The sequence below is a fragment of the Micromonospora terminaliae genome (assembly GCF_009671205.1).
GTDB classification, from domain to species: Bacteria; Actinomycetota; Actinomycetes; order Mycobacteriales; family Micromonosporaceae; genus Micromonospora; species Micromonospora terminaliae.
Map to the genome: position 1 here is coordinate 5,263,434 of NZ_CP045309.1, position 57,671 is coordinate 5,321,104.

General features: G+C 72.1%; 47 protein-coding genes, 2 tRNA genes, 1 other RNA gene and 1 pseudogene (1 of these 51 only partly in view). 25 read left to right on the forward strand and 26 right to left on the reverse strand.

The annotated features are described in order from the left end of the window. The 5 genes from GCE86_RS24180 to GCE86_RS24200 form a co-directional block, all read right to left on the reverse strand. A protein-coding gene (locus GCE86_RS24180; RefSeq protein WP_154229045.1) for an adenylate/guanylate cyclase domain-containing protein crosses the window boundary here: on the reverse strand, positions 1-2,425 show its 5' portion. The gene continues 1,157 nt to the left of window position 1, outside the view; only the first 2,425 of its 3,582 coding nucleotides appear in the window; the start codon lies at positions 2,423-2,425; its stop codon lies beyond the left edge, outside the window. Continuing rightward, a complete protein-coding gene (locus GCE86_RS24185) occupies positions 2,422-3,249 on the reverse strand; it encodes an MBL fold metallo-hydrolase (RefSeq protein WP_154229046.1) in 828 nt (275 codons plus the stop codon). The genes GCE86_RS24180 and GCE86_RS24185 overlap by 4 nt, the downstream gene beginning before the upstream one ends. Before the next feature lie 118 nt (positions 3,250-3,367). After that, a complete protein-coding gene (locus tag GCE86_RS24190; protein WP_154229047.1) occupies positions 3,368-3,829 on the reverse strand; it encodes a RidA family protein in 462 nt (153 codons plus the stop codon). Positions 3,830-3,894: 65 nt separating this feature from the next. After that, on the reverse strand, positions 3,895-4,050 hold the full coding sequence (gene sp36, locus GCE86_RS24195; RefSeq protein ID WP_013289021.1) for a Sp36 family protein: 156 nt from the start codon (positions 4,048-4,050) through the stop codon (positions 3,895-3,897). 62 nt (positions 4,051-4,112) lie between these two features. Further along, positions 4,113-4,562, reverse strand: coding sequence for a hypothetical protein (locus tag GCE86_RS24200; protein ID WP_154229048.1), 450 nt, complete (start codon positions 4,560-4,562; stop codon positions 4,113-4,115). 343 nt (positions 4,563-4,905) lie between these two features. On the opposite strand from GCE86_RS24200, the gene GCE86_RS24205 reads away from it, so the two are divergent. From GCE86_RS24205 to bagB, 3 genes are read left to right on the forward strand one after another with little or no spacing between them, the layout of a single operon-like run. Then, on the forward strand, positions 4,906-5,487 hold the full coding sequence (locus GCE86_RS24205) for an Rv0361 family membrane protein (RefSeq protein ID WP_154229049.1): 582 nt from the start codon (positions 4,906-4,908) through the stop codon (positions 5,485-5,487). A 26-nt stretch (positions 5,488-5,513) separates the two neighbouring features. Then, on the forward strand, positions 5,514-6,488 hold the full coding sequence (gene bagA / locus GCE86_RS24210; RefSeq protein ID WP_154229050.1) for an ATPase BagA: 975 nt from the start codon (positions 5,514-5,516) through the stop codon (positions 6,486-6,488). Positions 6,489-6,542: 54 nt separating this feature from the next. Further along, a complete protein-coding gene (gene bagB, locus GCE86_RS24215) occupies positions 6,543-7,694 on the forward strand; it encodes an ArsA family ATPase (protein ID WP_204343306.1) in 1,152 nt (383 codons plus the stop codon). A gap of 25 nt (positions 7,695-7,719) precedes the next feature. Here bagB and GCE86_RS24220 read toward each other — a convergent pair whose 3' ends face one another. Further along, the gene (locus GCE86_RS24220; protein ID WP_154229052.1) at positions 7,720-8,040 is read right to left on the reverse strand and encodes a WhiB family transcriptional regulator; all 321 of its coding nucleotides are present in this window, start codon (positions 8,038-8,040) and stop codon (positions 7,720-7,722) included. Between the two features lie 403 nt (positions 8,041-8,443). On the opposite strand from GCE86_RS24220, the gene GCE86_RS24225 reads away from it, so the two are divergent. Continuing rightward, a complete protein-coding gene (locus tag GCE86_RS24225; protein ID WP_154229053.1) occupies positions 8,444-10,894 on the forward strand; it encodes a penicillin-binding protein in 2,451 nt (816 codons plus the stop codon). A gap of 187 nt (positions 10,895-11,081) precedes the next feature. Then, positions 11,082-12,944, forward strand: coding sequence for an AfsR/SARP family transcriptional regulator (locus tag GCE86_RS24230; RefSeq protein ID WP_244317051.1), 1,863 nt, complete (start codon positions 11,082-11,084; stop codon positions 12,942-12,944). Between the two features lie 162 nt (positions 12,945-13,106). Here the strand turns inward: GCE86_RS24230 and GCE86_RS24235 are convergent, their stop codons facing one another. Further along, positions 13,107-13,565, reverse strand: coding sequence for a peptidoglycan-binding domain-containing protein (locus tag GCE86_RS24235; protein ID WP_154229054.1), 459 nt, complete (start codon positions 13,563-13,565; stop codon positions 13,107-13,109). A 20-nt stretch (positions 13,566-13,585) separates the two neighbouring features. Further along, positions 13,586-13,957, reverse strand: coding sequence for a hypothetical protein (locus tag GCE86_RS24240; protein ID WP_154229055.1), 372 nt, complete (start codon positions 13,955-13,957; stop codon positions 13,586-13,588). A 258-nt stretch (positions 13,958-14,215) separates the two neighbouring features. On the opposite strand from GCE86_RS24240, the gene GCE86_RS24245 reads away from it, so the two are divergent. Beyond that, positions 14,216-18,454 (forward strand): golvesin C-terminal-like domain-containing protein, encoded by a 4,239-nt coding sequence (locus GCE86_RS24245; RefSeq protein ID WP_204343307.1) that lies wholly within the window; start codon positions 14,216-14,218, stop codon positions 18,452-18,454. A gap of 47 nt (positions 18,455-18,501) precedes the next feature. After that, positions 18,502-18,759, forward strand: coding sequence for a hypothetical protein (locus GCE86_RS24250; RefSeq protein WP_154229057.1), 258 nt, complete (start codon positions 18,502-18,504; stop codon positions 18,757-18,759). A gap of 23 nt (positions 18,760-18,782) precedes the next feature. Here GCE86_RS24250 and GCE86_RS24255 read toward each other — a convergent pair whose 3' ends face one another. Continuing rightward, the gene (locus tag GCE86_RS24255) at positions 18,783-19,238 is read right to left on the reverse strand and encodes a GatB/YqeY domain-containing protein (RefSeq protein ID WP_154229058.1); all 456 of its coding nucleotides are present in this window, start codon (positions 19,236-19,238) and stop codon (positions 18,783-18,785) included. Between the two features lie 25 nt (positions 19,239-19,263). On the opposite strand from GCE86_RS24255, the gene GCE86_RS24260 reads away from it, so the two are divergent. The 5 genes and pseudogenes from GCE86_RS24260 (at position 19,264) to GCE86_RS24280 (ending at position 23,304) form a co-directional block, all read left to right on the forward strand. Then, positions 19,264-20,157: a metallophosphoesterase gene (locus GCE86_RS24260; protein WP_154229059.1), complete on the forward strand. Its 894-nt coding sequence runs from the start codon at positions 19,264-19,266 to the stop codon at positions 20,155-20,157. A gap of 119 nt (positions 20,158-20,276) precedes the next feature. Then, positions 20,277-20,353, forward strand: a tRNA-Pro gene (locus GCE86_RS24265). A gap of 239 nt (positions 20,354-20,592) precedes the next feature. Further along, positions 20,593-21,066: pseudogene (locus GCE86_RS32195) on the forward strand (SigE family RNA polymerase sigma factor); the annotation flags it as partial. 118 nt (positions 21,067-21,184) lie between these two features. Continuing rightward, positions 21,185-22,075, forward strand: coding sequence for a hypothetical protein (locus tag GCE86_RS24275; RefSeq protein ID WP_154229061.1), 891 nt, complete (start codon positions 21,185-21,187; stop codon positions 22,073-22,075). A gap of 125 nt (positions 22,076-22,200) precedes the next feature. Continuing rightward, a complete protein-coding gene (locus GCE86_RS24280) occupies positions 22,201-23,304 on the forward strand; it encodes a calcium:cation antiporter (RefSeq protein WP_154230651.1) in 1,104 nt (367 codons plus the stop codon). 72 nt (positions 23,305-23,376) lie between these two features. On the opposite strand, the gene GCE86_RS24285 is transcribed toward GCE86_RS24280, so the two are convergent. Next, the gene (locus GCE86_RS24285) at positions 23,377-23,850 is read right to left on the reverse strand and encodes a hypothetical protein (protein WP_154229062.1); all 474 of its coding nucleotides are present in this window, start codon (positions 23,848-23,850) and stop codon (positions 23,377-23,379) included. 193 nt (positions 23,851-24,043) lie between these two features. Between GCE86_RS24285 and GCE86_RS24290 the strand changes: the two genes are divergently transcribed. The 3 genes from GCE86_RS24290 (at position 24,044) to GCE86_RS24300 (ending at position 28,600) form a co-directional block, all read left to right on the forward strand. Continuing rightward, entirely contained in the window at positions 24,044-24,733 is a 690-nt protein-coding gene (locus GCE86_RS24290; RefSeq protein ID WP_204343308.1) for a hypothetical protein, read from the forward strand. Positions 24,734-24,735: 2 nt separating this feature from the next. Next, complete coding sequence (locus GCE86_RS24295) at positions 24,736-27,234, forward strand: hypothetical protein (protein ID WP_204343309.1); 2,499 nt, start codon at positions 24,736-24,738, stop codon at positions 27,232-27,234. Between the two features lie 88 nt (positions 27,235-27,322). Beyond that, positions 27,323-28,600: an MFS transporter gene (locus GCE86_RS24300; RefSeq protein ID WP_154229063.1), complete on the forward strand. Its 1,278-nt coding sequence runs from the start codon at positions 27,323-27,325 to the stop codon at positions 28,598-28,600. Between the two features lie 69 nt (positions 28,601-28,669). Here the strand turns inward: GCE86_RS24300 and GCE86_RS24305 are convergent, their stop codons facing one another. Continuing rightward, positions 28,670-30,412: a bifunctional metallophosphatase/5'-nucleotidase gene (locus GCE86_RS24305; RefSeq protein ID WP_154229064.1), complete on the reverse strand. Its 1,743-nt coding sequence runs from the start codon at positions 30,410-30,412 to the stop codon at positions 28,670-28,672. Positions 30,413-30,696: 284 nt separating this feature from the next. Between GCE86_RS24305 and GCE86_RS24310 the strand changes: the two genes are divergently transcribed. Both GCE86_RS24310 and GCE86_RS24315 read left to right on the forward strand, forming a co-directional pair. Further along, the gene (locus GCE86_RS24310) at positions 30,697-31,500 is read left to right on the forward strand and encodes an alpha/beta fold hydrolase (RefSeq protein ID WP_154229065.1); all 804 of its coding nucleotides are present in this window, start codon (positions 30,697-30,699) and stop codon (positions 31,498-31,500) included. A 574-nt stretch (positions 31,501-32,074) separates the two neighbouring features. After that, complete coding sequence (locus GCE86_RS24315) at positions 32,075-32,650, forward strand: hypothetical protein (protein ID WP_154229066.1); 576 nt, start codon at positions 32,075-32,077, stop codon at positions 32,648-32,650. Here the strand turns inward: GCE86_RS24315 and GCE86_RS24320 are convergent. Both GCE86_RS24320 and GCE86_RS24325 read right to left on the reverse strand, forming a co-directional pair. Next, positions 32,625-33,353: a histone deacetylase gene (locus GCE86_RS24320; RefSeq protein ID WP_244317053.1), complete on the reverse strand. Its 729-nt coding sequence runs from the start codon at positions 33,351-33,353 to the stop codon at positions 32,625-32,627. The two genes, GCE86_RS24315 and GCE86_RS24320, sit on opposite strands and share 26 nt — an antisense overlap. Before the next feature lie 4 nt (positions 33,354-33,357). Then, entirely contained in the window at positions 33,358-34,137 is a 780-nt protein-coding gene (locus tag GCE86_RS24325) for a phosphodiesterase (RefSeq protein WP_154229067.1), read from the reverse strand. A 176-nt stretch (positions 34,138-34,313) separates the two neighbouring features. On the opposite strand from GCE86_RS24325, the gene GCE86_RS24330 reads away from it, so the two are divergent. Further along, the gene (locus GCE86_RS24330) at positions 34,314-35,777 is read left to right on the forward strand and encodes a diguanylate cyclase (RefSeq protein WP_154229068.1); all 1,464 of its coding nucleotides are present in this window, start codon (positions 34,314-34,316) and stop codon (positions 35,775-35,777) included. Positions 35,778-35,898: 121 nt separating this feature from the next. Here the strand turns inward: GCE86_RS24330 and GCE86_RS24335 are convergent, their stop codons facing one another. Together GCE86_RS24335 and GCE86_RS24340 are read right to left on the reverse strand one after the other, a co-directional pair. Continuing rightward, on the reverse strand, positions 35,899-36,960 hold the full coding sequence (locus tag GCE86_RS24335; protein WP_154229069.1) for an aspartate-semialdehyde dehydrogenase: 1,062 nt from the start codon (positions 36,958-36,960) through the stop codon (positions 35,899-35,901). Positions 36,961-36,965: 5 nt separating this feature from the next. Next, positions 36,966-38,231, reverse strand: coding sequence for an aspartate kinase (locus GCE86_RS24340; protein ID WP_091266848.1), 1,266 nt, complete (start codon positions 38,229-38,231; stop codon positions 36,966-36,968). Positions 38,232-38,471: 240 nt separating this feature from the next. Between GCE86_RS24340 and GCE86_RS24345 the strand changes: the two genes are divergently transcribed. Beyond that, complete coding sequence (locus GCE86_RS24345; protein WP_244317055.1) at positions 38,472-39,257, forward strand: hypothetical protein; 786 nt, start codon at positions 38,472-38,474, stop codon at positions 39,255-39,257. Between the two features lie 86 nt (positions 39,258-39,343). Continuing rightward, positions 39,344-39,874, forward strand: coding sequence for a nitroreductase family protein (locus tag GCE86_RS24350; RefSeq protein WP_154229070.1), 531 nt, complete (start codon positions 39,344-39,346; stop codon positions 39,872-39,874). A gap of 19 nt (positions 39,875-39,893) precedes the next feature. Here GCE86_RS24350 and GCE86_RS24355 read toward each other — a convergent pair whose 3' ends face one another. Continuing rightward, on the reverse strand, positions 39,894-40,880 hold the full coding sequence (locus GCE86_RS24355; protein ID WP_154229071.1) for an ArsR/SmtB family transcription factor: 987 nt from the start codon (positions 40,878-40,880) through the stop codon (positions 39,894-39,896). Between the two features lie 78 nt (positions 40,881-40,958). Here GCE86_RS24355 and GCE86_RS24360 point away from each other — a divergent pair, with 78 nt between their 5' ends. Together GCE86_RS24360 and leuA are read left to right on the forward strand one after the other, a co-directional pair. Then, positions 40,959-42,230, forward strand: a complete 1,272-nt coding sequence (locus tag GCE86_RS24360) for an MFS transporter (RefSeq protein WP_154229072.1) — start codon at positions 40,959-40,961, stop codon at positions 42,228-42,230. Between the two features lie 237 nt (positions 42,231-42,467). Further along, positions 42,468-44,219 carry a 2-isopropylmalate synthase gene (leuA, locus tag GCE86_RS24365; protein WP_154229073.1) on the forward strand — a complete coding sequence of 584 codons (1,752 nt, stop codon included), beginning with the start codon at positions 42,468-42,470 and terminating at the stop codon, positions 44,217-44,219. Here the strand turns inward: leuA and GCE86_RS24370 are convergent. After that, complete coding sequence (locus tag GCE86_RS24370; RefSeq protein WP_154229074.1) at positions 44,200-45,675, reverse strand: MFS transporter; 1,476 nt, start codon at positions 45,673-45,675, stop codon at positions 44,200-44,202. The two genes, leuA and GCE86_RS24370, sit on opposite strands and share 20 nt — an antisense overlap. Before the next feature lie 138 nt (positions 45,676-45,813). On the opposite strand from GCE86_RS24370, the gene GCE86_RS24375 reads away from it, so the two are divergent. Then, positions 45,814-46,440, forward strand: coding sequence for an HNH endonuclease family protein (locus tag GCE86_RS24375; protein ID WP_204343316.1), 627 nt, complete (start codon positions 45,814-45,816; stop codon positions 46,438-46,440). Then, positions 46,422-46,904 (forward strand): hypothetical protein, encoded by a 483-nt coding sequence (locus tag GCE86_RS24380; protein ID WP_154229076.1) that lies wholly within the window; start codon positions 46,422-46,424, stop codon positions 46,902-46,904. Before GCE86_RS24375 ends, GCE86_RS24380 begins: the two co-directional genes overlap by 19 nt. A gap of 59 nt (positions 46,905-46,963) precedes the next feature. On the opposite strand, the gene GCE86_RS24385 is transcribed toward GCE86_RS24380, so the two are convergent. The 9 genes from GCE86_RS24385 to ffs form a co-directional block, all read right to left on the reverse strand. Then, complete coding sequence (locus GCE86_RS24385) at positions 46,964-48,070, reverse strand: ABC transporter ATP-binding protein (RefSeq protein WP_154229077.1); 1,107 nt, start codon at positions 48,068-48,070, stop codon at positions 46,964-46,966. Further along, positions 48,067-49,053, reverse strand: coding sequence for an ABC transporter ATP-binding protein (locus tag GCE86_RS24390; protein ID WP_091266818.1), 987 nt, complete (start codon positions 49,051-49,053; stop codon positions 48,067-48,069). The genes GCE86_RS24385 and GCE86_RS24390 overlap by 4 nt, the downstream gene beginning before the upstream one ends. A gap of 43 nt (positions 49,054-49,096) precedes the next feature. Beyond that, the gene (locus GCE86_RS24395; RefSeq protein WP_154229078.1) at positions 49,097-50,137 is read right to left on the reverse strand and encodes an ABC transporter permease; all 1,041 of its coding nucleotides are present in this window, start codon (positions 50,135-50,137) and stop codon (positions 49,097-49,099) included. Next, positions 50,134-51,141: an ABC transporter permease gene (locus tag GCE86_RS24400; protein ID WP_154229079.1), complete on the reverse strand. Its 1,008-nt coding sequence runs from the start codon at positions 51,139-51,141 to the stop codon at positions 50,134-50,136. The genes GCE86_RS24395 and GCE86_RS24400 overlap by 4 nt, the downstream gene beginning before the upstream one ends. A 102-nt stretch (positions 51,142-51,243) precedes the next feature. Then, the gene (locus tag GCE86_RS24405; RefSeq protein ID WP_154229080.1) at positions 51,244-52,914 is read right to left on the reverse strand and encodes an ABC transporter substrate-binding protein; all 1,671 of its coding nucleotides are present in this window, start codon (positions 52,912-52,914) and stop codon (positions 51,244-51,246) included. A gap of 334 nt (positions 52,915-53,248) precedes the next feature. Beyond that, complete coding sequence (gene recR, locus GCE86_RS24410) at positions 53,249-53,842, reverse strand: recombination mediator RecR (protein ID WP_154229081.1); 594 nt, start codon at positions 53,840-53,842, stop codon at positions 53,249-53,251. Between the two features lie 8 nt (positions 53,843-53,850). Beyond that, positions 53,851-54,159, reverse strand: coding sequence for a YbaB/EbfC family nucleoid-associated protein (locus tag GCE86_RS24415; RefSeq protein ID WP_030502117.1), 309 nt, complete (start codon positions 54,157-54,159; stop codon positions 53,851-53,853). Positions 54,160-54,266: 107 nt separating this feature from the next. Next, positions 54,267-57,197, reverse strand: coding sequence for a DNA polymerase III subunit gamma and tau (locus GCE86_RS24420; RefSeq protein ID WP_154229082.1), 2,931 nt, complete (start codon positions 57,195-57,197; stop codon positions 54,267-54,269). A gap of 107 nt (positions 57,198-57,304) precedes the next feature. Next, positions 57,305-57,395: signal recognition particle sRNA small type (ffs, locus tag GCE86_RS24425), an RNA gene on the reverse strand. 82 nt (positions 57,396-57,477) lie between these two features. Here ffs and GCE86_RS24430 point away from each other — a divergent pair. Further along, positions 57,478-57,562, forward strand: a tRNA-Ser gene (locus GCE86_RS24430). Positions 57,563-57,671 lie beyond the last annotated feature (109 nt).

The following is a 57,671-nucleotide window of genomic DNA, read 5'->3' on the forward strand; positions in this document are numbered from 1 at the left end:
GCAACGCCTCCTGCCAGCTGCGCTCGGCCCGGTCGGCCTCGCCCAGGGTCTGGTGGGCCTGCCCGGCCAGCAGCAGGGCGCTCGTGCGGGTGGCCGCCGCGTCACCGGCGTTGGCGGCGATCTTCTCGGAGAAGGCGAGCGCGTCGGCCGGGCGGCCGATCTGGAGCAGCGCCCGCGCGTGGACCACCCGGTCGGCCAGCGGCAACCCGTCGCGGGCCAGCTCGGCGGCACGTTCGGCGTACTCGACGGCCATCGCCGGCTCCCCCGACCGCAGCGCGCGGCGGGCGGCCCGGCCCAGCGCGGCCACGCCGAGCGGGGCCACCGCCCGGGCCGGCGCGTCCGGGCGGAGCTTGACCGCGTCGGCGAGCGCGGCGGCGCGCTCGACGTGCTCGGCGACGAAGTCGTCCCGGGCGGACTCGGTGAACCCGCCGGGCGGGGTGGCGGCCCCGTCGACGCTCTCCGGCGCGGCCCAACGGGCCAGCGCGGCGTGCCGCTCGGCCAGCTCGGCCTTGCTCACCCCGGCGTACGCGGCCTCCCGCATCAGCGGGGTGGCGAAGGCGAAACCGGTGCGCGTGCGGTGCAGCATGCGGCGTTGGAGCAGCTCCTCCACGGCCCGGTCCAGCTCGACCGCGGCCACCGCGGCGGGCCGGCCGTCCCGCCCGACGCGCTGCTCACGCAGAGCCTGCAGGGCGCCCTCGGGCACGGTGTCGCCGACCACGGCGGCGTCCCGCAGCACCGAGCGGGCGTCCGGCGGCAGCGCGTCGATACGCGCCGCGAGCACGGCGGCCAGGTCGCGGGAGAGGAGCCGGCTGCCCAGCGAGCCCGGCGCGAGCCGCCAGCCGACGTTGGCGTCCCGCCCCGGACCGGCGGTCAGCGCACCGCGCTCCATCAGCAGGGTGACCAGCTCGGCCAGGTAGAACGGGTTGCCCTGGGCGGTGGCGAGCAGCCGGTCCACGTCGGCCGGCGACAGCTTGCCGCCGCCCAGATAGCTGGTGAGCAGCCGGGACGCGTCGGCGCCGCGCAGCGGCGGCAGCGCGTGCACCTCGGCGTCCGCCACCCGGGTCAGCGCGCCGGCGGTCCGTACCAGCTCGGGACGGCCGAGCAGCAGCACCAGCACCGGGCCCGCGAGCCGGTTGAGGGTCAGCGCGAGCGCCTTGATCGTCTCGGCGGTGGCGTCGTGCAGGTCGTCGACCACGATCACCAGCGGCGCCTCCCGGGCCAGCGCGCTGAGCAGTCCGGCGACCGCGTTGGGCACCGCCTCGGCGTCCGGCGGCGGGGAGGCCGCGTTCCACTCGCCGTTCTCGGTGGCGGCGGGGAGTTCGGCGTACCCGAGCAGGGCCAGGAGCTGGTCGACGGCGAGCGGGGGCAGCTCGCCGGGGAGCCGGCCGAGGCGCTGCCCGAGCCGGCGCAGCCGCTCCTCGACGGCCGGCCGGGTGAGCGCCGTGGCGGCGTCGTTGGGCAGGCCGACCGCCGCCCGGACCAGGTCGGCCAGGGGCGCGAGCCGGCGCCGCTCGCCGAACGCCGCGCAGCGGACGGAGAGGACGCGGGCGCCGGTGTGCGCGGCGTACCGGCCGGCGCCGACGTCGTAGCCGGCGGCGAGGCGCTCCACCTCGGCGGCGAACCGGGACTTGCCGATGCCCGCCTCGGCGGTCATCAGCAGCACCCGGGGCTCGCCCCGGTCGATCACCTCGGCGAGCCGGCCGGCGACGCGGCCGATCTCGGTCTCCCGGCCCACGAAGGGCGCCTCGTCGCCGAGGCCGGACCGGGTGCCCGGCGCGTCCAGCAGGCCCAGCAGCTCGTACGCCTCGACCGGCTCGCGCTTGCCCTTGAGGCGCAGCGGCCGCAGCGCTCGCCAGGAGGCGACGTGCCGGGTGGCGGCCGAGGTGCGGGCGCCCGCGTAGACGGCGCCCACGGCGGCGGCGTCGGCGAGCCGGGCGGCCGTGTTCACGGTGTCGCCGATGACCGTGTACTCGATCGCGGCCTGGATGCCGGCGATCACGTCGCCGGTGTTCAGCCCGACCCGCAGGCCGAGCGGCGCGCCGCCGCCCCGCTCGTCGTCGAGCACCCGGCGGACCGCCCGCTGCATCGAGAGCGCGGCGCGGACGGCACGCTCGGCGTCGTCCTCGTGTGCCACCGGCGCGCCGAAGACCGCCATGATCCCGTCGCCGGTGAGCTTGTCGACGTGCCCGCCGAAGGTCTTGACCGCGCCCGCCAGGGCGGCCAGCACCCGGTCGGTGACGGCACCGACCCGTTCCGGGTCGAGGTCCTCCGACCAGGAGGTGAAGTCGGAGAGGTCGCCGAAGAGCACGGTGACCACGCGCCGCTCGGCGGCGGGCAGCGTGGCGGCCGCCGGCAGGGCGGCACCGCAGTTGTGGCAGAACCGCGCGCCGGGCACGGCGACGGTTCCACACACCGGGCAGGTCACGGCTGCTCCAACTCCGCTCCCCCGGCGCCGGATTCCCGGGGGGTCACCCCGAGGTACTCCAACTGGGCCCGCACCGACCACTCGGCGGCCCACCACAGCGACCGGTCGACGTCCGCGTAGACCCGCTCGACCACCTCGAGCGCGGTGGTCGCGCCGGCCGCGACCGCCGCGCGGACCTGGTCGAGGCGGGCCCGCCGGTGGGCCAGGTAGAACTCGGCCGCCACGCCGCAGTCGGCCAGCGCCGGGCCGTGCCCCGGCAGCGCCGGGACCCCCCGGTACGTGGCGAGCAGCTCCAGGCTCGACAGGTAGTCGCCGAGGTGGCCGTCCGGGTGGGCGACCACGGTGGTGCCCCGCCCCAGGATGGTGTCGCCGGTGAGCACGACCTTCTCGTCGCCGTGCCCGACCAGGAAGCAGACCGAGTCGGCGGTGTGCCCGGGGGTGGGCAGCAGGCGGATGTCCAGGCCGGCGTCGAGCGGGGTGTCCGGGGTGAGCGGCGTGCCGCCCACGGTGTGCGCCGGGTCGACGGCGAGGACCGGCGCGCCGCCGAGCAGCTCACTGAGCCGCGGGGCGCCCTCGGTGTGGTCGGCGTGCCCGTGGGTGATCAGCACGAGGCCGACCGGGCCGTGCGCGGCGAGCGCGGCCAGGTGCTCCTCGTCGGCCGGACCCGGGTCCACCACCACGGCCCGCTCGGCGCCCGGGGCGCGCAGCACCCAGGTGTTCGTGCCGTCGAGCGTCATCGGCCCGGGGTTCGGGGCACGCACCAGCGTCACCCACCCCGGCAGCTCGTCCGCGAGCGCCCCTGCGGCTCCGGTCACAGGCCCCATGGCAGCGATCGTACGACCCCGCGCGCCAGTCCCCGCGATCTTGCGGTGCCGCCAGGGGTTATGTCCCTTTGCGGGCGCGTCTGCCCACCGGCATCCGCAAGATCGCGGGTACGCAGCGTCAGGCGACCTCGACGATGACCTCGACCTCGACGGGGGCGTCGAGTGGCAGTTCGGCGACACCCACCGCGCTGCGGGCGTGCCGGCCGGCCTCGCCGAAGACGGCGCCGAACAGCTCGGAGGCGCCGTTGACCACGCCGGGCTGGCCGGTGAAGCCGGGTGCGCTGGCCACGAAGCCGGTCAGCTTGACGATCTTGACGACGTTCTCCAGCCCGACCAGCGAGTCGATCGCGGCGAGCGCGTTCAGCGCGCACCGCTGCGCCAGGTCCTTCGCCTGGTCGGCGGAGACGCCGTTGCCGACCTTGCCGGTGGCGAGCAGCTTGCCCTCGTCGATCGGGAGCTGGCCCGAGACGTAGACGTGCTGGCCGGACTGGACGGCCGGCACGTAGCTGGCCAGCGGCGACGCCACCTCGGGCAGGGTCAGGCCGAGTTCCGCGAGCTTCGCGTGCGGTCCGTTGCTCATGCTGTGCCGTCCTTCGTTCGCGACTGCGGGGCTCGCAGGCCCGGCTCACTCCTCGCGCTCACGGGTCAGCCCTTCGGACGCTTGAGGTAGGCGACGAGCTGCTCCGGGTTCGGGCCGGGAACCACGGAGACCAGCTCCCAGCCGTCCTCGCCCCAGTTGTCGAGGATCTGCTTGGTCGCGTGGACCAGCAGCGGGACCGTGGCGTATTCCCACTTCTGCATCGAGTCAAGGCTCCCTTGCCTGGCTTGGACTTCGGTCAGGCACAGCCTACGGTCCGGTGCCGCTACGGGGACGCGGGACGCTGCTCCGGCGCAGCGGACGGCTCGCCGCACGGGCCCGCGTGCTCGTACCGCTGGGGGCACCGGGTGCGGTCGGGCAGCAGCAGGTCGCAGAAGACCCGGTGGCGGTTGTTCTGGTCGTCGGCCGTGGAGACGGTGGTCTCGCCGGCGTCCAGCTCGCCGAGGAAGCCCAGCGAGGTGGCCACGGTGCCGGCGAGCGCGGTGGCCGCCGCCAGGTCGGGGACCCGGACGGGCAGGTGGATGACGTACCCGGGCTCCTCCTCGTCGCGACCCCGCCCGGCCGGCCGGACCAGGGTGCGGTGCACCTCGGTCGGCGGCCGGTAGGACCGCTCGTTGACCGGCGCACCGGTGCCGGGACCCTCCGCGTCGCCGGGCCGCCCCGCCCGTTCGCCGGGGGGAAACTGGGCTCGGGGAATGTTCTCCGCGTCGCGCATCCGCTGCCTCCGGGCCTCGTACCGTTCACCGTCACCACCAACCGGCTCGGAACTCCTCGCCGGTCCGGCCCCCGCGTCGCGACGAACGTAGGACCTGCCGGGAGTCCCGGCAACGGGACGCGCACACCCGATCACCTCCAGTCACATATGCGACACATTCCCGGTCCGGAAAGCGGCGGCGGGTTCACGTCCGGCCCGGCGCGGCGGGGCGTACGCGGGGCAGGCAAGCCGCCCGCCGACCGCTACCCTTCCGGTCTGGGCGAGCGCCCCTGCTCGCCCGCCACGCTCGATCACGTGTCCGTCGCCTGGGGCGGCGTCGGCGCGCCGCACCCCGGGGGAAGACATGACCCAACCGCCCATCGGTGGCGCCGCCGGTTCGCCGGAAGGTCCCACCCACCCGGAGCCGCCTGCCGGCGCCGCGCCGGCGCCCGGCACCCCGCCGGCGCCCGGCTACCCGCCGTATCCCCAGCCGGTGGCACCGAAGAAGCGGCGCGGCCTGCTGATCGCCTCGATCGTGCTGGGCGCGGCGATCCTGCTCTGCGGCGGTGGCGGCACGGCCGCCTTCCTCACCCTGAGCCAGGCCGAGGACGGCCAGGGCGCCAAGGAGCCGACGGTCGCGGTGGACGGCTTCCTCACCGCCGTCTACAAGGACCAGGACCCCCGCGCGGCGGCCACCTTCGTCTGCTCGGCGTCCCGCGACGACAAGAAGATCGCCGCCAAGGTCGCCGAGGTGCGGAAGTACGCCGGGCAGTACCAGAACGCGCGGTTCCGCTGGACCACCCCGAAGGTGGACAACCAGACCGGCGACCGGGCCTCGGTCAGCACGAGGGTCACCATGACCACGGCGGACGAGAAGGTGGCCGACCAGGAACTGCGCTTCACCGTGGTGCGGAAGACGGGTTGGTGGGTCTGCGAGGTCGCCTGAGCGCGGTGGCTGGATAGGCTCGACGGGTGGCAGCGATTGAGCAGCCGGCCGAGTCCGCCGGCAGATGGCCGGCCCGCCTGCACGTGGTGACCGGCAAGGGCGGCACAGGCAAGACCAGCGTGGCCGCGGCGCTGGCCCTCGGGCTGGCCGCCGGCGGCCGGCGCACCCTGCTGGTCGAGGTGGAGGGGCGGCAGGGCATCGCCCAGCTCTTCGGCACCGACCCGCTGCCGTACGAGGAGCGGCACCTGACCGACGCCCCGGGCGGCGGCGAGGTGCGTGCCCTGGCGGTGGACGCCGAGGAGGCGCTCCTCGAGTACCTGGACATGTTCTACAAGCTCGGCGCGGCCGGCCGGGCGCTGCGCAAGCTGGGCGCCATCGACTTCGCCACCACCATCGCCCCGGGCCTGCGGGACGTGCTGCTCACCGGCAAGGTCAAGGAGGCGACCACCCGGACCAGCGGGCAGCGCCGCGCGTACGACGCGGTCGTGCTGGACGCGCCGCCGACCGGGCGGATCGGCCGCTTCCTCAACGTCACCGCGGAGACCGCCCGGCTCGCCAAGGTCGGCCCGATCAAGACCCAGAGCGACGGGGTCTCGGCGCTGCTCCGCTCGCCGATGACCGCGGTGCACGTGGTCACGCTGCTGGAGGAGATGCCGGTCCAGGAGACGGTCGACGCGATCGCCGAGCTGACCAAGCTCGGCTTCCCGGTCGGCCGGGTGATCGTCAACGGGGCCCGGCCCCCGGTACCGGCCGGCCGCCCCGTCACGGCCGCCGAGCTGAAGCGCGGGCTCGCCGCCGCCGGCCTGCCGACCGACGCCCGGACCGTCGCCGGCCTCGCCGCCGAGGCCCGTGACCAGCAGGTACGCCGGGAGCTGGAGGACTCGCTCCGCGCCGACCTGGTGGAGCTGGGCCTGCCCCTGGCCGAGCTGCCGCTGCTGCCCGGCGGGGTCGACCGGGCGGGGCTGGAGACGCTCGCCGGGACGCTCGTCCGGGCGGATTGACTCACACCTGCGGCCGGCACGGAGCAGAGAGACCCTCGAGACCGATACGCTCGATTGGTGCCTTCCGAAGACGCGGCGCCCCCGCTGGACGTCGACCAGATCCTCGCCGATCCCGGCGTACGGATCGTGGTCTGCTGCGGGGCGGGCGGAGTGGGCAAGACGACCACCGCGGCGGCGCTGGCCCTGCGGGCGGCCGAGCGGCACGGCCGGCGCACCGTGGTGCTCACCATCGATCCGGCCCGCCGGCTGGCCCAGTCCCTCGGCCTGACCGAGCTGGACAACACCCCGCGCCAGGTCAAGGGCATCGACGTCGAGTCCAGCGGCGGCCAGTTGCACGCCATGATGCTCGACATGAAGCGCACCTTCGACGACGTGGTGCTCCAGCACACCGATCCGGCGAAGGCGGCGGAGATCTTCGCCAACCCCTTCTACCAGGCCATGAGCTCCACCTTCGCCGGCACGCAGGAATACATGGCGATGGAGAAGCTGGGTCAGCTGCACGCGCGGGGCGAGTGGGACCTCATCGTGGTGGACACCCCGCCGTCCCGCTCGGCGCTCGACTTCCTGGACGCCCCGGCCCGGCTCTCCCGCTTCCTCGACGGGCGCATGCTGCGGCTGCTGCTCGCCCCGGCCCGCAGCGGCGGGCGGAGCATGTTCAGCTTCGTGACGGCCAGCTTCGGCATGTTCTCGAAGGTCGTGCAGAAGGTGATCGGTGCACAGCTGCTCACCGACCTGTCCGGCTTCGTGGCCGCGCTGGATTCGATGTTCGGCGGCTTCCGGCAGCGGGCCGAGCAGACGTACCGGATCCTCCAGGCCCGGGAGACGGCGTTCCTGCTGGTCGCGGCGCCGGAGCCGGACGCGGTCCGGGAGGCCGCCTACTTCGCGGGCCGGCTGCGGGCGGAGCGGATGCCGCTGGCCGGCCTGGTGCTCAACCGGGTGCATCGGCCGGCGGTGCCGGACCTGTCCGCGGCGGACAGCCTGGCCGCCGCGGAGCGGCTGGCCGGCGCGGGCGGGCACGAGACCACCGCCGAGGTGCTGCGGGCGCACGCCGCGCTGGCCGAGCAGGCGGCACGCGAGGAGCAGGTGGCGGCCCGGTTCACCGGGGAGTTCCCGGCGGTGCCGGCGGTGTCGGTGACGGCGCAGCCCGCCGACGTGCACGACGTCGACGGGCTGCGGACGATCGGCGAGGCGATCAGCCGGCGCTGAGCGGCGCGGCCGACCGGCGCGTCGGTCAGTTGGCCGTGGTCACGAGGACCTTGTCCCGGCCGGTCTTCTCCTTGGCGTTCTTCTTCATGGCCGCCTCGAACATCTTGCGCCAGCTGGTGACCTGCGGGTGACGCCGCAGCAACGCCCGGCGCTCGCGTTCGGTCATGCCACCCCACACACCGAACTCGATCCGGTTGTCGAGCGCGTCGGCCAGGCACTCGTACCGAACTGGGCAGCTCCGGCAGATCCTCTTCGCCACGTTCTGTTCGGCGCCCTGTACGAACAACGCGTCCGGGTCCCCGTTCTGACACGCCGCCAGTGACGGCCAGTCAGTGATCATGCCCATCTGTACACGTCCCCCCTTGCAGTACCTACCGACTACGCGCGACCAGCCGTCGAATTCCCCCCTTGTCGTCCGGGCCGGCCTCCCCAGGGCGGCGCGGACGACGTGTGGCTGCTGTCGCCGCCACCATCATGCTGTGTAGTCGCCCGATTACGCAACGTTGTCGGCGAAATCCATCATTCCGGACACTCCCGGCTTCCCGGGCTTTCGCCCGCCGTCTACCCCGCCGGAGTAGGTGAAAACGCCGCGCCACTCCTCCGTTCGGAGGAGACTTCTGCCAGGTTTCACGCAACCACGCACCGGGGTTCGTGCGTTTAGCACAACGAGGCCGGCGCGCGCAGGAAATGGGGAAAGTTCCCCGCGCGCCCCTCGTTCCCTACTCGCGTACCCTGTCGAGGTGACCTGGATGCGGAAACGTGACCACAACGTGCTGACCAACGCCGCATCGCTACTCATCTGTGGCCTGTTGGCCGGCGTGGTGGTCGCAGCGGCGGCCTTCCCCGCGGTGGCGATGTCCGGACTGGCCGCGAAGGCCGGCGCCGAAACCTTCGGCGCGCTCCCCACGGAACTGACGGTGGCGCGGTCTCCGCAGATCACCTACCTGATGGCCTCCGACGGCAAGACCCCGCTGGCCACCATGTACGACGAGAACCGGCGCGACGTGAAGCTCAAGGACATCGCGCCGATCATGCAGAAGGCCATCATCGCGGCCGAGGACCACGACTTCTACAAGCACAACGGCGTGGACCTCAACGGCGTGGCCCGGGCGTTCGTCAACAACCAGTCCGGGACGAACTCGCGGCAGGGCGCCTCCACGCTCACCATGCAGTACGTCCGCCTGGCCATCTCCTACTCGGCCACCCACCCGGCCGACGTGGTCGCCGCGACCGAGGACACCAGCGCCCGCAAGCTGCGCGAGATGCGCTACGCGCTCCAGATCGACAAGGAGCTCTCCAAGGACGAGATCCTGGAGCGCTACCTGAACATCGCCGCCTTCGGCAACGGCGCGTACGGCATCTACGCCGCCAGCCAGGTCTACTTCAACAAGCCGCCGAGCCAGCTCGACATCCAGGAGTCGGCGATGCTCGCCGGCATGGTGAAGGCGCCGACCGCGTTCGATCCCACCACCAAGGTCGGTTACCCCCAGGCAGTCGACCGGCGCGACTACGTCATCGACAACATGGTGCAGATCGGCGCCATCACGAAGGAGCAGGCCGACCAGGCCAAGAAGATCCCGCTGAAGGTCAAGAACAAGCGCACCCCGAACGGCTGCGTCGCCACCAACACCCGCTCCTGGGGCTTCTTCTGCGACTACTTCTACCGCTGGTGGCTCCAGCAGGAGACCTTCGGCGCCACCTCGTACGACCGGGAGCGGCGGCTGAAGAGCGGTGGTTACACCATCACCACCTCCCTCGACGTGCAGGCACAGAAGGGCGCCGACAAGGCGGTCCGCAACCAGCTGAGCGAGGACGCCACGGCCGCCCGGATGGTGGCCGTCATCGAGCCGGGCACCGGGCGGGTCCGCGCCGTCGCGGTCAACCGGAACTTCAAGCTCGACGACCCGGACCACCCGCAGAACAAGATCTCCAGTGACCCGAGGAAGGCCAAGAAGAAGATCCGGGGCAGCCGGCCGAACACGGTCAACCCCCTGATCAGCGGCGGTGGCGGCATCACGGGCTACCAGGCCGGCTCGACCTTCAAGATGTTCACGCTGGTGGCGGCCCTGGAGAAGGGCTACCCGCTCAGCTACACCATCAACGCGCAGCCGCAGTTCAAGTCGGAATACATCATCGACTCGGGCAACCCGGCCGCCTGCAAGGGCACGCACTTCTACTGCCCGCAGAACGCCAACCCCTCGATGGCGGGCGTGCACAACATGTGGAGCGCCTTCGGCGCCTCGGTCAACACGTTCTTCGTCGAGCTCCAGCAGCGGGTCGGCGCGGAGAACGTGGTGAAGGCCGCGCAGAAGCTCGGCATCACCTTCCGGGCGTCCAACGACGCCACGTTCGCCGCCAACAAGGACGCCGCGCACCAGTGGGGCGCGTTCACCCTGGGCGTCTCGCAGACCACCCCGCTGGAGCTGGCCAACGCGTACGCCACGCTGGCGGCCGACGGGAAATACTGCGAGCCGATCCCGGTCCAGGAGATCCGCGGCCCGGACGGCGAGAAGCTGGACATCGCCAACCCGCGCTGCGAGCAGCGGATCAGCACGCAGGTGGCCCGGGCCGCCGTGGACGCGGCGCGCTGCCCGGTGGGTGACCACTCGTCGACCTCGAAGTGCAAGAACGGCACCGCGGGCAACGTCCGCGGCATCGTCAACGCTCCGGTCGCCGGCAAGTCCGGCACCACCGACGGGGACAAGACCTCCGCCCTGGTCGCCATGACCAAGCAGTACGCGGTGGCCGGCATCGAGGCCGACCCGGACTGGCCGCAGACCAACCAGCGGATGAGGCACAACGAGGTGGCGTGGGGCATCAACCCGGCGGTCTACCAGACGCTGCGGGACGCCATGAAGGGCAAGGAGCGGATCAACTTCACCCCGCCGAGCGGCAAGATCATCGAGGGTGACCAGCGCTCCATCCCAAGCGTGAAGTGCGAATCCATCGACACCGCCAAGTCACGGCTGCGCGGTGCCGGCTTCGAGCCGGTGGTCGCCACCCAGAAGACCCCGTCGGAGTGCCCGGAGGGCACCGCGGCCGGCACCAGCCCGGACGGGCGCACCATCAAGGGCGGCGTGGTGACCATCGAGGTCAGCGCCGGCGGCGGCCAGCCGAAGCCCGGCACCGGCACCGGCCCCGGCGGGCCGGTGGTCCCACCGCCGCCCAACCAGGGCCGCCCGGGCCGACCGCGCGGCTGATCCTGACCCGGAACGTGCCGACGGCGGCCAACCTCCCATGGGGGTGGCCGCCGTCGGTCTGTGCCGGCTTGTGCGTCCCTCCCTCACCGCATCCCACAACTCCGTAATAGAGATTGCCGTGGATGGCCCATCCCTTGTCGGGAACACCAGGAGGCGGTAGAAAGATCGAACACGGCGTGGCCGTCGGGTGATCGACAGTGACGGCCCACAAGCGTTTCTCTACGGGGGTAGGAACGTGACGCATGGAGGTTTCGCGCTGCTCGGTTCGCTGGAGGCATGGGATCGCGCCGGCGGCCTGGCCATTGGTGGCACGCGCACAAGGTGCATCCTCGCCGCGCTGCTGTTGGAGAGCGATCGAGTGGTTTCGGTCTCCCGGCTGGTCGAAGCAACCTGGGATGATCCACCCGGTAGCGCTCGGGTCCAGGCACAAAATCGGGTCGGCAGCCTACGCCGGTTGTTTCGCACCGTGACGGCAGGCCCGCAGATCCAGACCGCCGGCACAGGCTATCTGTTGAGCCTGGGAGAGTGGGAACTCGACCTGCACCGCTACCACCAGGAGATCGCCCACGCCGATGCCCTGGAGCGTGAGGGCCGCATGGCTGAGGCGAGCGACGCTCTACGTACCGCCCTGAATCTGTGGCGTGGGGCCGCCCTGGACGGTCTGCCGACGTCCGCACTCCAAGCCACCGCCATGCAACTGGAGGAACACCGGCTCGGCACGCTTGAGCGGCACCTCCATCTCGACCTCGGGCTGGGCCGCCATCGGGAGCTCATACCCGACCTGACCACCCTGGTCGGCGCCCACCCCTACCGGGAGGGCCTCCATGCCCTGCTGATGCTGACGCTCTACCGCTCCGGCCGGCAGACGGAGGCACTGCAGGCCTACCACCGGGTGCGCAAACTGCTGAACGAGCAGATCGGCATCGAGCCCGGCGAGCGCCTGCGAACGCTGCACGAGTCCCTGGTACGCGGTGAGGACGCGTCTGTTCCCCCGCCAGGAGCGCGAGACCTCGAGCAGGTGACCGTCCAGGCCGCAGTCGTGCCCTGCGAGCTACCACCCGACATCACCGGGTTCACCGGCCGGGCGCACGCCCTGTCGCAGTTGGATCGCCTGCTCGAGGCGACCGGGAGCCAGCCGGCCGCGATCATCACCGGTACGGCCGGGGTCGGCAAGACCGCGCTGGCCGTGCACTGGGCGCGCCGCGCCGCGTCGCATTTCCCCGACGGGCAGATCCACGTCGATCTGCGCGGGCACGCAGCAGGTCCGTCGCTCTCCGCCAGCGAGGCGTTGGGCATGCTGCTGCGTTCACTCGGTGTGCCACCGGATCGGATGCCGGCAGACCTTCATGCGGCCGCGCCCCTGTATCGGTCGACGCTCGCCGGGAAACGCATCCTCGTCGTCATCGACAACGTGCGTTCTTCCGAGCAGGTGCGCCCGCTGCTGCCGGGCAGCCCGGGATGCCTCCTCCTGGTCACCAGTCGCAACCGGCTCACCGGTCTGGCGGCCCGCGACGGCGCCAGCAATATCTGCCTGGACGTCCTCGCCCCGACGGAGGCGGTCACGCTGATCGAAACCCTGCTCGGGGAGGATCGGGTGCGTGCCGAATTCGACGCCACAGTCGAGTTGGCGGCTCTCTGCGCTCACCTGCCGCTGGCACTGCGCATCGTGACGGCGCAACTCAACCAGCGGCCCGGTCGCCGCATCGCGGATCTGGTGACGGAGTTGCGAGCCGAGAATCGACTCGCGTTCCTGGCCGCCGACGACGACGACGAAACCGCGGTCCCGATCGCGCTGGACCGCTCGTACAACGCCGTGGCGCCGGCCGCCCAGCGTCTGTTCCGTTTGCTTGGGGCGTTGGCCAGCGACGACTTCTCGGCCAACTCGATCGCATCGCTGACCAATGACGATCCGGCGAATGTGCTACTCCTGCTGGACCGGCTCGCCAGCGCACACCTGATCGAGGAACGCTCACCCGGCCGATTCAGCTTCCACGGGCTGCTGCGCCTGTACGCCCGGGACCGCGCGGCAGCCTGGCACGGTGGGGCGTAGGCGGGGTAACACCGGTTGCCAAGCCAGAACGGCTGCCGCTGCCGTCCGAGCTGGATGTCGTCCGCGAACGCTGAGACGCTTCCAGCTCAATATCGGAGCCCCAATGCGTCGACCCGCCCGGCCGGGCAGACCCCGGACGGACGGGTCGACGTGGGCCGCCGGTCAGACCGGCGACAGCTCGCAGCGGTTGGTCATGGTGTTGCCAGCCTTGGTCCATACCGGCCAGTGGATCCAGTCCGCCGTCTGCGGACCGTACTCGCCGTCCTCCGCGATGCCGGCGCCGTATGCCGAGTTCGCCCGCCGCTGGACACCCAGGACAGCCGCCTTCGTCTGCGGTCCGAACTCGCCGTCGATGCCGATGCTGTATCCGTGGCAGTAGCGCAGCGCGCGCTGGAGCACGGTCACCGCGTCATTGTTGTTGCCGCTCTTGAGCTGACACGTCAGCCGACCCGTGTGGTAACCGACGCTCGGGATGTGCTGCACGTACGACGTGCTGTACGTCGTGTCGTAGGTCGACCAGCTCGTGCAGGTCGAATACGCGGCCTGGGCCGGAGTGGCGCCGGCGACGGCGATTCCACCGCCGACCAGCGCGGCGACCACCAGAGACTTCAACGCTCGCATGAGAGTTTCCTTTCGACTGATCAACAGGACGACGCCGAGCTGATGCGCACCTTGTCGACGATTCTGCTCGTTTCATAAGCGATGCTGTTGGATTCCAGGCAGTTCGTCTGACCGTTCGTGTAGTGCAGGTGGATCACATCGTCATTGCGGGTGTTGACGATGTACTTCGCGCCCTTGGCTCGCGAACTGAGGGTCTGCCAGGTCGATGTCACATCCTGGTAGGCCGCCGTAGGCGAACTGTTCCAGAAATTCGCCTCGGTCAAATAGAAGCACACTCGCGGGTAGACGCACCCGTACATGCTGCTGGCCGAGGCCGGGGACGCCGGCGCAAAGGCCAGACCAACCCCCAGCGCAAGTGCGCCTCCTAGCGCAGATACTCGCTTTGTTTCCATACACTCCTCGATCCTGCTGACGATTCGCCAGCGTCGGCCGCCCGCCGACTCGACACTTCCGGAGCCGGCAAAAGAGACGCTCCCAGCCGTATCCATCGATCCATCACAGATCTTTCACAGCGATTCCGGGTCACCGACGAACGTCGCCGACGGTAAGTTCCTCGACACCTGAACAGATCGACATCAGTGATTTGGGGAGGAACTATGCTTCCACAAAGCCGGCGACGAAGAATGACAGCTCTGGGTACCGCACTCGCGATGACCGTCGCGCTGGTCGCCTCCAGCCCGGCCATCGCCGACGCCCGCACGAAGACGCCCCCCAAGCCGACCAGCGGCAGCGCGGCGAGCGCGCCGAGCGCCGCTGTCCCCGCGCCGGACCGGGCGCGGGTGCTCGGCGAGGCGTGGCGAACCTCGACCGATCGGGCCTGGACGACCGCGGGCGACGCCGACGGACTTCACCTGCTGATCGCCGACGAGTCAAGCGGCTACACCTGGCGGACGGTCGCCACGCTCTCCGAGCCTGGGTTCGAAGCCGACCAGTGGATCGGCAACGCTTGCCTGACCGCGTCCGGACGCCGTGCCGTCGTCGTCTACGCCCCCCGGACGTTCACCAACAAGCCCGACCTGTTCGATCGCGGTGGCTTCTCCGCGCTGGTGGACCTAACCACCGGGAAGGTGCGGAAGCTTGCCGTGCAGTCGTCCCTTGCCTACTTCAACCCAGGTTGCGGTGCCGGCGAGGAAGCGGTCCTCACCCAGGGCGATGAGGGCGTCAAGCGCACCCGCCTGCTGCGGGTCGACACGTCGAACGGTCGGATCAAGCAGCGCATTCCCGTCAAGGGCCAGCTCACCTCCGCCGTACCCGCCGCCGGCGGGATCGTCGCGGCCGACCGCGGCGCGCTGGTCCGCGTGGACGCCAAGGGCAACCGTCGTCTGCTGGTCCGCACGTCGAGTGTGCCGTTCCGGGTCGCTCCCGATGCGGCCGGCGGTGTGGTCTTCATGGAACGCGACAAGGCGGAGCGGGCGGTGGTTCATCGGGTTGCCCCGCCTTCAAAGGGTAGGAGCGCCAGCTCAGCGACCAGGTTGGCGGTCGGCGGACTGACCGACGTGGACGTGACGACCGGTCGCGGCGGGCGGGTCTTCGTGACCGGCGCCCCGCAGTCCACCGCTCCCGGCGCCTCGGCGAGCGTTCGTCTGCTCGACGTACCGGCCGGATCGCGGATCTCAACCGAGGGACGGCTCGCGCTCACCTCCGTGCGATCCAGTGCCTCGGTCAGCGCGAGCAGCGCGGCCACCGGACAGGACGCGGTGCGGAAGGTCGACATCTCGGCTCGCGCCACGTCCACCGGTCGGTCCGTCAGCTTCCGCGCCGATCCCGGGCAGGGGCCCGCCACTGCTGACAACCGCGCCGCCGGACGGGCGCTGAGCCCTGCCGTCATGGCGGGGAAGCCAGCTGGCGCCGGCGCCCGAGTGATGGCAGCGGATCCGAACAACCCCGCCGACTTCAACGAGCGCTACTGCTCGGTGCCGCGCAACGATCCCGCCAACCAGGCCATGCAGCCCAAGCCCCGTCAGGTCGAATGGGCGGTCGACCAGGCAGTGCGCGGCGTGTTGAACGTCAACCGTCCGGCGAACTGGAAGAACCTCAACATGCCGGCGTACACCCCGCAGGGGCTGTTCCCCTCCGTCCAGTTGGTGACGGGTGGTGTGGTGCCAGCCCAGGTGATGCTGGGGATCGCGGCGCAGGAGTCGAACCTGTGGCAGGCGGCGCGGTTCGCGGTGCCTGGCGTGACTGCCAACCCGCTGATCGGCAACTACTTCGGTCTTGACATCTACAACGACAGTACGGCCGACGACTGGTCGATCAACTGGGGCCACGCGGACTGCGGTTACGGCGTCATGCAGGTGACCGATCACATGCGGCTCGCCGGCAAGGAGAAGGGCCCCGAGGACACGGCCTGGCCGTACCAGAAGCAGCGGGCCGTCGCCCTCGACTTCGCCGCCAATATCGCGGCCGGGCTGCAGATCCTGCAGACGAAGTGGAACCAGGTGAACGGGAACGGGCTGGTCATCAACAACGGTGACGCGTCGAAGATCGAGAACTGGTTCTTCGCGGTGTGGGCCTACAACTCGGGCTTCTACCCGAGCCAGGGCGACGACACGCCGTGGGGAGTGGGCTGGTCGAACAACCCGGTCAACCCGAAGTACCCGGCGAACCGTAAGCCGTTCCTCGACGAGACATACGCCGACGCCGCCCACCCACAGGACTGGCCGTACCCGGAGAAGGTGATGGGGTGGGCCGGCCATCCGGTAGAGGTCCTGGAGGCGCCCGACGTCCTGGTGGCTGGCTACCGGCCGGCGTGGTGGAACGGTGACAGCAAAACCGGTCCCGAGCGTCGACGCCAGGTGAAGCCCCCGCTCACTCAGTTCTGTGACCAGAGCAACGACTGCGAGCCCGGCGCGTTGCACTGGCCCGACGCGCCCGAGGTGCGGGGCGAGCCGGCCGGCCCGTGCGCCCACCAGGACGCCTCGGGGCGCTACGACCTGCTCTGCTGGTATCACCAGCCGAGCACCTGGAAGACAGACTGCGACCTGACCTGCGGAAATGAGCTGTTGCGATTCGACCCGGGCTACGCCTACCAGGACGATGGGACGGCCTACCCGCCCCGGTGCGACCTCTCCGGCCTGCCCTCGAACGCTCGCGTCATCGATGACGTCTCGGACAGCACCCCCTCGATCCGCCCCTCCTGCCCGCGGACCTGGACCAACAGCGGAAGCATGACGCTGAGTTTCGTCAACGACGGGTACGGCAACTATCCCGGCAAGATCGACACCCATCAGATCGGTGGGGGCTTCGGTGGGCACTTCTGGTTCACCCACACCAGGACCAGCGGGGACACCGGCGGGAAGCTCCAGGTCAACGCCACCTGGAAGCTGAACACCTCATACAACGGGCCGATGAAGGTCTTCGTGGCTCTACCCGATCACGGAGCGCACACCAAGCTCGCGCGATACGTCGTGACCACCGCCCAGGGCCAGCGGGAGCGGCTCGTCCGGCAGCCGGGGACAGGTAACCGCTGGGTGTCCATCGGCGCGTTCATGTTCAACAACATTCCCCAGGTCAGCCTCAGCTCGGTCACTCCGGACGGAGACGGCACCCAGGACATCGCCTTCGACGCGGTCGCCTTCGCCCCGATCGCGGGCACGTTCAAGGAGGAGTCCGTCGAGGCGGTCGCCGTCTTCGACGAGGACCAGAACATCGACGCGGCATCCACGATGAGTTGGCTGACCGGTCCGCTGGGCAGCCGACAGAACCTGTACGACTGGGGCATGGAGCAGACCGGCGGCATCCTGGCCCTGCCGGCATGCCCGGCGTCGGGCGACTGCGCCGCCGCCTCGGTGCGAACCTTCGCGCAGCAGTGGCGGGACCAAGTCACCGGAGCCGGCACCGATCCGGTCAACCACCCCCAGGGCCTGAGCATCGGCCGCTGGATCGGCTTCGCCCAGCCCTACACGGACAGGCCGACGAGCAACAGCCGGCCCGCTCACTTCGACAACGACGACCGGATCAAGATCAGGTCGAAGGCCACCGTCTCCTTCGTGGCCGACAGCGGGGGGAAGGTCATTCCGGGCAGTGAGTGGGTCGAGTACACGCACCGAACCGGCAACACCCATCTGCCGGAGTTCGTGATGAAGTTCTTCGACGCCGTCAAATCCGCGTACGGGATCGCCCCGCCCAACCTGACCTACCGAATCAAGGATCTCAACGCGCACAACGGCGCCTACACGACCGCCAATCCGGCCACCAACGGCATCCTCCCCGGCCGGGCGTACGCGACCGCCGGGAAGGCGCCGTCTCTGGTCGACTCGGCCGGAAACCCCACGCAGACCAATGCCACCTGCGTTGCCGCGCTACAGGTGTCCGGCGGATCGATCGGCTACCGGCCGATGCTGGGCGAGGACGGCCCGGACTCGGCGATGTCGGCCTACGTGAACCGGCTCGGTGACAGCGGCGCGGTGCCGGACAAGGTACGCGATCTGGCCGAGGAGATCCGCGAGCTGTTCTTCGACAACGGGCTCCCCGGAATCGACGGCAGCGCTTTCACCCAGGCCGCGCCAATCTGGCAGGAGCTCAATTTCAAGGCCTGCTCGGATGGCACTGTCAAGCAGAACAACCGGCCAATCCTGCGGGGCAGCTGGATGCCCGACCAATACCTCTACCACAATGGCATTGCAATGACCCAAACCGGAGCATCGACCACGAGCAAGGGCCCGCTGTGGACGGGGAACTTCAAGAACTTCAGCCAAACCCCGGACCCGAACCAGACCTATCCCCTCTGGCCCAACGCCTACGGAGTGTGCGACGCGGCGACGGACCGGTCGGGCAATCCCTGGGACATGTCTCCGCTACCCACTCCGGAGGATCCCGGAATCAATCCAGCCACTGCGCACTTCTGCGTCGACAAGAACCTCGCCCGCGACCCTTCACACAGTAACTGACATTGAAGCGGGCCAGCAGGAAGGCTGGCCCCTGGTAAAGTGATCGGATGGCCGCGTTTGCGCTCGTCTGGTTCATTCTGGTGCCAATAGGAATCGCGTCGGTCGTAGTGGCATCACTGCCACTACGACCGACGCGACTGCGTTTCGGCGTCCTGGCCGCGCACTTCCTGGCGTCGATCGCCCTGATCTTTTCCCTGGGCGAGCCACGCGCACTTTGGGTGATCGTCTTCGGCACCGGCCTGGTGATCTCGGCCACCCGGATCGGGATTCTCCTGACCAACGCGGTCAGGAGAGAGGGCACCTGAGGAGGGGGCAACGCCCTGGAGGTTCAGAGCCCGAGCTGGCGGCGTACCTCCGCGGCGACCCGGCCGCCCTCGGCCCGGCCCGCCACCGCGGCCTGGGCCGCCTTCATGGCCGGGCCCATCTGCGCCTTGCCGGTGAAGCCGCCCGCGGCGAGCGCCCCCGAGACCAGCTCGGCCAGCTCGTCGTCGGAGAGCTGCCTCGGCAGGTAGCGCTCCAGCACCTCACCCTCGGCGGTCTCCTTGCCGGCCTGCTCCGCGCGACCCGCGTCGGCGAAGGCGGTGGCCGCCTCGCGGCGCTTCTTCGCCTCCTTGGTCAGCACCGCGAGCACCTCGTCGTCGCTCAGCTCGCGCTTCTCCCGGCCGGCGACCTCGGCGTTGCCGACGGCCGCGAGGGCCATCCGCAGCGTGGAGGTGGTCAGCTCGTCGCGCGCCTTGAGGGCGGCGCGCATGTCGGCGGTGAGGCGGTCCTTCAGCGTGCTCATGGACGGTCAAACTACCCTGAACGCCATGCGAAAGCGCACACTATTCCGGCTCGCGGCCGGGACCGTCGCCGCCGGGGCGGCCACCCTGGCGTACGCGTCGCTCATCGAGCGCAACATGTTCACCCTGCGCCGGTACGACGTACCGGTGCTCCCGACCGACGCCGAGCCGCTGCGCGTACTGCACCTGTCGGACCTGCACATGATGCCCGACCAGCGGCGCAAGCAGGACTGGGTGGCCTCGCTGGCCGCCCTCGACCCCGACCTGGTGGTGGTCACCGGGGACAACATGGCCCACCCGGACTCGGTGCCGGGCGTGCTGCGCGCCCTGCAACCGCTGCTCGACCTGCCGGGCGCCTTCGTCTTCGGCTCCAACGACTACACCGGGCCGGTCCTGAAGAACCCGTTCACCTACTTCCTGCCGGACCGGGAGTACACCGAGGGCGTGCCACTGCCGTACGAGGAGCTGCGCGACGTCTTCACCGGCGCCGGCTGGGTGGACCTCAACAACGCGCGGACCACCCTGAAGGCCGGGGGCCGGGAGATCGAGCTGGTCGGCGTGGACGACCCGCACATCGAGCGCGACGACTACGCGGCCGTGGCGGGGCCGGTCAGCACGGGCCCGGCGCTCTCCATCGCCCTGGCCCACTCCCCGGAGCCCGCCGTGCTGGACCGGATGGCCGCCGACGGCTTCGGGCTCCTGCTCGCCGGGCACACCCACGGCGGGCAGGTCTGCGTGCCCGGGTACGGCGCGCTGGTCACCAACTGCGGGTTGCCCCGGTCGATGGCGCGCGGGCTGCACCGCTGGCCCGGCTCCGACTCCTGGCTGCACGTCTCGGCCGGCCTGGGCACCCACCCGACGGCGCCGGTGCGCTTCGCCTGCCCCCCGGAAGCAAGCGTCCTGACGCTGATCCCTCGCTGATCTTGGTACGAAGCGGCCCTCACCGGGGCCGGTGACCACCAAGATCCGCGGCGGGGTCGGCGCGGGGGATACCGAGTTTGACCGTCGGAGCGGGTGGGCTACTATTTGTCGGCACGCCTCGGGGTGTGGCGCAGCTTGGTAGCGCGCTTCGTTCGGGACGAAGAGGTCGTCGGTTCGAATCCGGCCACCCCGACCAGAGGTAACAGCAGGTCAAGGCCCCTCCACGGAGGGGTCTTGATTCGTTCCGGCGGATGATCGTCCGGCCGAGGGCAGCCACCGATGCAGCGCCCCGCGATCCGGATCACAAGCAGCCCTTCGGCCCCGGTCTCAAAGAACCGCCGGTCCAGCCCTCAGATATTTCCTCGGTTCGGTGCAACCGTGGCGTCGCTCTGCTGCGTGAGTGGGAGGAGCAGCCTCCGAGGAGAGTGGGTCGGCGTGACAGAGGAGGACTACCAGGCGTTCTACGCATCGACCTTCGCCCGGTTGGTCGGTCAGGTGTATCTGCTGACCGGCGACTTCGCTGAGGCGCAGGACGCCGTTCAAGAGGCGTTTGTCCGAGCCTGGAGCAGACGTCGCCGGTTCGCCGACGGGGACGAGCCGGAGGCGTGGATCAGAACAGTCGCCCGCCGGGTCGCGGTCAGCCGTTGGCGTTCCGCACGGTCCGGGTTGGCGGCCTGGCGACGGCGCGGGCCGGTCCAGCACGTGCCTGCGCCCGGCGTGGAGACTCCGCTGATCGTCGCGGCCCTGCAACGTCTGCCCGAGGAGCAGCGACGCGCCATCGTGCTGCACCACCTGTGCGATCGGTCGGTCGAGCAGGTCGCCGCGGAGATGGGCGTGCCATCCGGCACGGTCAAGGCCCGGCTGTCGCGCGGCCGGACGGCTCTGCGACAGATCCTCGACGAGGCGGACGCCTCGCATCAGTGGAGCCGAACGGGGTCCGGCTCCACACCCCACGCGGGCGAGCCGCGGTCCGGCACACCGGGCCGTTCCGACCGACCGGACGACATCACGACCTTGGAGCGTCGTCATGCCTGAACGCCACAACGTCGACCGAGAGAGCCGCGGCCTCGACAGCCACCTGGAAGGTTCGCTGCCCGGCCTGGACACCATGCTCCGGGACGCGGCCGGCGACGCGGCGCGCCGGGCGATCGTGCCGTCGTACGACCTGGTCCGGGGCACGGCGCGTGGCCGGCGTACCGCGCGGGTCGCGACGGCCGGGGTGTTCGGGACAGTGCTTTTCCTGGTGATCGGGATGGCGGCGGTCACCGGCGCCGGGCCGGGCCGGCACGAGGACCGGCCGCCGGCCGCGTCGGCCACCACCCTCGACCCGTCGTTGCGTGGGTACTGGACAAGGATCCCGATCCTGACCTGGACGCCGGAGGCGAGCCGCGAGGCGTCCGAGGTGTCGTCCACGAACGAGTTCCTTACGGCGGTGTTTTCCGCGCTTGCCCCGGGGGATCACGACTATTCAAACCTCCCGGATCTGCGGAAGCTCTTTCCCGACGCTCCGACCGGTGGCCCGGCCGTCGCCATCCATCAGTCGGTCACGAGAGCCGAACTGGAGCGCGCCGCCGCCAACCTGCGCAAGCTCGACGGCGTGCAGGACGCGCGGGTCGTCGAGGTGCGAGGCCTGTGGTTCACCGTGTCGGCCACCGCCCCCGCCGCCTCCGGCAGCGGGCTGCCCCCGGTCATCGACGTCACCGGGACCGGCGCCAAAGGCTCCGCGAGCGGGCAACGCCGGGACGCACAGAACCGTTGGGTGATCTGGGTACGCGCCACGTACTTCGGACCGGCCATCGACCGTGCCACCTTCGACCTGCTCCGCACCCGGACCGCCGAAGCCGTGCACGTCGATGTCTCGCAGGTGGTGGTCACGGCGGAATCGTCCGTCCGGAAGCCGAAGCCGACGACGAGCTGACGCTGGCGTGGGCCGGGCCCACGAGGCGGCCGGCCCGGCCCCGTAGCTGGTCCGGTGACGGATCACAAGCGTCCCACCACGGGCAGTTGATCGTTCTTCCTGGCAAGGTTGATGGCATGGCCGCCATGATCCGATCCCGCCTGACCGATTGGACCACCCTCGTACCCCTGATCGCGGTCGTCGTGCTCGCGGCCACCTGGAACCGGAAGCTGTCCGGCCCGCTGGTCTTCCTGGTGGCCGCGCTGCTCGCCGGCGCGGTGCTGGCGGCCGTGCACCACGCCGAGGTGGTGGCGCACAGGGTGGGCGAGCCGCTGGGGTCGCTGGTGCTCGCGGTGGCGGTCACCGTGATCGAGGTCGGTCTGATCGTCACGCTGATGATCAGCGGCGGCGACAAGACACAGGCGCTGGCCCGGGACACCGTCTTCGCCGCCGTGATGATCACCTGCAACGGGATACTCGGCCTGTCCCTGCTGCTCGGCGCGCTGCGGCGGCGGGTGGCGGTGTTCAACCCGGAGGGCACCGGCGGGGCGCTGGCCACCGTGGCCACGCTCGCCACCCTCAGCCTGGTGGTGCCCACCTTCACCACGAGCCGGCCCGGCCCGGAGTTCTCCCCCGCGCAACTGGCCTTCGCGGCGGTCGCCTCGCTCGCCCTGTACGGCCTGTTCGTGATGGTGCAGACCGGCCGGCACCGCGACTACTTCCTGCCGGTGACGCAGGAGGGCAGCATCATTCCCGAGGACGCCGACGGTGACGGGCACGCCGACCCGCCGTCGACGCGTACCGCCCTGGCCAGCCTGGCGTTGCTGGTGGTGGCCCTGGTCGCGGTGGTCGGGGACGCGAAGAGCGTCTCCCCGGCGATCGAGGCGGGCGTCGAGGCGGCGAACCTGCCGCAGGCGTTCGTCGGCGTGGTCATCGCCCTGCTGGTGCTGCTGCCGGAGACCCTCGCCGCCGCCCGGGCGGCCCGCCGGGACCGGGTGCAGATCAGCCTCAATCTGGCGCTCGGCTCGGCCATGGCCAGCATCGGCCTGACCATCCCGGCCATAGCGCTGGCCTCGATCTGGCTGGAGGGCCCGCTGCTGCTGGGCCTGGGCGGCACCCAGATGACGCTGCTGGCGCTGACCGCGGTGACCGGCGTGCTCACCGTGGTGCCGGGCCGGGCGACCGTGCTCCAGGGCGGGGTGCACCTGGTGCTGCTGGCCGCATTCGTCTTCCTCGCCGCCAGCCCCTGACCGTCGGCCGGCCCGTGACCGTCGGCTCGCCCGTGACCGTCGGCCGGCCCGTGACCGTCGGCGAGGGAGCCGTCAGTCGTGCAGTTCGGTGCGGGCCACCTCGGCGAACGCCGCCGACAGGTGGTCGGACAGGGGCCGGCCGGTGGCCGCCATCAGATCGGCGATGAGCAGCGGGGCGTGCCGGGCGATCGCGGCCGCATCCGGTGGCGCGTCGTCGTCGCCCGGGTCGTAGACGCCGAGCGCGCTCGCCAGCAGCACGAGCAGCACGTGCGGGTCGACGTCGGCCCGCCAGGCCGCGTTCGACCGGACGCACCGCTCCAGCACCTGGCGTACGTCGTCGCCGTCCAACCCGTCCGGGTGGCTCTCCTCCAGCAGCAACCGGACCACGCCGCCGAGCACCAGCCCGGCCCGGTCCGCGGAGGTGAGCCGTTCCACCGCCGGCCCGTACGCCGCACCGTCGCGCTCGGCGGCGGCGGTCACGGCCACCATGGCGGCATCGGCGATCTCCCGAGCGGCCGCGGGGAGGTGGCGCCAGGTCGTGGTCACCGGGCCAGCATGGCAGACCGCACCGACAGGACGCCCGTCAGCCGCATCAGGATGTTTTGAGCTCGAATATCCGGGGCACCGAGATCCGCACTGTTGATCGAGCGGCACGCGGCGCCCGAGATGCCGGATGCGCTCGGTCGTACGTCATGACAGGACCGTGGCACGCGACGCGCGTACCGGAATGGAGCTGATCGTGAGCACACCGGAACTCACACCGTTGTCCCTCGACGAGTTGGCCGCAGAGGCGGCGACCGCGCTGCCCACGAAGGAGGTGATCTCCCTCCTCGACCTCAACGTGGACCTCGACCTCGGGCTGGATCTCGCGGCGCCGATCGACCTCGCGGTGGCCGCCAACGCCAACGTCGCCGCCCCGATCGACGCCGCTGTGGGCGCCAACATCCTCTCCACGGGCTCGACCGCGGCCGCCCTGTCCGACCAGGGCGTCCTCATCGACCAGACCATCTCCGGCCACGCGATCGCCACCGCTCCCCAGGACAGCGCGATCGACCAGTCCAACGACGTGATCGACGACGGCACGACCGACCCGGGCACCGCGGACCCGGGCACCACCGACCCCGGCACCGGTGGCACGACCGACGGAGACGTCACCGTCCCGACCGACCCGGCGTCGATGCTCGACGGCGACCTGCTGAACGTCGACGTCAACGTGGCCCTCGACGCCGACCTCGCCGCGCCGGTCGCCGGCGCGGTCGCCGCCAACGCCAACGTCGCGGCGCCGATCGACGCCGCCGTCTCCGCGAACGTCGCGTCGGTGGACTCCAGCGCCACCGCCATCTCCCAGCAGGACGCGATCATCACCCAGCACCTCGACGACGTGACGGCGCGCGCCACGGCCGACCAGCAGGCCGAGATCACCCAGTAGCGATGAGTGTCATCTCGCCGTCCGGCCCGATCACCTCGCAAGGGCGGGGCGCCGTCAGCACGGTGCTCCGCCCTGCGGGGGGTTCCCGACCGGAGCCGGACACCGCCGAGGCCACCGGATCCGGCCCGCGGGAGGTCGTGCCCGCCCACGCGCCGGGACTGGAACTGCTGGGCGAACTGCCGGGCTCCGGGTATCGCCAACCACCCGGGCTGGTACGGCGTGACGACGGCCAGACCTGCCAGCTCACCCGGCTGTTGTATCTCGTTCTCGAGGCGATGGACGGCCGGCGCGGCTACCCGGAGATCGCGGCGCTGGTCAGCCGGAGGATCGACCGTCTGGTCACCGCGGACAACGTGCGCATGCTGACCGAGCAGAAGCTGCGCCCGCTCGGCCTCATCGCACGGTCCGACGGCGCCGCACCGACGGCGCGCAAGGCCAATCCCCTGCTGGCGCTGCGGTTCCGACTCGTGGTCTCCAACCCGCGGGTGACCCGACGGATCACCCGGCCGTTCGCGGCCCTGTTCCGCCCACCGGTCGTCGCCCTCGTCCTGGTCGCCTTCCTGCTGTCCACCGGATGGGTGCTGTTCGAGAAGGGGCTCGCCTCCGCCACCCACCAGGTGTTCGACAGGCCGGGCCTGCTGCTGCTGGTCTTCGCCATCACCATCGTCTCGGCCGGCTTCCACGAGTTCGGGCACGCCGCGGCCTGCCGGTACGGCGGCGCCACCCCCGGCACCATGGGCGTGGGCCTGTACCTGGTCTGGCCCGCCTTCTACACCAACGTCGACGACAGCTACCGGCTCGGACGGGCGGGCCGGATCCGCGTCGACCTCGGCGGCCTGTACTTCAACGCGATCGTCGCGGTGGCGATCTTCGCCACCTGGGCGGTCACCCGGTGGGACGCGCTGCTGCTCGTCATCGTCGCCCAGGTCCTGCAGATGCTCCGGCAACTGGCGCCGTTCGTCCGCTTCGACGGCTATCACATCCTGGCGGACCTGACCGGGGTGCCGGACCTCTATGCCCGCATCAAGCCGACGCTGCTCGGCCTGCTCCCGACCCGGTGGAACCGCCCGGAGTCCAAGGTGCTGAAGCCGTGGGCCCGGGTGGTGGTGACCCTGTGGGTGCTGATCGTGGTGCCCCTGCTCCTGATCACGCTGGTGCTGATGGTGACGGCCCTGCCCCGTGTCGTGGCGACCGCCTGGCAGGGCCTGCAGCGCCAGTCCGTGCTCCTGGTCGCGAACTGGGTGGACGGGGACGTCCCCAGCATCGGCGTCCGGCTGCTGTCCGTGCTCGCCATCTGCCTGCCCCTGCTCGGCACGGCGTACCTCCTGGTCCGGCTGGTGCGGCGGACGGTCCGCTCGGTCTGGCGGGCCACGGCGGGCCGGCGGCTGCATCGCGTCGGCGCGGTGGTGGCCGGCGGCGCGCTGGTGGCGGCGCTGGTCTGGGCCTGGTGGCCGGACCCGGCGACCTACCGGCCGGTGCAGGAGCACGAGCGCGGGACCGTCGCCGACGCACTGCCCGCCGGGCAGCGGCATTCCGCCGTGCCGGCGGTCGAGCCGACGCTCCGGGTCGGGGAGCGGCGGACGGTGACCACCGTCTGGCCCGGCGCCACCACGCCACCCACCCCGGGCGAGCAGCGACTGGCGCTCGTCCTGGTGCCCCGGGAGCCCGCCTCGCCCGCGGCCGGCGGGCACCCGCGATCGACCTGGGTCTTCCCGTTCAACCCGCCGGAGGCACCGGGCCCGGGTGACAACCAGGCCCTGGCGGTCAACACCCGGGACGGCTCCACCGTCTACGACGTGGCGTTCGCCCTCGTGTGGGCCGACGGGGACGAGGGCGACGTCGACAACCGCAACGAGGCGTACGCCCTGGCGAGCTGCCGGGACTGCCGCACCGTGGCGGTCTCGTTTCAGGTGGTGCTCGTCGTCGGGCCCGCCGACGTGATCGTGCCGGAGAACGTGTCGGCCGCCGTGAACTACTCCTGCCGGGACTGCCTGACGTACGCGGTGGCCTCGCAACTCGTGTTCACCCTGCCCGAGGGGCTGAGCGACGACACGAAGGACCGCATCACCGCGCTGTGGCGGGAGATCGAGCGGTTCGGCCAGCACATCCGGGGGCTCGGTCCGCAGGAGATCCAGGTCCGCCTGGAGGGGTTCAAGGCACAGATCGTGGAGATCATCGGGCAGGATCCGGCGGTCGCGGCGACGGCCGGCGGCACGCCCTCCGCGACCGCTACGACCGCGGTGCCGGCCGCCGGCACGACCCCGAGCCCCACCGACACGCCGTCCGTCGCGCCGTCGGCGCCCGCCGGCTCCACCGCACCGGCGGCCGACACCCCGTCGCCCGCGGACTCCGCGTCCACCTCACCGGTGCCCACCCCGTCGGGTACGACTCCGTCGGCCACCCCGGCCGAGGGGTCACCGTCGGCCACCACCGTCCAGGAGTCCCCGTCGGACGCCACGGCCGAGGGGTCGGAGATGGCGACACCGACGCCGGTCGGCTGAGACCCACCTCACCCCGTGAGCAACGGGGTGAGGTGGGTCTCTCGAAAACCGTTCGCCGCCTGTCGTACCCCCGCAACAGAATCCAGGCATGCTGCGCCGCGCCCTGCCCGCCCGTCCCGAAGCCCGTCGGATCCTGATCGGCACCCTGCTGTCGGCCGTCGGGCGCGGCCTCACCCTGCCCTTCCTCTTCATCTACCTCACCGACGTGCGCGGGCTGAGCGACCCCCGGGCCGGCCTGGTGATCGGCTGGTTCGGCGCGGTGACGCTGGCGCTGTCACCGCTGGGCGGCACGCTGATCGACCGGTTCGGCGCGCGTCGGGTGGTGCTCCCCTGCCTGGTGATCGAGGCGGTCGGCACCGGCTCGCTGGCCCTGGTCGACTCGACGGCCTCGGCGTTCGGCGTGATGACGCTGATCGCCGTGGGCAGTTCGGCGATCTGGTCCGGCCAGAACACGATCCTCGCCTCGCTCACCGGCGACGGTGAGCGGCAGCGGGTGTTCGGGTTGAACTTCGCGCTGCTCAACCTGGGTATCGGGGTGGGCGGCCTGATCTCCGGCGCGGTGGTCGACGTGGCCCGGCCGGTCACCTTCCAGGCCATCTACCTGCTGGACGCGCTGAGCTACCTGATGCCGGGGCTCATCCTGCTCACCCTCCCGCACGTCGGGCACCGGCTGGCCAGGGCCGCGACGGAGGCCACCCGGCCGGCCGGGGGTTACCTCACCGTGCTGCGGGACCGGCCGTTCCGCCGGCTGGTCATCTTCGGTCTGGTCCTCACCACCTGTGGCTACGCGCAGATCGAGGTGGGCTTCGCCGCGTACTCGGTGCGGGTGGTGGAGGTGTCGCCGCGGGTGGTGGCCTGGGCGCTGGCCGGCAACACCGTGATGATCGTGCTCTCGCAGCTGCTGGTGATCCGCCGGATGGAGGGCCGGAGCCGGACCGGCGCGCTCGCCGCGGTGGGTGCGGTCTTCGCGGCCGCCTGGCTGGTTCTGGGCGCGGCGGGCGTGATCGGCACGGGCAACGCGCTGCTCGCGGCGCTGGGCGTGGTGGCCTGCTCGGCGATCTTCGGGTTCGGCGAGACGATGCTGTCGCCGGTGATGCCGGCGCTGACGAACGCGCTCGCCACCGACGAGCTGCGCGGGCGGTACAACGCCATGAGCTCGATGATCTTCGGGATCAGCGGGGTCATCGGCCCGGTCACCGCGGGCCCGCTGATCGGTGCGGCACACGGCCGGCTCTGGGTGGCCGTCGTGGTGGGCGGCTGCCTCACCGCCTCGGTGCTGGCCCTGTCGTTGCGCCGGCTGCTCACCGCCGGTCAGGACGGCCGCGTCGCCGCCGTCGTCCGGGAGCCGGAGCCCGCGCACGCCTGAGCACTGTCGCCGCACGCGAACGGGCCCCGGAGCATCAGCTCCGGGGCCCGTCGTCGTGCGGGTCGGCCGTCAGGCGGCCGGAACCTCCGCGGTGGTCTGGATCCGGTTCAGCGCCGGCGCGGAGACCGGCGACTTCTCGGTCAGGTACGCGGTGAAGGCGTCCAGGTCGATCATGCCGGTGACGGCGTTCGTGCCACCGGTGAGGACGCTGAAGCCGTCGCCACCGCCGGAGAGGAAGTTGTTCACCGTGACGCGGTAGGTCGCGGCGTCGGTGACCGGGGTGCCGTTGATGGTGAGGCTGCCCCGGACCACGCGGGTGCCGGTGCACGGCGACCCGGCCGGCGCCGTGGTGCCGTTGACGTCGACGACGTAGTGCACGGTCGAGGACGCGTAGAGCACCTTGGCGGTGGTGAACTGCTGCTCCAGCAGGCAGTAGAGCTGGGCGCCGGTCAGGTCCAGCGTCACCAGGTTGTTGGCGAACGGCTGGACGGTGAACGCCTCGGCGTAGGTGACCGGGCCGGCGTCGAGGTCGGCGCGGACACCACCGGGGTTCATGAACGCGGCGACCGCGTTCTGCTCGTTGTCGGTGGCGGCGAGCTGGGCGTCGGCGATGACGTTGCCGAGCGGCGACTCACCGGTCTGGTACGTCGGCTTGCCGTTGACGTCGACCCCGGTCTGGTACAGGTTCTCCTGGGTCTTGGTGAGCACGCTCGTGGTCTCGCCGACCACCTTGTCGGCCACCGGGCCGAGGGCGGTCTTGTAGTGGGTGATCAGGTCGTTCGTGGCCTTGTCCGGGTCGACGGTCCGGGTGACCACGACGTTGTTAGCGGACGCGCTGACGATGTCCTTGCTCCGCCGGTCGATCTTCAGGTCGATGTCGGTGACCAGGCGACCGAAGGAGCTGGCGCTGGTGACCAGCTTGCCGTTGATGTTGCAGTTGTACGCGGCGTGGGTGTGCCCGCTGACGATCACGTCGATCGCCGGGTCCATCCGGTTCGCGATGTCGACGATCGGGCCGCTGAACCCGGTGCAGTCGTTGATGCCGCCGCCGTTCTGCACGCCGCCCTCGTGGAGCAGCACCACGATGGACTGCACGCCCTGGGCCTGCAGGATGCGCGCGTACCTGTTGGCGGTGTCCGCCTCGTCGGCGAAGGACAGGCCGGCGACGCCCTGCTGGCTGACGATCTGCGGGGTGCCCTCGAGGGTCATCCCGATGAAGCCGATCTTCACGCCGTCGATCTTCTTGATGCCGTACGGCGGCAGCAGCGGCTTGCCGGTGGCGGTCTTGAAGGCGTTCGCCGACAGGTACTGGAAGTCGGCGCCCGCGAACGGGGTGCCGTCGCCGCAGCCGTCCACCGGGTGGCAGCCGCCGTTCTGCATCCGGAGCAGCTCGGCGGCGCCCTCGTCGAACTCGTGGTTGCCGACGCTGGTGAACTCGAGCCCGGCGAGGTTCATCTCCTCGATGGTGGGCTCGTCGTGGAACGCGGCGGAGAGCAGCGGCGAGGCGCCGATGAGGTCACCGGCGGCGACCGTGACGGTGTGCTCCCGCTCCTCCTCGGTGGTGCCCCGCAGCGCGTCGAGGTGGGCGGCCAGGTATGCCGCGCCACCGGCGGTCTTCCCGTCGATGGTGCCGCTGGAACCGGTCGGCGGCTCCAGGTTGCCGTGGAAGTCGTTGATGGCGAGCAGCTTGACGTCGATCGGCGTCGGGTCGGCTGCGGCCTGGTCGGGGTGTACGGCGACCGCGGTGAACGCGGTGGCGGCGAGTGCGGCCAGGCCGACGGCGGCCCGGCGGCGCATCCCGGGGACGGACATGGAACTCCTCGTGAGACTCGGCGCGTGGCTGTCCGGGCGATGGTTCGCACCGGTGACCCTGGACGTGCCGTGACAGGGGTCGATCGCGGATGACGGCGGTCGGGGGACGCCGCCTGCCGAAGCAAGCTTGCCACCCGTCAAGCGATCGGTCGACCGGGGCAGTCCATCTCAACTGCGGATACCGACAGCAACTTGCGCCGGTACGCCCGACTAGTCGGACATGACCGGCGGGTGAATTCCTTCATGCCCTGCCGCTGTCGGAGGTATGGACTAGGAAAGTAGCCATGGAGTCGAGCGGGACCAACTGGACGGTGGACTCGGTGCGGTCCGCCGACGGCACCACGATCGCCTACGAGACGGCCGGTGACGGGCCGCCCATCATCCTGGTCGGCGGGGCCTTCAACGACCGGAGCACGACCCGCCCGCTGGCCGCCGCGCTCGCCGCCGACTTCACCGTCTACGGCTACGACCGCCGGGGTCGCGGCGGCAGCGGTGACACCGGACCGTACGCGGTGCAGCGCGAGATCGAGGACGTGGCGGCCCTGACCGACCGGGCCGGCGGCAGCGCCCACCTCTACGGCCTCTCCTCCGGCGCGATCCTCGCCGCGTATGTGGCGGCCGAGGGGGTTCCGGTCGCCGGGCTGGCGCTCTTCGAGCCGCCGTTCCAGGCGGGCCCGCACGGTGGCCGGAAGCTGGGGCTGGCCGAGCGGTTGAGCGAGCTGGTCTCGGCGGGCCGGCGCGACGACGCGGTCGCCCTCTTCCTGACCGACGCGGTCGGCGTGCCCACCGAGGCGGTCGGCGCGATGCGCGAGGCCCCCGAGTGGGGCTGGATGGCGGGGCTGGCGCACACCCTGGCCTACGACACCACGGTCACGGGCTCCGGCGGCCTGCCCGAGGACCGGCTCGCGGCGATCACCGCTCCCACCGTGGTGGTGGACAGCACCGGCAGCCCGCCGTGGCTGCGGGACGCGGCCGTCGCGACCGCCGGGGCGATCCCCGGGGCGACCCACCTCAGCCTGGCGGGTGGCTTCCACGAGGTGCCGCCGGAGGTGCTGGCCCCCGCGCTGCGCGACGCCCTGCTCGGCTGAGTCCGGTCGAAAGGTCTGCCGGGCGGCCGGGGTCCCACGCCCACGGCGCCGGCTCCCAGGGACCAGGGAGCCGGCGCCGTGCGCGGGGCGGACCAGCAGGAGGGTGCGGCACCTGCTGATCCACGATCAGGTGTCGCGGCCCCTTCATGTCACGTGCAGAATCTTGCTCGCGCAACCTTCCCACGGGTAAATACATTCGCGGACGAGCCGAACAGGACCGTTCGGTGGTCAACATCTGCCGGTACGCCGGTCGCATCCGCCCGAAGGCCCGGCCCCGGCGGCAGCGCCAGACGTGCGCGCGACCGCGCCGGGTCGACCGGGAGCTGGGGGCGTATCGGGGACTTTTCGCCCTGACGGCGGGCGAGCACCCGCGGCCGGTGGAGGATGCCGACTGTCCGATCTAGACCATCGCGCGCCCGACGCGGCGCCGACGCGGCGAGCGGATGAACCCACAGGGCGCTGAGCTGCGGCTACGTGTCCGAAACCGATCGAAAGTGAAGAATTTTATTTGAATCGCTCGGTTGGACCGGGGTACCGGATGGACGCACGAATGAGCCAGAGGAAGGAAGAGTTCATGCATGCAGCACGTCTCCGGACCGCCTCGGTCGCCCTGGCCGCGAGCGTAGGACTGGTCCTCGCCACGACGGGTGTGGCGCAGGCCGCCCCGGTGAGCCAGCAGGCCCAGCAGGCACCCGCGGCCGCCCCCGCGGCGTCCGCGGTCAGCACGCCCGTCACCGGCAGCTTCACCGACGCGCTGGGCGGGGTCGGCAACTTCGCGGGCACCTTCACGCCCACCCGGTTCGTCAACCAGAACGGTCAGCTCGCCGCCGTGGGCACGCTGACCGGCACCCTCACCAACTCCGCCGGCACCTCGCTCGGCGCCGTCAACCAGCAGATCACCGTGCCGGTCCAGGCGGCTGCCACCTGCGACATCCTCAATCTCGACCTCGGCCCGCTGGACCTGAACCTGCTCGGTCTCCAGGTGCACCTCGACGAGGTCGTGCTCGACATCACCGCGCAGCAGGGCCCGGGCAACCTGCTCGGCAACCTGCTCTGCGCGGTCGCCGGCCTGCTCGACAACACCGGCGGCGGCAGTGGCGTCCTGAACGGGATCGTGGCCCTGCTCAACCGGATCCTCGGGGCGCTCTGATCCATTCCGACATCGCGGAGCTGAGGGCGGAGGCCATCGGGACCTGGTCCCGGTGGCCTCCGCCGCGTCCCGCCCCGCCGACCGCATCCTCCGCCAGGCGGCCGACCCGGGAGCGGGGCCAGTTGCCCCGGACCCCGGGCCGGGCCGCCAGGTAGCCGGTGATCCGCGCGACGCCCCAGCCGTGCGCCTCGCGCAGCCCGCGGGCGAGCATGCCGAGGTAGACCGGAGCCGGCGAGGTCCAGTCCACCTCGGACGCGCGGTGCGGGGCCGTGAACGTGAGCATCGGCAGGCCGTCACGCGTGCCGACCCGGAGCAGGGTCTCGTAGCGGCCGGGGCCGAGGGTGGCGCGGCCGGTCTCCGCCGCCACCCGGATCAGGTCCAGGTCCGTCCCGGGCGGCCGGTACATCTCCTGCGCCGCGATGTCGGCGAACTGCTCGACCGTCACGAGGTAGCCGCGCACGGCCGCGCGTCCCGGCAGGTCCGGGTCGTAGAACGCCATCCCGCCGGTCCAGGCCCGCGACTCGCCGGCGAAGTAGACACCGCCGGGGATCAGCCCGGCGGCCGTCCGGCGCGGTGGCCGGCAGTCCCGGCAGCCGGGGTACGTGCGCAGCCCGCCGGGTGGGCGCCCGCCCCGCATGTACCGGTCGAGCCGCGCCGCGTGCAGGTTCGAGCCGTACGCGACGTACCAGAGCAGGGGCTCCACGGGTTCAGAACCAGCAGGTCCGCCCGGCGGCGTGGCTGACCTGGACCGTATGCGTCACGCAGCCCCCGTCGGCCACCCGGTGCAGCAGGAACGCGGTGGGCTCGGCGACCCACCCGATGCCCTCCTCGTCGGTCATGGCGAGGCTGACCTGCATCCAGGTGCTCGGCGCGGTGGTGAGCACCGTGCCGGCGAAGGCGCTGGTGACCGGCCGGTGCAGGTGGCCGGCGGCGACCCGGACCACGTGGGGGTGGCGACCGATCACCTCGGCGAGCGCGTCGGCGTCGGTGAGCCCCATGGCGTCCATGGCCGGCACGCCGACCGCTATCGGCGGGTGGTGCAGGCACACCACGGCGGGCACCTCGGTGCGACCGGCCAGCACGCCGTCGAGCCAGCCGAGCTGGTCGTCCCCGAGCCGCCCGGCGTCCCCGCCGGGGGCGAGCGAGTCCAGCACCACGAGCGTGCCGTCCGGCTGGTCGACGTGGTAGTGGGCCGAGAAGCCGCCACCCAGGTACGGGGTGCCGCCGAAGGTGTCGAGCAGGGACTCCCGGTCGTCGTGGTTGCCGGCGGCGAGGTGGACGGGCAGCGGGAATCGCCCGATGATCTCGCGCAGCGCGAGGTACTCGTCCGGACGGCCGTTGCTCACGAGGTCGCCGGTGATCACCACGCAGTCGGGCCGGGGGCGCAGGGCGAGCACCCGCCCGAGTGCCCGGTGCAGCCCGGACGCCTGCTCGGCCGCGAGCAGGCCGGTGGTCACATGCGGGTCGCTGAGCTGGGCGATGAGCATCGGCGCCTCCTGACGAGCCCGGGACCCTCACGCTATCGCCGCCGCACGCGAACGCGCGGCCCTCTCCCGCCCACAGGTCCCGTCCACAGCCTGTGGATAGCACATGTGTACGAAGGTCGCGGGCTGCCGCGCTGGGTACCCTTGATCGCGCCCCGCCCCCTCCGAGCAGGAACGACGTGGATCACGAGCGAGTCGTCCGGGACGTCACGGTCCGCCTACCGATGGCGTCGACCGCGCTGGAGGCGTGCCAGTGGACCGTCTCGGCGCTGGCCCGGCACACGCCGGCGACGGTCTCGATCCTGCTCGGGGTCCACGACTCGCTCCGCTGCGTCGCCGCCACCGGCGCCTGGCAGGTCTTCTCCACCGTGCCGGCGCAGGCCGGGGCCGACGACTCCGGCACGCCGCGCCGGGACCACCAGCGCTCGATCGTCGCGCGGGTGTACGCCTCCGGCGAGCCCGCCGTCGTCCCCGACGTGACCGCCGATCCCGACTACCTTCCGGTACGCCCCGACGTCACGGCCGAGATCTGCGTGCCGGTGCGGGACCGGGCGGGCCGCCCGCTCGGTGTGCTGGACCTCCAGTGGAGCGGCCCGGTGGAGGCGCAGCGGTGGCGGAGGACCGCCCAGCGGCTGGCCGACCGGCTCGGCGCCCGGATCGCCGCGCTCGGTGGCCCGCCGGCCGAGACCCGCAGCGAGAAGCTGCTCCGGCACACCGCCGCGATGACCAGCGCCCCCACCGACTGGGACCTGACGACGGCCGCGATCGCCGCGGCCCGGGACGTCTCGGCGCTCGCCGCCGCCGTGCTGATCCTTCCCGGCCCGCGCGAACCGCGGCTGGGCACGCCCACCGCCACCCCCGGGGCGCTGGAGGCCCGGATGCGGGCCGAGCTGGCCGAGGCCGGTCCGGCGGCGCTCGCCCGGATGATCGCCCGCGCGCACCGGCACGGGTCGGCGTACACGCTGGGCGAGGAGGGGCATCCGCCGACCGAGGACTACCTGCCGTTGACCCGGGCCGGGGCGCGCACCCTGGTGGCGGTGCCGGTCGGTCCCACGGAGGGTGGCGGCGTGCTGCTGGTCGCCGACGAGCGGCTGCTGCGCCCCGACCCGACCACGGTCAACCTGATCGAGCTGCTGGCCGGGCAGGCGTGGATCTGCCTCGACCGGCTGCGTACGCTCGCCCGGCTACGCGAGCAGGCCAGCTCGGACCCGCTCACCGGGCTGCGCCACACCGGGCCGTTCGGGCAGCGGATCGCGAGCGCCACGCCGGGGCGTACCGCCCTGCTGGCGATCGACGTGGACGGCTTCAAGGACGTCAACGACACGTACGGCCACCAGGCCGGCGACCAGCTGCTGGTGGGGCTGGCCCGGGCGCTGGAGGGTGCGCTGCGCCAGGGTGACGAGCTCTACCGCACCGGCGGCGACGAGTTCGTCGCGGTGATCGAGGTGAGCCGGCCCGAGGAGGCCGTGCGGATCGCCGAGCGGCTCACCGAGGCCGCCCGCCGCACCGGCCGGACGATCAGCGTCGGCGTCGCCCTCCCCCGCCCCGGCGAGTCCCCGGAACGAACCCTGAGCCGCGCCGACCAGGCCCTGTACGCGGTGAAACGCGACGGCCGCGACGGAGTACACCTCTCCGCCGCCTGACGCCGTCGATCATGGAGTTGTGGCACCTGACAAAGGGCTCCGATCGGGCCTTCCAGGCGCCACAACTCCATGATCGACGCGCAGGTCCGCGGCGACGCGCAGGTCAGCGGCGACGCGCGGGTCAGGGGTGGGTCAGCTCTCTCGCCAGGAGTTCGGCGATCTGGGCGGTGTTCAGGGCGGCGCCCTTGCGGAGGTTGTCGCCCGTCACGAAGAGGTCCAGGGCGCGGGGGTCGTCCACGGCGCGGCGGATGCGGCCGACCCAGGACGGGTCGGTGCCCACCGCGTCGATCGGCATGGGGAACTCGCCGGCGGCCGGGTCGTCGACCAGGATCACGCCGGGCGCGTTGCGCAGCACCTCGCGGGCGCCCTCGGCGTCGACCTCGGTGGCGAAGACCGCGTGCACGGCGACCGAGTGACCGGTCACCACCGGCACCCGGACGCAGGTCGCGGAGACCTTGAGGTCGGGCAGCCCGAGGATCTTGCGCGACTCGTTGCGCATCTTCAGCTCCTCGGACGACCAGCCGCCGTCGGCGAGCGAGCCGGCCCAGGGCACCACGTTGAGCGCGAGCGGCGCCGGGAACGGCCCCAGCTCGTCGCCGACCGCCTGCCGGACGTCGCCGGGCCGCGAGCCGAGCACCCGATCCCCGGCGATCTTGCTGAGCTGGGCGTGCAGCGCGTCCACGCCGGCCTGCCCCGCACCGGAGACCGCCTGGTACGAGGCGAGCACCAGCTCGCGCAGCCCGTACTCCCGGTGTAGCGGGGCAATCGCCACGATCATCGCCAGGGTCGTGCAGTTGGCGTTGGCGATGATCCCCTTGGGGCGGTTGCGGACCTGCTCGGGGTTGATCTCGGGAACGACGAGCGGCACGTCGCGGTCCATGCGGAACGCGCCGGAGTTGTCCACCGCGACGGCGCCCCGGCTGACGGCGATCGGTGCCCACTCGGCCGAGACCGCGTCGGGGACGTCGAACATCGCGACGTCCACGCCGTCGAACGCCTCGGGGGTGAGCGCCTGGACGGTCAGCGTCTCGCCCCGGCACTGGATCTGGCGGCCGACCGAGCGCTCGGAGGCGAGCAACCGGATCTCGCCCCACACGTTGCGGCGGGAGGAGAGGATCTGGCACATCACCGTGCCGACGGCGCCGGTCGCCCCGACCACGGCGAGGGTGGGCAGCGACGACATGCGCACTACCGCCCGGTGCCGGCGTAGACGACGGCTTCGGTGTCACCGCCCAGGTCGAAGGCGTCGTGGATGGCCCGGACCGCCTTGTCGAGGTCGGTGTCCCGGCAGACCACCGACACCCGGATCTCCGAGGTGGAGATCATCTCGATGTTCACCCCGGCCGCGCCGAGGGCGGCGAAGAAGCCGGCCGCGACACCCGGGTGCGAGCGCATGCCCGCGCCGATCAGCGACACCTTGCCGACGTGGTCGTCGTAGAGCAGGCCCTTGAACTTGACCTGCTCCTGGATCTTGCTGAGCGCGGCCATGGCCGTCGGGCCGTCGGTCTTGGGCAGCGTGAAGGAGATGTCGGTGCGGCCGGTGCCCTCGGTGGACACGTTCTGCACGATCATGTCGATGTTGATCTCGGCGCCGGCCACGGTGTCGAAGATCCGCGCGGCGGCGCCCGGCTCGTCGGGCACCCCGACAATGGTGATCTTCGCCTCGCTGCGGTCGTGGGCGACCCCGGTGATCAGTGCCTGTTCCACAGGAAGGTCCTCCATCGATCCGGTGACCATCGTGCCGGTGTTGGTCGAGTATGACGAACGGACGTGGATCGGCAAGCCTGCGCGCCGGGCGTACTCGACGCTGCGCAGGTGCAGCACCTTGGCGCCGCAGGCGGCCAGTTCCAGCATCTCCTCGTAGGTGATGTGCTTGATGTGCCGCGCGTTGGGCACGATCCGCGGGTCGGCGCTGAACACGCCGTCCACGTCGGTGTAGATCTCGCAGACGTCCGCGTCGAGTGCGGCGGCGAGGGCCACGGCCGTGGTGTCCGACCCGCCCCGGCCCAGGGTGGTCACGTCCTTGGTGTCCTGCGAGACGCCCTGGAAGCCGGCCACGATGACCACCGCGCCCTCGTCCAGCGCGCCCTTCAGGCGGCCCGGGGTGACGTCGATGATCCGCGCCCGGCCGTGCACCGAGGTGGTGAGCACGCCGGCCTGGGAGCCGGTGAACGAGCGGGCCTCGTACCCCAGGTTGTGGATGGCCATGGCGAGCAGCGCCATGGAGATCCGCTCCCCGGCGGTCAGCAGCATGTCCAGTTCGCGGCCGGGCGGCAGCGGGCTGACCTGGTTGGCCAGGTCGAGCAGCTCGTCGGTGGTGTCGCCCATGGCCGAGACCACCACGACCACGTCGTCGCCCGCCTTGCGGGCCGCCACGATGCGCTCGGCCACCCGCTTGATCCGCTCGGCGTTGGCGACGGAGGACCCGCCGTACTTCTGCACCACGAGTGCCACGACGGTGCACTCCCTCCCAGCGACGACCCTGAGCGTGCCGGCGCCGCCGGTTTCTTCGGTCCGGCGGCGCGTGTCAGACCTCCCCAGGGTATCGGGCGGCGGATGGCGCCGGGTCGGGTGATCCCACCATCCGGCCCGGCGTGGGGCGGCTCACCGGCCCCGGCCCGGCCGCGCGACACGCCGCCGGAACACCCGTGCGGCGGGCTCCCCGGAGCCCGGCCGGCACCGCAGAATGTCCCGGTGCACGCACACCGACGCGCGGCCCGGCGGCTCGCCGGCGCCCTGGCGCTCACCCTGCCGGCGCTCCTGGCCGCCTGCACCGCCGATCCGCCGAGCCGGGCCCCGACCAGCACCGCCGACCCGGTCCCGGCCGAGGTCGACGCGGCCCGGGACGAACTGGCCGCGCTGGCCGCGGCCGCGCAGGACCGGCACCTCACCGCCACGTACGCCTTCGAGCCCGGCGACGGCGCGACCCGGACGGTCACGGTGACCAGCGCGAACGACGGCACCTGGCGGGTGGACGTGCCCGGTTGGGGGCAGGGCGGCACCGTCGACGTCTCGCTCGCCGCCACCGGCGACGGGCTCTTCCAGTGCGCCCTGCCGTCGGCCGGCTGGGCGCAGCCGGCGGGCTGCGTACGCCTCGGCGACGCCGACGACGCCGTGCCCCGCAGGCTGGACCCGCGGGTGCAGCACCCGTTCACCGACTGGCTGGAGGTGCTCACCGACCGGCGCGCCCCGCTCGCCGTCTCGGCGGCCGCGCCGCTGCCCGGGGCGAGCGGCGAGTGCTACTCGGTCGAGTCGACCTCGGCCTCGCTGAACGCCCCGCTGGACGTCGGGATCTACTGCTACCTCCCGGACGGCACCCCGACGGCGGTGCGGGCCGCCTTCGGCACCCTGAAGCTGGCCGGCGAGCCGGGCCCGGCACCGGCCACCGTGCCGCTGGCCGGGCCGGTCAGCGAGGGCGGCGAGCCGGTGAGCCGGGACGCGCCGTCGCCGACCGACAGCCCGACCGCGGGAACGCCCTGACCGCGATGTCCGTTACGGGTGCTCTTCGCCACATCTGAACCCGGGCGACGGCAGGGGCAAAACACCCATCAGGGATGCTTTGCCGCATGCCTGACCTCACCCCGCTGCTCGCCTTCCGCTGGAGCCCACGCGCCTTCGACCCGGCCGCCGAGCTGACCGGGGACGAGGCCGCCTGCCTGCTGGAGGCCGCCCGCTGGGCGCCCTCGGCCGGCAACGCCCAGCCGTGGCGCTTCGCGCTCGGCCACCGGCAGGACGAGACCTGGAAGCGCATCCTGGTCAACCTGCCCGAGGGCGACCAGCGGTGGGTCCGGCACGCCGCCGCGCTGGTCGTCGGGGCGCACACCGGCGGCGACCCGGAACGGGCCGCGTACGACCTGGGCCAGGCCGTCGCCCACCTGACCGTGCAGGCCACCGCGCTGGGCCTGCACGCGCACCAGCTCACCCGCCTCGACCGCGCCGGCCTCGCCACCGAGCTGGACCTGGCGGCCGCGATCCGGCCCCTCGTGGTGGTCGCGATCGGGCGGCTCGGGGACCCGTCCGCGCTACCCGAGGACCTGCGGGACCGGGAGACCGCCCTGCGCCGCCGCCGGCCGCTGGCCACCCTCCTGCTCGCCTGATCCGTACCCGCCGGCCCGGTCACCCGCCACGGCTGGCCCGGACCAGGACCGTCGCGGCGTCGGTGTTGCGGTAGAGGACGTGCCGGCCCTGCCGGGATCGGGAGACCAGCCCGGCCGCGTGCAGCGCGGCCAGGTGCTGCGAGACGTTCCCACCCGACATCCCGGTACGCCGGGCCAGGTCGCTGGTGGTGGCCGCCACGTCGAGCAGGTGCAGCAGCGCGGCCCGGCCGGCGCCGACCACCCGGGCCAGCGCGTCACCGGGCGGCGACTCGACCGCCTCCCAGAGCGTACCCACCGCCCGGACCGGGTACGCGCCGGCCGGAAGCGAGTCCTCCAGCAGGTTCCACAGCACCCGCCGGTCGGCGAAGATGCTGGGGTTCAGCGCCAGCCCGCGCCCGCGGAGGTCGAAGTCCCGCTCGAACGGGTCGTCGCTGACCACCCGGTCGCCCAACCAGCGCAGGCTCGGGTGGAGCTGCGTGAACAGCCGACCGGCGCCGCCCTCGGCGAGCTGCGCGGCACGGTACGCGACGTCGGCGTCGAGCAGCGCCCGCATCCGCGTCCAGTCGCGGGCGATCGCCTCGTCGTACCAGACCCGCATCGCGTCGACGACGTGCGGCAGCAGCCCGCGAGGGTCGGCGAGGAGCGCCTGCCCGAACGGGCTCAGCGGCCCGCGCGGGGTGGTCGCCAGCAGGTCCTGGACCACCACGTCCGGCGGCGTCGCGGCGATCTGCGCGAGCTGATCGGTCATCTCCAGGCCCGGCCGGGCCGCCGGCGTGAGGAAGTCGGGCAGCCAGCGGCGCGGCCGGGTCAGCTCCACCAGCGGGCGGACCCGTGCGGCCACCTCCGGACGGCGCAGCGTCAGCCGGGCCCGGTCGATCCAGGGCAGGTGCACGGCGTAGCGGGCCGGATCGGCAAGGGCCCACATGCTCATGACCGTCTCGTTGGCCGGCGAGACGGCGAACCGCACTCCGGCGACGTCGGCCAGGGTGAACCGCAACTCGGACACGCGTACCCCCGCAGGCAGGATTCGGCTCAGCCTAAAAGGCTCGACCGGAACGTGGGGGGCGCGGTTCACTCACCGGCCATGGGGGCCAGAGAGACCATCCGCACCGCCGTCCACCATGTCGTGCCGCCGGCCGGGCTGACCCGCGCCCTGGCCGTGCAGGCCATGGTCTACGCCGTCGGCGGCGGCCTGTTCCAGGCCGGCAGCGCCGTGTTCTTCACCCGGGCGCTGGGGCTCAGCGCCGCCCAGGTCGGGCTGGGCCTGTCCATCGCGGCGGGGGTGTCGCTGCTGGGCACGGTGCCGCTGGGCGGGCTGACCGACCGGTACGGTCCGCAGCGGGTCTGGGTCCTCGCGCTGGTGCTGGAGGCGGCGCTCTTCGCCACGTACCCGTTCGTGGGCGGCTTCGCCGGGTTCCTCACCGTGGTGGTGGCGTTGGCCGCCGTGGACGCGGCGGCCGGCGTCGCCCGGCAGGTCTACTCGATCAACGCGTTGCCGCCGGCCGAACGGGTCACCGCGATGGCCTACCAGCGCTCCCTGCTGAATGTCGGGTTCGGGCTCGGCGCGGCGATCAGCGGCCTGGTGCTGGCGGTGGACACGATCGCGGCGTACCGGGTGATGGTCTGGTTCATCGCGGCGGTTTTCCTGGTGACGGCACTCTTCGTGCGGCGGCTGCCCCGGCTGCCCGAGGTGGCCCGCCCGGCCGAGCCGATGAGCCGGTTCGCGGTGCTGCGGGACCGGCCGTTCATGGCGGTCTCCCTGCTGTCCGGGCTGCTCACCGCGCACCAGACGCTGTACCTGACGGTGCTGCCGCTCTGGATCCTCACCCACACCGACGCCCCGAAGACGGTGATCGCCGGGCTGGTGCTGCTCAACACGATCCTCATCGTGCTGCTCCAGGTACGCGCCAGCCGGGGCGCCGACACCGCCCCGGGCGCGGCCCGGGCGTCCCGCCGGGGCGCCCTGCTGATCGCCCTGTTCTGCCTGGTCGTGCCGATCTCCGGAGTGACCCGGGGCACGCTCACCCTGGTGGTGCTGGTGGTCGCCGCGCTGCTGCTCATCGTGGCCGAGCTGGTCGAGTCCGCGGGCACCTGGGGGCTCACGGCCACCCTGCCGCCGGCCACCCAGCGCGGCGCGTACGTGGGGGCGTTCCGGCTCGGCACGCAGCTGCAGTACCTGATCGCCCCGGCCGGGCTGACCGCTCTGGGCGTGACCACCGGCGGCTGGGGCTGGTTCCCGACGGCGGCGGTCTTCGTGCTGATCGGGCTGGCGATCGTGCCCGTGGTGGCCTGGGCCGGCGGGACGCCGCGGCTGGGCGCGACGGCTCCGGAGCAGACCGTGACCCCGGTCCCATAGTCCGGACCTGGCTTCCCACCCCCCGTCTCACCACGTAGGGTGACCCTGTCATGTGGCGGGCGTTCCTTCTTCTTGGCTGCCGCGACGAGGCCTGACCGGCCGGCACCTCGTCGCGGAGTTGAACCGCGCCGTCCAGCACATCCGAACTTCCTCTCGGCACCGCCGCGCACCGTCGCCCGGCACCCGCCGACACCTTCCGATCTGCTGACGCCACATGTTCCCAGGGAGCACTCCGAGATGGCTCAACCTGTCACCGACGCCGAGACCGATCCGATCGCCCGGCAGCGCCCCAGCCGGATGCCGTTCCAGCGTTACCTGCCCTACCACCAGCAGTTCCGGTTCGACCTGCCGGACCGCGCCTGGCCCACCCGCCGCGTCGAGGCCGCGCCCCGCTGGTGCGCCGTGGACCTCCGCGACGGCAACCAGGCCCTGATCGACCCGATGTCGCCGGAGCGCAAGCGCCGGATGTTCCAGCTGCTGGTGCAGATGGGCTACAAGGAGATCGAGGTCGGCTTCCCGTCGGCCAGCCAGACCGACTACGACTTCGTACGGCAGCTGATCGAGCAGGATCTGATCCCCGAGGACGTCACCATCCAGGTGCTGACCCAGTGCCGGGAGCACCTGATCGACCGGACGTTCGAGTCGCTGCGCGGCGCCCGCCGGGCCATCGTGCACTTCTACAACTCGACCTCGACGCTCCAGCGCCGGGTGGTCTTCGGCCTGGACCGGAACGGCATCACCGACATCGCCACGTCGGGCGCCCGGCTCTGCCAGAAGTACGCCGAGATCCACACCCCGGACACCGACATCCACTACGAGTACTCGCCGGAGTCGTACACGGGCACGGAGCTGGAGTACGCGCTGGAGGTCTGCTCGGCGGTGATCGACGTGATCGACCCGACCCCGGACCGCAAGCTGATCATCAACCTGCCGGCCACGGTCGAGATGGCCATGCCGAACGTCTACGCCGACTCGATCGAGTGGATGCACCGGCACCTGCCTCGCCGGGACAGCCTGGTGCTGAGCCTGCACCCGCACAACGACCGGGGCACCGGGGTGGCCGCCGCCGAACTGGGCCTGCTGGCCGGCGCCGACCGGATCGAGGGCTGCCTGTTCGGCAACGGCGAGCGCACCGGCAACGTCGACCTGGTCACCCTGGGGCTGAACCTGTTCTCCCAGGGCATCGACCCGATGATCGACTTCTCGAACATCGACGAGGTCAAGCGCGCCGTCGAATACTGCAACCAGCTGCCGGTGCACGAGCGCCACCCGTACGCGGGCGACCTGGTCTACACGGCCTTCTCCGGCTCGCACCAGGACGCGATCAAGAAGGGCTTCGACGCGCTGCACGCCGACGCGGCGGCGGCCGGGGTGCCCGTCGACGAGTTCACCTGGGCCGTGCCCTACCTGCCCATCGACCCGAAGGACCTGGGCCGCACCTACGAGGCGGTCATCCGGGTCAACTCGCAGTCCGGCAAGGGTGGCGTCGCGTACATCATGAAGTCCGAGCACCAGCTCGACCTTCCGCGCCGCCTCCAGATCGAGTTCTCGGGCGTGGTCCAGCAGGTGACCGACCACGACGGCGGCGAGGTCGAGCCGGGCACCATGTGGGAGATCTTCGCCCGCAACTATCTGGTCGACCACCAGGTCGACCCGGCCGTCACGCTGGCCGGCTACGCCATCGGCACCGCCGAGGGCAAGGTCGAGATCGAGGCCCGGGTCGGCTACGACGGCGAGGTCCAGCCGCTCACCGCGGTCGGCAACGGCCCCATCGACGCGTACGTCAACGCGCTCCAGTCGCTGGGCGTGGCCGTGCGGGTGCTCGACTACCACGAGCACGCGCTCTCCTCCGGTGGGGACGCGCAGGCCGCCGCGTACGTCGAGTGCGAGGTGGACGGCCGGACCGTCTGGGGCGTCGGGGTCGACGCCAACATCGTGACCGCCTCGATCAAGGCGGTCACCAGCGCGGTCAACCGCGCCCGCGCCTGATCCCGCCGTGGGAAGGGCCCCCGGCCGACGGGGGCCCTTCCCGCCGCGGGCGGTGGATGAGCAGGCCGGCCAGCAGCGCGCCCACCAGCAGCAGGCCGGCGCACCAGAGCATCGCCCCGCGGAACGCGCCGGCCAGCGCGGTCTTCTGCTCGTAGCCGCTGCCGGAGAGACCGACCAGCAGCGGCAGCGCGGCCACCGCGAGCAGGCCGCCGGCCCGGGAGGCGGCGTTGTTGAAGCCGCTCGCCACCCCGGCGAACCGGTCCGCCACCGCGGCCAGGACCGACGCCGTCAGCGGCGCGACCACCAGCGTGAGCCCCGCGCCGAACAGGAGCACCCCGGGCAGCACGTCCGTCCAGTACGACGCGCCGGGGCCGACGCGGCGTAGCAGCAGCAGCCCGGCCGCGGCGACCACCGGGCCGACGGTGAGCGGCAGCCGGGGGCCGATCCGGGCGGCGAGCGCCCCGGCCCGGGCCGAACCGACGAGCAGCAGCAGTGTCATGGGCACGGTGGCCAGGCCGGTGAGCAGCGCCGACCAGCCGACGACGTTCTGCAGGTAGACGGCCAGGAAGAAGGTGAACCCGCCGAGGGCCGCGTAGACCACCACGGTGAAGACGTTCAGCACCGAGAAGAGCCGGCTGCTGAACAGCCCGGTGGGCAGCATGGCGGTGTCGCCGCGGCGCCGCTCGACCAGCACGAAGACCACCGCCCCGAGCACCCCGAGCACCGCCGCGGCCAGCACCGCCGGGGAACCGGCGCCGCGGGCCGGCGCGTCGATCAGGGCGTACGTGACGCCGCCGAGCGCCAGCGCGCCGAGCAGCGCCCCGGCCACGTCGAACCGCCGGGCGGCGGTACGCGAGGCGGCCTCGTCCCGGCTCTCCGGCACCCAGCGCAGCGCGGCGAACACCACCCCGACGGCCAGCGGCAGGTTCACGAAGAAGATCCACCGCCAGGAGAGCGCGTCGATCAGCCAGCCGCCGAGGAGCGGGCCGAGCGCGGTGGAGACGCCGGACAGCCCGGACCAGGTGCCGATGGCCCGGGCCCGGTCGTCCGGGTGGAAGCTGGCCTGGAGCACGGAGAGCGAGCCGGGGGTGAGCAGCGCCCCGCCCGCGCCCTGGAGGAACCGGGCGGCGATCAGCCAGCCGGTCCCCTGCGCGAGCCCGCAGAGCACCGACGCCGCGGCGAACCAGACCACCCCGAGCAGGAAGACCCGCCGCCGCCCGAACCGGTCGCCGAGCGCCCCGCCGAGCAGCACGAAGGCGGCCAGCATGAGCAGGTACCCGTTGATCGTCCACTGGAGACCCGCCACGGTGGCGTCCAGTTCCGCGCCGAGCCGCGGCAGCGCGACGTTGACGACGGTGGTGTCGAGGAAGACCATGCCGGAGGCGAGGACCGCGGCGAGCAGCGTGCCGCGCCCGGGGGCGGAACCGAGACGCAGCTCGGGAGCGGGTGCGGTCATGGGTAACCACTCTGCCGGGACCGCCACTCCGACGCCACGAATCTGGGAAACCGTCGCCGGGTACTGTGCGGACTCGCCCCGAGCACGCAAGCTGGAGAGGTGTCGTCTGTGCGTACGAGATCAGGAGCCCGTGCCGGGATGGTGGCCGCGCTCACCGCGGTGCTCGCCCTCGGTGCGGCCGGCTGCGTGCCGATCGACGAGCCGGACACGTCGCCGAGCAGCGCCGGCGACGTCAACCAGCAGCTCGACGAGCTGACCGTGGCCGTTGCCGGGTCGATGAAGGGCTACAGCCGGACCCGCTTCCCGCACTGGCGGGACACCGGCAAGAACTGCGACGTGCGGGACAGCGTCCTGCAGCGGGACGGCGAGAGCATCAAGCTCTCCGGCTGCAACGTGGTCGGCGGCCGTTGGGAGAGCCCGTACGACGGGCTGGCGCTGACCGATCCGGCCGACGTGGACATCGACCACGTGGTGCCGCTGGCGAATGCCTGGCGCTCCGGCGCCGACGAGTGGGACGACTCGAAGCGCGGCGACTTCGCCAACGACCTGACCCGGCCGCAGCTGGTGGCGGTTTCCCTGCGCTCCAACCGGGCAAAGGGTGACCAGGACCCGTCCCAGTGGAAGCCGCCGAACAAGGCCGTGTGGTGCCGGTACGCGGCGGACTGGGTGACGGTCAAGCACTACTGGCGGCTCACGGTGACCAGTGCCGAGAAGGCCGCTCTCACCGACATGTTGGAGGGCTGCACATGGGCGACCAAGCGGTGACCGGGTCCGGCGACGCGCCGGCGCCGGAGAGGACGCCGGACGCGACCGGTGAGGACGCCGCGGCGGCCGCCGGCGGCGGCACGGCCGCGCCGGGCCCGACGTCGGCCGGGATGACGGCCGACGGCACGCCGGCCGCCCCCGCCGACGTCTCCGGGGCCGGGATGTCGGCGGACGCCACGCCGGCCGCGCCCGCCGCGGCCCCGCCGGCGCCCGGGCCGCAGGAACGGACCAGCGACATCACCGCCGGTCCGGGCGGCGTCATGACCGACGAGGTCGGCGTGGTGACCGGCGACCTGACGCTGCGCACGGAATACGCCGACGGCCAGGTCACCCTGCGGGTGCAGTACAAGGACGCCGACGAGTGGTACGCGGTGACCGGCGGCCGGGTGCCGCTGGCCGACCCGGCCGCGCTGGACGCCGTGCACACCGTCGCGGTGGCCCTGCTCAACCGCCCCGAGGGCTGACCCGCTGCGAACGCGACGAGGCCCCTTCCCCGGTGGGGAAGGGGCCTCGCGTCGTCACGTCACGGGGTCGGGATCAGCTCGCCGGTGTCGCCCGGCGCGGCCCCGTCGTCCGGCCGGACCAGCTCCGGCTCCACCTCGTGCGGCCGGATCCGGCCGGCGGCGATGTCCTCCGCGTAGTGGCAGGCCACCCGGTGCCCGTCGAGCACCTGGCGCAGCTCCGGCCGCTCGTCGGCGCAGCGGGTCGGCTGGGCCCAGGGGCAGCGGGTGTGGAACCGGCAGCCGGCCGGCGGGTTCGTCGGCGAGGGCAGGTCGCCGGCGAGCAGGATCCGCTCGCGGCGGTCCTCCACCTGGGGGTCCGGCACCGGCACCGCCGACATGAGCGCCTTCGTGTACGGGTGCATCGGCTCCCGGTAGAGGTCGTCGCTGGACGCCTCCTCCACCAGACCGCCGAGGTACATCACCCCGACCGTGTCGGCGATGTGCCGGACCACCGCCAGGTCGTGGGCGATGATCAGGTACGTCAGGCCGTGCTCGTTCTGCAGTTCCTCCAGCAGGTTGATCACCTGGGCCTGGATGGACACGTCCAGCGCGGAGACCGGCTCGTCGGCGACGATGAGGTCCGGGTCGAGCACCAGCGCCCGGGCGATGCCGATGCGCTGCCGCTGGCCGCCGGAGAACTCGTGCGGGTACTTGCTCAGCGCCGAGGCGGGCAGGCCGACCGCGGCGAGCGCCTCGCGGAGCCGCTTGGCGGTGGCCGCCTTGTCCTTGGCCAGGCCGTGCGCCTTGAGGCCCTCGACCAGCAGCGACTCCACCGACTGGCGGGGGTCGAGGCTGGACAGCGGATCCTGGAAGATCATCTGGATCCGGCGACGCATCCTGCGCATCGACTCGCCCTTGAGCGCGCGGATGTCGGTGCCGTCGAAGACGATCTCGCCGTCGGTCGGCTCGACCAGCCGCAGCAGGCCCCGGCCCAGGGTGGACTTGCCGCACCCCGACTCGCCCACCAGCCCGTACGTCTCGCCCTTGTTGATGGAGAGCGAGACGCCGTCGACGGCGTAGACGTGACCGACGGTGCGGTCGAAGAGCACACCGCTCTTGATGGGGAAGTGGACCTTGACGTCGCGCAGTTCGACAAGTGGTCCGGTCCGCTCGGTCGACTCGGTCACGGCACCGCCACCTCCTCGGAAACGGGGTTGTTGCAGCGCAGGTCGCCGCCGGTCGCGGTGGGTTCGAGCGGAGGCGTGCCCTCCAGGCAGGCGTCCACCACGTTGTCGCAGCGGGGGGCGAACGCGCAGCCCTCGACCCACGGGATGTTGTCGGCCACCGAGCCGCGGATGGCGTGCAGCCGCTCGCCCCGCGGCGAGTCCAGCCGCGGCACCGAGTTCAGCAGCCCGTGGGTGTACGGGTGCCGCGGCCGGGCGAACAGCTCGTGCCGTTCGGCCCGCTCGACCACCTTGCCGCCGTAGAGCACGTTGACCGTGTCGCAGAGGCCGGCCACCACGCCCAGGTCGTGCGTGATCATGATGAGCGCGGTGCCGGTCTCGTCGACGAGCTGCTTGAGCAGGGTGAGGATCTGCGCCTGGATGGTCACGTCCAGCGCGGTGGTCGGCTCGTCCGCGATCAGCAGCCGCGGCTTGCAGGCCAGCGCGATGGCGATCAGCGCGCGCTGCCGCATGCCGCCGGAGATCTGGTGCGGATATTCCTTGAGCCGCCGCATCGGGTCCGGGATGCCGACGGCGTCGAGCAGCTCCCGGGCCTCCTTCATGGCCACCTTGCGGTCCATCCCGCGGTGCCGCTCCAGCACCTCGGCCACCTGGACGCCGATCGGCACGACCGGGTTCAACGAGGACAGCGGATCCTGGAAGATCATGCCGATGTCGCGGCCGCGCCGGTCGCGCATGTCGTCCGGGCGCAGCTTGAGCAGGTCGGCGCCGTCGAAGTTGACCTCGCCGGTGACCTTGTTGCCCCGCCGGGGCAGCAGGCCCATGATCGCCAGGCTGGTCACGCTCTTGCCGCAGCCGGACTCGCCGACCAGGCCCACGGTCTGCCCCGGCTCCACGCTGAAGCTCACCTTGTCGACCGCGGTGAACGGCCGCTCACCGCGACGCTGGAACACCACGCTCAGATCGCGTACGTCGAGCAGGCTCATCGGGTCACTTCCTCACCGTGCTGGTTCCTGGTCCGCATCGCCGTCACCGCCGGCTCTTCGGGTCGATCGCCTCGCGCATGCCCTCACCCAGCAGGGTGAAGCCGAGCGCGACCACGATGATCGCGATGGCCGGGAAGTAGGCCAGCTCCGGCCGGACCTCGAAGTAGCGCTGACCGTCCACACCGAGCATCAGGCCCCACTCGGCGCGGTTGATGTCGGGGTCACCGAGACCGAGGAAGGAGAGCGACGCCGCCTCCAGGATCGCGGTGGAGAGGGTCAGCGTGGCCTGCACGATCACCGCGGTCATGGCGTTGGGCAGCATGTGCCGGAGCACGATCGAGCCCTGCTTGACGCCGAGCGCGCGGGCGGCCAGCACGTGGTCGCTCTCCCGCTGGGCGAGCATCGAACCGCGCAACAGCCTTGCGAAGATCGGCACGTTGACGATCGCCACCGCCAGGATGACCGTCCACTGGCTGGATCGGCTGGCCATGGCCACCAGGCTGATGGCCAGCAGCAGGGCCGGCAGCGCCAGCATCACGTCGGTGAAGCGCATCAGGATGTTGTCGACCCAGCCGCCGAAGGCACCGGCGATCGCGCCGATCAGCACGCCCAGGGCCAACCCGATGAGCGTGGCGAGCACGCCGACGAAGAGGGTCTGCCGGCTGCCGTGGATCATGCGGGACAGGAAGTCCCGGCCGAGCGGGTCGGAGCCGAGCGGGAACTCGCTGCTGGCCCCGGGGATGCTGTCGACGGTGAGATTCTTCGTCAGCTCGTCGAAGCGCTGCGCGGGGTCGTGGGGCGCGAGCAGCGGCGCGAAGATGGCGATCAGGATGAACAGCGCCACGATGGACGCGCCGACGATCGCCGTCGGGTTGCGCCGCAGCCGGCGGAAGGCGTCCCGGACCAGGCTCACGCCGCCCTTTTCGGCGGTGGCCTGGGCCAGCTGCTCCAGCCGGGCGCGCTTGCGCTCGCCGAGCCGGTCGATGCCGCGCGGCAGGGTGCCCTCGCGCTTCTCCTCGACGGCTTCGGGGTCCACGCTCTCGCGCGGGGTGCCCACCGTGGGCCGGGTGATCGGGTCACTCATCGCACACGCACCCTCGGGTCGATGAAGGCGTAGGAGAGGTCGACCAGGAGGTTGACCACCACGAAGACCAGTGCGGCCAGCAGGATCAGCGCCTGGAGCACCGGGTAGTCGCGGCCACCGCTGATCGAGTTGTAGATCAGCGTGCCCAGGCCGCCCCAGTTGTAGACCCGCTCGGTGAGCACCGCGCCGGAGAGCAGCGCGCCGGTCTGCAGGCCGATGGTGGTGACCACCGGCAGGAGGGCGTTGCGCAGGATGTGCCGGCCCCGGATCGTCTTGTGGCGCAGGCCCTTCGCCTCGGCCGTGCGGACGAAGTCCTCGTTGAGCACGTCGAGCACGCTGGCCCGGGTGATCCGGACGATCACCGCGAGCGGGATGGTGGCCAGGGTGAGCGCCGGCAGGATGAGGTGCCACAGCGCGTCGGCGGTGGCGTCGAACTCGCGGGTGAGCAGCCCGTCGAGGACGAAGAAGCCGGTGACGTTCGTGTTGTCCACCCCGGTGCTGATCCGGCCCGAGGGCGGGAACCAGTGCATGTTCTGGGTGAACACGTCCTTGAGCAGGTAGCCCAGGAAGAAGATCGGGATCGAGATGCCGAGCAGGGTGCCGGCGATGCTCAGGTTGTCGAGCAGCCGGCCGCGGTGCCGGGCGGCCAGGTAGCCGAGCGGCACGCCGAGCCCGATGGCGATGATCATGGCGGCCGCGGCCAGCTCGATGGTGGCCGGGAAGGCGCGGCCGATCACCTCGGTGACCGGGTCGCCGCTCCGGATCGAGTTGCCGAAGTCGCCGGTCAGCAGCCGCTGCATGAACTTGGCGTACTGCACCAGGATCGGCTGGTCGTAGCCGAGGGCCTTCACCAGCAGGGCGCGCCGCTCCGGCGTCGCCCGCTCACCGAGCAGCGCCTCGATCGGACCGCCGGGGAGGTTCCGCAGCCAGACGAAGACCAGCAGGGACAGCCCTATCAGGGTCACCACCAGCTGCAGCAGGCGGCGGACTATGACTCGCAACATCTCTCACACACCAGATTCTCGGTAACAGCGGGTCGGCCCGGGCCGGGAGAGAGAGCCCGGCCCGGGCCGATTCCGCGTACGGCGTCAGCGGTCAGTGGCGCTTCAGCCGACGCTGACGGTGTTGAACCGCTCGTCGGTCAGGGGGCTGGCGACCAGACCCTTGACGTCCTTGGTGACCACGATGGCCGGCGGGGCGTGCCAGACCGGCACGGCCGGCAGCCACTTGGCGGCGATGTCGCGGTTGACCTGCTCCCACGCGGCCTTCTTGCCGGCCTCGTCGACCGTCGCGTCGGCCTTGGTGATGGCGTCGAACATCTCGGTCATCGCCTGGTCGCCGAACTCGACCTTGCCGCGGCCGAAGAAGGTGCCGACGAAGTTGCCCGGGTCGTTGTAGTCACCGGTCCAGCCGAGAATGTGCAGGTCGTGCTTGCCGAACTGCTGCACGTCGTCCTTGTAGCCACCGTTCCACGGGCGGGCCACACCGTTGACCTTGATGCCGACGGCCTGCAGGTCGTTGGCCAGGACGGTGAAGATCTCCTGCGGGTTCGGCATGTACGGCCGGGAGACGTCGGTCGGGTAGTAGAAGTTGAGCGTCAGGTTCTCGGCGCCCGCCTCCTTGAGCAGCTGCTTGGCCTTGTCGACGTTGTAGTCGTACTTCTGCACGTCCGAGGCGTAGCCGAGCACGGTGTCCGGCATGAACTCGTCGGCGACCTTGGTGCCACCCGGGCCCTTGGTCTGGACGAGCGCCTGACGGTTGAGGGCGTAGGCGATCGCCTGGCGCACCCGCAGGTCCTTCAGCTTCGGGTTCTTCTGGTTGAAGCCGAGGTAGAGGATGTTGAACGCCGGGCGGTCGAGAACCTGGAAGCCCTCGCCCGCGAGCGCCTTCCGGTCGGCCGGGGCCGGGAAGTCGATGCCCTGGACGGTGCCCGCCCGCAGCTCCTGCTTACGGGTGTTCTCGTCCTCAATGATCTTGATGACGAGCTTGTCGACCTTGGCCTTCTCGCCCCAGTAGTCGGGGTTCCGGTTCAGGGTGATCTCACCCTTGGCCTTGTCCCAACCGCCGAAGGTGAAGGGGCCGGTGCCCACCGGGTGCTCGTTGGCGAACGCGCTGTACTCGAACGAGTCGCCGTTCTGCTTCACGGTGTCAGCGTCGTACTTCTTCAGCGCCTCGGGGCTGGCGATCGACAGCGCGGTCAGCGCGAAGGCGCCGGGGAAGGCGCCCTTGTACCGGTTCATCGTGACGACGGCGGTGCCGTCGTCCTTCGCCTCGCACTTGTTGTAGACCGGCTCGCCCACGCCCTCGGCCTCGTTCTTGGCGAAGCCGCCGAAGACGTCCGAGTAGTAGATCATCTGCGACTGGGCGGCGGCACCCTTCATGTTGAACCAGCGGTCGAAGTTGAAGCAGACCGCGGCGGCGTTGAAGGGGGTGCCGTCGTGGAACTTCACGTTCTTGCGCAGGTGGAAGGTCCAGACCTTGCCCTCGGGGTCGTGCTCCCAGCTCTCCGCCAGAGCGCCCTGCAGATCGGCCGTGCCCGGCTTGTTCTGCACGAGGGTGTCGTACATCTGCCGGATCGGCCGGAAGGACTCGCCGTCGTCGTTGAAGATCGGGTCGAAGTTCTTCGGGTTACCGGCGCCCGCGAAGACGAAGGTGCCGCCGGTCTTCGCCGCACCGCTGTCGTCGTCGCGCTCGCTCTTGGCGCAGCCGGACGCTCCGACCGCCAGAGCGGCGGCGGCCGCGAGGGCCACGGCCGCTTTAAGCCTGCTCGCCTGCATCTCTCACCTCTGTCATGCGCATGTGTTCACGCCGAGCTGTGACTCAGTCCGTGTGCGGGAGGCTATGACACGACACACAAGATGCGGAACGCCCGCGAGGCAATCGCTACCAAGCCGACACCAAGTGGCCGGGTCTGACAGCCCGCGATCTCCCGACAAACAGGACTGTCACAGCCATGAGCAGATAGTGGGACCGGACGGATCACCGCAAAACGGGGCAGTCGTCCGCCGACCGACGAGCACGTGGCGAATCGCACCCGTCCCACATTGCGGATGCCGGAACGACGCCGGCCGGCCCCCGCAAGGGGACCGGCCGGCCTGGTCGTCGCTCCGGTCAGATCGCCCTGCGGCCCTCGAACGCGCGGCCCAGGGTGATCTCGTCGGCGTACTCGAGGTCGCCACCGACCGGCAAGCCGCTGGCCAGCCGGGTCACCGCGATGCCCATCGGCTTCACCATGAGCGCCAGATAGGTCGCGGTCGCCTCGCCCTCGGTGTTCGGGTCGGTGGCGAGGATCAGCTCGCGGACCGTGCCCCCGCCCAGCCGGGTCATCAGCTCCCGGATCCGCAGGTTGTCCGGGCCGATGCCCTCCAGCGGATTGATGGCGCCGCCGAGCACGTGGTAGCGGCCACGGAACTCGCCGGTCCGCTCGATCGCCACGACGTCCTTCGGCTCCTCGACCACGCAGAGCACCTCGTCGGTGCGCCGCGGGTCACGGCAGATCCGGCACTGCTCCGACTCGGCCACGTTGTAGCAGGTCGTGCAGAACCGCACCAGGTCCTTGACCTTGCGCAGCGCACCGGCCAGCCGGTTGACGTCGGCGGGGTCCGCCGAGAGGACGTGGAACGCGATCCGCTGGGCGCTCTTCGGGCCCACGCCCGGCAGCCGGCCCAGCTCGTCGATCAGGTCCTGGATGGCACCCTCGTACATCTGCCGGCTCAGAACCCGGGCAGGCCGAGGCCGCCCATCCCGCCCGCGACCGGGCCCATCTTCTTCTCGGTCAGCTCCCGGGCCGCCTCGGCGGCGTTGTGCACGGCGGCGACGACCAGGTCCTCCAGCGTCTCCACGTCCTCCGGGTCGACCGCCTTCGGGTCGATCTTGATCGCCTTCAGCTCACCGGTGCCCGCGACGGTGGCGGTGACCAGGCCACCACCGGCGGTGCCGGTCAGCTCGGCCTCGGCCAGCTCGGCCTGGGCCTTGGCGATCTGCTGCTGCATCTTCTGCGCCTGCTTCAGCATCTGCTGCATGTTCGGCTGTCCACCTGGGCGCACGGATGGCTCCTTCTCGCACTCGTCTGATCGGCCGCGCCCAGCCTAGTCGGGCGGCGGCACTGCTCCTCGGCGGTCGACGCGCGCTACCGCGCGTCCACCTCGTTGATCTTCTCGGCCCCGAACGCCTCGCGGAGGAGCTGCACCGCCTGCTCCTCGCTGGACTGCCGGGCGGTCCGCTCGTCGATCACGTCGTCGAGCGGCTCGTCGCCCGGATCGAAGCCCTCGTAGGCGGGTGCCGCCGGGGCCGGCGCCGCCGACCGGTTGCCGACCGGCCCGTCGTAGTCGGGGTCGTAGGGCGGCTCACCGGCCCAGTCGGCGTCGGCGGTCTTCCGGGCCGCCTGCGCCGCCCGGGGACCCTTGCCGGGGCCACCACCGGCGGCGGCCGCCGCCGCAGCCGCCCGGGCCGCCGCGATCGCGCTGTTCTTCGGCGTGCCACCGCCCGCCGGGGTGCCCGCCGGTCCGGCCGGCTTCGGTACGACGGGCGCGGTGCCGCCCGCCGCGGTGGCGACCGTTGTCGTCGCGGTCGTCTCGGTCGTCGCGGTCGCCGAGATGGCAGCCGTGGTTCTGGCTGCCGCGCCACCCGGACGGGCGGCCTCGGGCCAGTCGTCAGCGTCGGCGGCAGCCGTCGGGGCAGCGCCGTCACCGGTCGGCTGGCCGGCGCCTCCCGGTCGGGCCGGCTCCGGCCAGTCCTCCTCGTCGTCGTCCCCGCCAGCAGCCGTCCCAGGTGTGGACGGGCCGGACGGCCGGCGGGCGGGACCGCCGGACGGCGCCGACGCGCGGGCGGCCCCACCGGACGGGCCGGGGTTCCCGGCCGAGCCGCCGACAGGGTTCGCCGCGGAGCCGGACGGGCCGGCGTCGTTTGCGGGCCGCCCCCCGGACTGGTTTGCGGAAGCACCGGGCCGCCCCCCGGCCTGGTTCCCGGAAGCACCGGACGGGCCGGCCATGTCCCCGGGCCGGCCCCCCACGTGGCTCCCCGGTGCGCCGGACGAGCCGGCGGTCCGGGTCGGGCCCGCGGCGGCTGGTGCCGCATCCGCGCTGTCCGGGCCGGCCGCCGGGCGTGCCGGGGTGGCCTCCGGCGCCGGACGGGACGAGCCCGAGGGCCGGGCCGGGCCGCCGAGCGAGGCCGCACCCCGCTCGCCGGCCACCTCGCACCGGATCTGCCAGCGGCCGCCCAGCTCCTCGTAGAGCGCGTCGGTCAGCACGGCGGCGTGGTCGGCCATCATCTTGGCCAGCACCGTCGACTTCACGGTCAGCACCAGCGTGTCGCCGTCCAGGTCGCGGACCACCGCGTCCCGCATCAGCGCCGCGATCCGCTTGTTGCTCCGGTTGACCTTGCCGACCACCTCGGGCCAGACCCGGCGCACCGCGACGGCGTCCAGAGCGCCGGCCGGGGCCGCACCGGGGCGCGGCGGCTCGGGGGTGGCCGGATCGGGCAGCACCGCCGAGGCCGGGACCGGCCGCCGGGCCGCGCCGGAGGTCGCACCGCCGGCCGTCGAGCCGCCAGCCGTCGAGCCACCCGACGCCGGACCGCCGGACGCCGGGTCGGTCGGGCCCGGGGCGGGCCGGGCCCGACCGGAGCTGTCCGCGGGACGGACACCCGGACCGGGCTGGGCGGGACCGCTCTCGGCCGGGTCGGCCGGGCGGGCCGCCGGGGCCGAGCGGGCACCGGCCGCCGCGGCGGCGGCGCGGGCGGCGGCCGCCCCGGTCGGGGCACCGGCAGCCGCCGGCGTGCCGGCGGTCTCCGGGTCGGGCGCGGCGGCAGCCGCGGCCGGGGCGGAAGGCGCCGGGCGTACCCCAGGGGCGGAGCCGACCGGCGCGGAGCCGGCGGCGGCCGGCGGCGGCTCGGCGCCACCCAGGGTGAGCCGGCGTTCCATCCGCTCGAGGCGCTGGAGCAGGCCACCGGACGAGTCGTCCACGCCCGGCAGCAGCATGCGGGCGCAGATCAGCTCGAGCAGCAGCCGGGGCGCGGTGGTGCCGCGCATCTCGACCAGGCCGTTGTGCACGATGTCGGCGCAGCGGGACAGGGTGGCCGGGCCGAGCCGCTGGGCCTGGGCGGCCATCCGCTCGATCTGGTCGTCGGGGCCGTCGATGAGGCCCTTGGCGGCGGCGTCCGGCACCTGCTGCATGACGATCAGGTCGCGCAGCCGTTCCAGCAGGTCGGAGGCGAACCGGCGCGGGTCGTGCCCGGCCTCCGCGACCCGGTCGACGGTGGCGTACGCGGCGGCGCCGTCACCGGCGGCCAGCGCGTCGCACATCTCGTCGATCAGCGCGGAGTCGGTGACGCCGAGCAGCGCGGCGGCCCGGGCGTAGCTGACCCCCTCGGGGCCGGCGCCGGCGATGAGCTGGTCGAGCACGGAGAGACTGTCCCGGGCGCTGCCGCCACCGGCGCGCACCACCAGCGGGAAGACCGCCGGCTCGACCTTGACCCCCTCGGCCTCGGTCAGCTGCTCCAGGTAGGGCCGGAGCACCTTCGGCGGGATGAGCCGGAACGGGTAGTGGTGGGTCCGCGACTTGATCGTGCCGAGGACCTTCTCCGGCTCGGTGGTGGCGAAGATGAACTTGACGTACTCCGGGGGCTCCTCGACCAGCTTGAGCAGGGCGTTGAAGCCGGCCGACGAGACCATGTGCGCCTCGTCGATGACATAGATCTTGAAGCGGCTGCGGGCCGGCGCGAAGAAGGCCTTCTCGCGCAGCTCGCGGGCGTCGTCGACGCCGCCGTGGCTGGCCGCGTCGATCTCGATGACGTCGATCGAGCCGGCGCCGTCGGTGGCCAGCGAGCGGCACGACTCACACTGCCCGCACGGCTCCGGCGTGGGCCCCTGCTCGCAGTTGAGCGAGCGGGCCAGGATGCGGGCGCTGGAGGTCTTGCCGCAGCCGCGGGGGCCGGAGAAGAGGTAGGCGTGGTTGAGCCGCCCGCTGCGCAGCGCCTGCGACAGCGGCTCGGTCACGTGCTCCTGGCCGATGACCTCGGCGAACGTACGGGGCCGGTACTTGCGGTAAAGGGCCAGTGCCACCCGTCCCGCCTCCTCTCGACCGAGCCATTCTGCGCCGGTCGGCCCCGGGTGACCACCCACCACCCCGTGACCTGACCCGCAGGGACGTTACCGGCACCCGGAGACAGAAAGGCCCCCCGTGCACCCGTCAGAGCCCGCTTATCCTTGCTGCCTTCCGGCCCTGGGGAGGTTCACGAGATGCACGCCGCACGGGGGGTGCCGCCTAGCCTACCCGACCCGGGGTGGATCTTCAGGGGGTGGTGGGGTGGCCCGGCGGTCGGGGACCTGTATCCTGGCTCGCGGAGGATTCGCCTAGAGGCCTAGGGCGCACGCTTGGAAAGCGTGTTGGGTTAACACCCTCACGAGTTCGAATCTCGTATCCTCCGCCGTCGACGCAGGGGCCGGCTCTCGCCGTGGGGCCGGCCCTTCGTCGTTCCCTGAGCCGCGCGAACGCCGCGTCTGATCGCCGCCAGACTCGCCGCCCGCCACCGACCA

Coding starts and splice junctions, on each gene's coding strand:
- sp36 (WP_013289021.1), bottom strand. CDS start 4,050: ATGCAGAAGTGGGAATACGCCACGGTCCCGCTGCTGGTCCACGCGACC.
- GCE86_RS24220 (WP_154229052.1), bottom strand. CDS start 8,040: ATGGGCATGATCACTGACTGGCCGTCACTGGCGGCGTGTCAGAACGGG.
- GCE86_RS24240 (WP_154229055.1), bottom strand. CDS start 13,957: ATGGAAACAAAGCGAGTATCTGCGCTAGGAGGCGCACTTGCGCTGGGG.
- GCE86_RS24225 (WP_154229053.1), top strand. CDS start 8,444: ATGCGGAAACGTGACCACAACGTGCTGACCAACGCCGCATCGCTACTC.
- GCE86_RS24400 (WP_154229079.1), bottom strand. CDS start 51,141: ATGTTGCGAGTCATAGTCCGCCGCCTGCTGCAGCTGGTGGTGACCCTG.
- GCE86_RS24375 (WP_204343316.1), top strand. CDS start 45,814: ATGGTGGCCGCGCTCACCGCGGTGCTCGCCCTCGGTGCGGCCGGCTGC.
- GCE86_RS24275 (WP_154229061.1), top strand. CDS start 21,185: ATGCCTGAACGCCACAACGTCGACCGAGAGAGCCGCGGCCTCGACAGC.
- GCE86_RS24315 (WP_154229066.1), top strand. CDS start 32,075: ATGCATGCAGCACGTCTCCGGACCGCCTCGGTCGCCCTGGCCGCGAGC.
- GCE86_RS24185 (WP_154229046.1), bottom strand. CDS start 3,249: ATGGGGCCTGTGACCGGAGCCGCAGGGGCGCTCGCGGACGAGCTGCCG.
- GCE86_RS24415 (WP_030502117.1), bottom strand. CDS start 54,159: ATGCAGCAGATGCTGAAGCAGGCGCAGAAGATGCAGCAGCAGATCGCC.
- GCE86_RS24205 (WP_154229049.1), top strand. CDS start 4,906: ATGACCCAACCGCCCATCGGTGGCGCCGCCGGTTCGCCGGAAGGTCCC.
- GCE86_RS24250 (WP_154229057.1), top strand. CDS start 18,502: ATGGCCGCGTTTGCGCTCGTCTGGTTCATTCTGGTGCCAATAGGAATC.
- GCE86_RS24260 (WP_154229059.1), top strand. CDS start 19,264: ATGCGAAAGCGCACACTATTCCGGCTCGCGGCCGGGACCGTCGCCGCC.
- GCE86_RS24390 (WP_091266818.1), bottom strand. CDS start 49,053: ATGAGCCTGCTCGACGTACGCGATCTGAGCGTGGTGTTCCAGCGTCGC.
- GCE86_RS24405 (WP_154229080.1), bottom strand. CDS start 52,914: ATGCAGGCGAGCAGGCTTAAAGCGGCCGTGGCCCTCGCGGCCGCCGCC.
- GCE86_RS24280 (WP_154230651.1), top strand. CDS start 22,201: ATGATCCGATCCCGCCTGACCGATTGGACCACCCTCGTACCCCTGATC.
- GCE86_RS24380 (WP_154229076.1), top strand. CDS start 46,422: ATGGGCGACCAAGCGGTGACCGGGTCCGGCGACGCGCCGGCGCCGGAG.
- GCE86_RS24200 (WP_154229048.1), bottom strand. CDS start 4,562: ATGCGCGACGCGGAGAACATTCCCCGAGCCCAGTTTCCCCCCGGCGAA.
- GCE86_RS24300 (WP_154229063.1), top strand. CDS start 27,323: ATGCTGCGCCGCGCCCTGCCCGCCCGTCCCGAAGCCCGTCGGATCCTG.
- GCE86_RS24360 (WP_154229072.1), top strand. CDS start 40,959: ATGGGGGCCAGAGAGACCATCCGCACCGCCGTCCACCATGTCGTGCCG.
- GCE86_RS24235 (WP_154229054.1), bottom strand. CDS start 13,565: ATGCGAGCGTTGAAGTCTCTGGTGGTCGCCGCGCTGGTCGGCGGTGGA.
- GCE86_RS24190 (WP_154229047.1), bottom strand. CDS start 3,829: ATGAGCAACGGACCGCACGCGAAGCTCGCGGAACTCGGCCTGACCCTG.
- GCE86_RS24310 (WP_154229065.1), top strand. CDS start 30,697: ATGGAGTCGAGCGGGACCAACTGGACGGTGGACTCGGTGCGGTCCGCC.
- recR (WP_154229081.1), bottom strand. CDS start 53,842: ATGTACGAGGGTGCCATCCAGGACCTGATCGACGAGCTGGGCCGGCTG.
- GCE86_RS24395 (WP_154229078.1), bottom strand. CDS start 50,137: ATGAGTGACCCGATCACCCGGCCCACGGTGGGCACCCCGCGCGAGAGC.
- GCE86_RS24370 (WP_154229074.1), bottom strand. CDS start 45,675: ATGACCGCACCCGCTCCCGAGCTGCGTCTCGGTTCCGCCCCCGGGCGC.
- GCE86_RS24255 (WP_154229058.1), bottom strand. CDS start 19,238: ATGAGCACGCTGAAGGACCGCCTCACCGCCGACATGCGCGCCGCCCTC.
- GCE86_RS24350 (WP_154229070.1), top strand. CDS start 39,344: ATGCCTGACCTCACCCCGCTGCTCGCCTTCCGCTGGAGCCCACGCGCC.
- GCE86_RS24325 (WP_154229067.1), bottom strand. CDS start 34,137: ATGCTCATCGCCCAGCTCAGCGACCCGCATGTGACCACCGGCCTGCTC.
- GCE86_RS24295 (WP_204343309.1), top strand. CDS start 24,736: ATGAGTGTCATCTCGCCGTCCGGCCCGATCACCTCGCAAGGGCGGGGC.
- GCE86_RS24335 (WP_154229069.1), bottom strand. CDS start 36,960: ATGTCGTCGCTGCCCACCCTCGCCGTGGTCGGGGCGACCGGCGCCGTC.
- GCE86_RS24305 (WP_154229064.1), bottom strand. CDS start 30,412: ATGTCCGTCCCCGGGATGCGCCGCCGGGCCGCCGTCGGCCTGGCCGCA.
- leuA (WP_154229073.1), top strand. CDS start 42,468: ATGGCTCAACCTGTCACCGACGCCGAGACCGATCCGATCGCCCGGCAG.
- GCE86_RS24245 (WP_204343307.1), top strand. CDS start 14,216: ATGACCGTCGCGCTGGTCGCCTCCAGCCCGGCCATCGCCGACGCCCGC.